Source organism: Paraburkholderia rhizosphaerae (genome assembly GCF_004366595.1).
Classification (GTDB): Bacteria; Pseudomonadota; Gammaproteobacteria; order Burkholderiales; family Burkholderiaceae; genus Paraburkholderia; species Paraburkholderia rhizosphaerae.
Genome location: NZ_SORE01000025.1, coordinates 1 through 56369, shown reverse-complemented (window position 1 = coordinate 56369; position 56369 = coordinate 1). Strand labels below are relative to the sequence as shown.

The 56369-nt window shown below is 63.7% G+C and carries 54 protein-coding genes, 1 tRNA gene and 1 riboswitch (1 of these 56 running past the window's edge); of the genes, 28 read left to right on the top strand and 27 right to left on the bottom strand.

Features of this window, described 5'->3' with window-relative positions; all coding sequences use genetic code 11:
- The 6 genes from BX592_RS26670 to BX592_RS26645 form a co-directional block, all read right to left on the bottom strand.
- Positions 1-772: the start of a patatin-like phospholipase family protein gene (locus BX592_RS26670; RefSeq protein WP_166676476.1), read on the bottom strand. 830 nt of this gene lie to the left of the window's left edge; 772 of the gene's 1602 nt are visible here — the first part of the coding sequence; its start codon is at positions 770-772; the stop codon falls past the left edge of the window.
- 413 nt (positions 773-1185) lie between these two features.
- On the bottom strand, positions 1186-2286 hold the full coding sequence (locus BX592_RS26665) for an ABC transporter ATP-binding protein (protein WP_134196280.1): 1101 nt from the start codon (positions 2284-2286) through the stop codon (positions 1186-1188).
- Positions 2283-3332, bottom strand: a complete 1050-nt coding sequence (locus BX592_RS26660) for a carbohydrate ABC transporter permease (RefSeq protein ID WP_134196279.1) — start codon at positions 3330-3332, stop codon at positions 2283-2285. Before BX592_RS26660 ends, BX592_RS26665 begins: the two co-directional genes overlap by 4 nt.
- Entirely contained in the window at positions 3329-4498 is a 1170-nt protein-coding gene (locus tag BX592_RS26655; protein ID WP_134196278.1) for a carbohydrate ABC transporter permease, read from the bottom strand. Before BX592_RS26655 ends, BX592_RS26660 begins: the two co-directional genes overlap by 4 nt.
- A 50-nt stretch (positions 4499-4548) precedes the next feature.
- Positions 4549-6054 (bottom strand): extracellular solute-binding protein, encoded by a 1506-nt coding sequence (locus tag BX592_RS26650; protein WP_134196277.1) that lies wholly within the window; start codon positions 6052-6054, stop codon positions 4549-4551.
- 177 nt (positions 6055-6231) lie between these two features.
- The gene (locus tag BX592_RS26645) at positions 6232-6957 is read right to left on the bottom strand and encodes a GntR family transcriptional regulator (protein WP_243849742.1); all 726 of its coding nucleotides are present in this window, start codon (positions 6955-6957) and stop codon (positions 6232-6234) included.
- Between the two features lie 161 nt (positions 6958-7118).
- Between BX592_RS26645 and BX592_RS26640 the strand changes: the two genes are divergently transcribed.
- Complete coding sequence (locus tag BX592_RS26640; RefSeq protein ID WP_134196276.1) at positions 7119-8417, top strand: L-fuconate dehydratase; 1299 nt, start codon at positions 7119-7121, stop codon at positions 8415-8417.
- A 174-nt stretch (positions 8418-8591) separates the two neighbouring features.
- Positions 8592-9245 carry a LysE family translocator gene (locus tag BX592_RS26635; protein ID WP_134196275.1) on the top strand — a complete coding sequence of 218 codons (654 nt, stop codon included), beginning with the start codon at positions 8592-8594 and terminating at the stop codon, positions 9243-9245.
- Between the two features lie 66 nt (positions 9246-9311).
- Here the strand turns inward: BX592_RS26635 and rarD are convergent, their stop codons facing one another.
- Positions 9312-10187, bottom strand: a complete 876-nt coding sequence (gene rarD / locus BX592_RS26630) for an EamA family transporter RarD (RefSeq protein ID WP_134196274.1) — start codon at positions 10185-10187, stop codon at positions 9312-9314.
- A gap of 288 nt (positions 10188-10475) precedes the next feature.
- Here rarD and BX592_RS26625 point away from each other — a divergent pair, with 288 nt between their 5' ends.
- Positions 10476-11264, top strand: a complete 789-nt coding sequence (locus tag BX592_RS26625) for a sulfite exporter TauE/SafE family protein (protein ID WP_134196273.1) — start codon at positions 10476-10478, stop codon at positions 11262-11264.
- Positions 11265-11408: 144 nt separating this feature from the next.
- On the opposite strand, the gene BX592_RS26620 is transcribed toward BX592_RS26625, so the two are convergent.
- The 3 genes from BX592_RS26620 to BX592_RS26610 all read right to left on the bottom strand — a co-directional run bounded on the left by BX592_RS26620 (position 11409) and on the right by BX592_RS26610 (position 14496).
- Positions 11409-11663: a hypothetical protein gene (locus BX592_RS26620; RefSeq protein ID WP_134196321.1), complete on the bottom strand. Its 255-nt coding sequence runs from the start codon at positions 11661-11663 to the stop codon at positions 11409-11411.
- Between the two features lie 146 nt (positions 11664-11809).
- A complete protein-coding gene (locus BX592_RS26615) occupies positions 11810-13906 on the bottom strand; it encodes a D-(-)-3-hydroxybutyrate oligomer hydrolase (RefSeq protein WP_134196272.1) in 2097 nt (698 codons plus the stop codon).
- A gap of 245 nt (positions 13907-14151) precedes the next feature.
- Positions 14152-14496 (bottom strand): BON domain-containing protein, encoded by a 345-nt coding sequence (locus BX592_RS26610; RefSeq protein WP_134196271.1) that lies wholly within the window; start codon positions 14494-14496, stop codon positions 14152-14154.
- A gap of 685 nt (positions 14497-15181) precedes the next feature.
- On the opposite strand from BX592_RS26610, the gene BX592_RS26605 reads away from it, so the two are divergent.
- The 3 genes from BX592_RS26605 (at position 15182) to BX592_RS26595 (ending at position 18876) form a co-directional block, all read left to right on the top strand.
- On the top strand, positions 15182-16780 hold the full coding sequence (locus tag BX592_RS26605) for a TAXI family TRAP transporter solute-binding subunit (protein ID WP_134196270.1): 1599 nt from the start codon (positions 15182-15184) through the stop codon (positions 16778-16780).
- A 269-nt stretch (positions 16781-17049) separates the two neighbouring features.
- Complete coding sequence (locus tag BX592_RS26600) at positions 17050-17694, top strand: 2-hydroxychromene-2-carboxylate isomerase (protein ID WP_134196269.1); 645 nt, start codon at positions 17050-17052, stop codon at positions 17692-17694.
- 162 nt (positions 17695-17856) lie between these two features.
- Positions 17857-18876, top strand: a complete 1020-nt coding sequence (locus tag BX592_RS26595; protein ID WP_134196268.1) for a LysR substrate-binding domain-containing protein — start codon at positions 17857-17859, stop codon at positions 18874-18876.
- A 25-nt stretch (positions 18877-18901) separates the two neighbouring features.
- Here the strand turns inward: BX592_RS26595 and xdhC are convergent, their stop codons facing one another.
- The 3 genes from xdhC to xdhA form a co-directional block, all read right to left on the bottom strand.
- Entirely contained in the window at positions 18902-19501 is a 600-nt protein-coding gene (xdhC, locus tag BX592_RS26590; protein ID WP_134196267.1) for a xanthine dehydrogenase accessory protein XdhC, read from the bottom strand.
- An 11-nt stretch (positions 19502-19512) separates the two neighbouring features.
- Positions 19513-21903 (bottom strand): xanthine dehydrogenase molybdopterin binding subunit, encoded by a 2391-nt coding sequence (gene xdhB / locus BX592_RS26585; protein ID WP_134196266.1) that lies wholly within the window; start codon positions 21901-21903, stop codon positions 19513-19515.
- Between the two features lie 155 nt (positions 21904-22058).
- Positions 22059-23591 carry a xanthine dehydrogenase small subunit gene (gene xdhA, locus BX592_RS26580; protein WP_134196265.1) on the bottom strand — a complete coding sequence of 511 codons (1533 nt, stop codon included), beginning with the start codon at positions 23589-23591 and terminating at the stop codon, positions 22059-22061.
- 413 nt (positions 23592-24004) lie between these two features.
- Here xdhA and BX592_RS26575 point away from each other — a divergent pair, with 413 nt between their 5' ends.
- Positions 24005-25225, top strand: a complete 1221-nt coding sequence (locus BX592_RS26575; protein ID WP_134196263.1) for an MFS transporter — start codon at positions 24005-24007, stop codon at positions 25223-25225.
- A gap of 66 nt (positions 25226-25291) precedes the next feature.
- Here BX592_RS26575 and BX592_RS26570 read toward each other — a convergent pair whose 3' ends face one another.
- On the bottom strand, positions 25292-26533 hold the full coding sequence (locus BX592_RS26570) for a pyridoxal-phosphate-dependent aminotransferase family protein (protein ID WP_134196261.1): 1242 nt from the start codon (positions 26531-26533) through the stop codon (positions 25292-25294).
- A 406-nt stretch (positions 26534-26939) separates the two neighbouring features.
- On the opposite strand from BX592_RS26570, the gene BX592_RS26565 reads away from it, so the two are divergent.
- Complete coding sequence (locus BX592_RS26565) at positions 26940-27947, top strand: 2-hydroxyacid dehydrogenase (protein WP_134196259.1); 1008 nt, start codon at positions 26940-26942, stop codon at positions 27945-27947.
- A gap of 7 nt (positions 27948-27954) precedes the next feature.
- Here the strand turns inward: BX592_RS26565 and BX592_RS26560 are convergent, their stop codons facing one another.
- Positions 27955-28563, bottom strand: coding sequence for a plasmid fertility inhibition factor family protein (locus BX592_RS26560; protein WP_243849741.1), 609 nt, complete (start codon positions 28561-28563; stop codon positions 27955-27957).
- A gap of 225 nt (positions 28564-28788) precedes the next feature.
- Here BX592_RS26560 and BX592_RS26555 point away from each other — a divergent pair, with 225 nt between their 5' ends.
- The 3 genes from BX592_RS26555 (at position 28789) to BX592_RS26545 (ending at position 32110) form a co-directional block, all read left to right on the top strand.
- Positions 28789-29598 carry a crotonase/enoyl-CoA hydratase family protein gene (locus BX592_RS26555; RefSeq protein WP_377681487.1) on the top strand — a complete coding sequence of 270 codons (810 nt, stop codon included), beginning with the start codon at positions 28789-28791 and terminating at the stop codon, positions 29596-29598.
- Positions 29599-29750: 152 nt separating this feature from the next.
- Entirely contained in the window at positions 29751-30917 is a 1167-nt protein-coding gene (locus tag BX592_RS26550; RefSeq protein ID WP_134196256.1) for an MFS transporter, read from the top strand.
- A 35-nt stretch (positions 30918-30952) separates the two neighbouring features.
- Positions 30953-32110, top strand: coding sequence for an MFS transporter (locus BX592_RS26545; RefSeq protein WP_134196254.1), 1158 nt, complete (start codon positions 30953-30955; stop codon positions 32108-32110).
- 47 nt (positions 32111-32157) lie between these two features.
- Here BX592_RS26545 and fahA read toward each other — a convergent pair whose 3' ends face one another.
- Together fahA and hmgA are read right to left on the bottom strand one after the other, a co-directional pair.
- A complete protein-coding gene (gene fahA / locus BX592_RS26540) occupies positions 32158-33480 on the bottom strand; it encodes a fumarylacetoacetase (protein ID WP_166676475.1) in 1323 nt (440 codons plus the stop codon).
- A complete protein-coding gene (gene hmgA / locus BX592_RS26535) occupies positions 33477-34796 on the bottom strand; it encodes a homogentisate 1,2-dioxygenase (RefSeq protein ID WP_134196250.1) in 1320 nt (439 codons plus the stop codon). The genes fahA and hmgA overlap by 4 nt, the downstream gene beginning before the upstream one ends.
- A 219-nt stretch (positions 34797-35015) precedes the next feature.
- On the opposite strand from hmgA, the gene BX592_RS26530 reads away from it, so the two are divergent.
- Positions 35016-35846, top strand: coding sequence for an EAL domain-containing protein (locus BX592_RS26530; RefSeq protein WP_134196248.1), 831 nt, complete (start codon positions 35016-35018; stop codon positions 35844-35846).
- A 39-nt stretch (positions 35847-35885) separates the two neighbouring features.
- On the opposite strand, the gene BX592_RS26525 is transcribed toward BX592_RS26530, so the two are convergent.
- The gene (locus BX592_RS26525) at positions 35886-36677 is read right to left on the bottom strand and encodes an IclR family transcriptional regulator (protein WP_243849740.1); all 792 of its coding nucleotides are present in this window, start codon (positions 36675-36677) and stop codon (positions 35886-35888) included.
- A gap of 262 nt (positions 36678-36939) precedes the next feature.
- On the opposite strand from BX592_RS26525, the gene BX592_RS26520 reads away from it, so the two are divergent.
- Positions 36940-38130: an acyl-CoA dehydrogenase gene (locus BX592_RS26520; RefSeq protein WP_134196244.1), complete on the top strand. Its 1191-nt coding sequence runs from the start codon at positions 36940-36942 to the stop codon at positions 38128-38130.
- A gap of 161 nt (positions 38131-38291) precedes the next feature.
- Positions 38292-39521 carry an autotransporter strand-loop-strand O-heptosyltransferase gene (locus tag BX592_RS26515; protein ID WP_134196242.1) on the top strand — a complete coding sequence of 410 codons (1230 nt, stop codon included), beginning with the start codon at positions 38292-38294 and terminating at the stop codon, positions 39519-39521.
- A gap of 123 nt (positions 39522-39644) precedes the next feature.
- On the opposite strand, the gene BX592_RS26510 is transcribed toward BX592_RS26515, so the two are convergent.
- Positions 39645-40286 (bottom strand): peroxiredoxin, encoded by a 642-nt coding sequence (locus tag BX592_RS26510; protein WP_134196320.1) that lies wholly within the window; start codon positions 40284-40286, stop codon positions 39645-39647.
- A 419-nt stretch (positions 40287-40705) separates the two neighbouring features.
- Here BX592_RS26510 and BX592_RS26505 point away from each other — a divergent pair, with 419 nt between their 5' ends.
- The 3 genes from BX592_RS26505 (at position 40706) to BX592_RS26490 (ending at position 42315) form a co-directional block, all read left to right on the top strand.
- Complete coding sequence (locus BX592_RS26505) at positions 40706-41008, top strand: ElaB/YgaM/YqjD family protein (RefSeq protein WP_134196240.1); 303 nt, start codon at positions 40706-40708, stop codon at positions 41006-41008.
- Positions 41009-41291: 283 nt separating this feature from the next.
- Positions 41292-41684: a phage holin family protein gene (locus BX592_RS26500; RefSeq protein WP_134196238.1), complete on the top strand. Its 393-nt coding sequence runs from the start codon at positions 41292-41294 to the stop codon at positions 41682-41684.
- A 121-nt stretch (positions 41685-41805) separates the two neighbouring features.
- Positions 41806-42315 (top strand): DUF3318 domain-containing protein, encoded by a 510-nt coding sequence (locus tag BX592_RS26490; protein WP_134196236.1) that lies wholly within the window; start codon positions 41806-41808, stop codon positions 42313-42315.
- An 80-nt stretch (positions 42316-42395) separates the two neighbouring features.
- Here BX592_RS26490 and BX592_RS26485 read toward each other — a convergent pair whose 3' ends face one another.
- From BX592_RS26485 to glyA, 7 genes are all read right to left on the bottom strand, one after another.
- Positions 42396-42872, bottom strand: a complete 477-nt coding sequence (locus BX592_RS26485; protein WP_134196234.1) for a type IV pilin protein — start codon at positions 42870-42872, stop codon at positions 42396-42398.
- A 48-nt stretch (positions 42873-42920) separates the two neighbouring features.
- Positions 42921-43478: a pilus assembly PilX family protein gene (locus BX592_RS26480; protein WP_243849739.1), complete on the bottom strand. Its 558-nt coding sequence runs from the start codon at positions 43476-43478 to the stop codon at positions 42921-42923.
- 29 nt (positions 43479-43507) lie between these two features.
- Positions 43508-44320, bottom strand: a complete 813-nt coding sequence (locus tag BX592_RS26475) for a PilW family protein (protein ID WP_134196232.1) — start codon at positions 44318-44320, stop codon at positions 43508-43510.
- Positions 44320-44754 (bottom strand): type IV pilus modification PilV family protein, encoded by a 435-nt coding sequence (locus tag BX592_RS26470; RefSeq protein WP_134196231.1) that lies wholly within the window; start codon positions 44752-44754, stop codon positions 44320-44322. Before BX592_RS26470 ends, BX592_RS26475 begins: the two co-directional genes overlap by 1 nt.
- On the bottom strand, positions 44751-45311 hold the full coding sequence (locus tag BX592_RS26465; RefSeq protein WP_134196229.1) for a GspH/FimT family pseudopilin: 561 nt from the start codon (positions 45309-45311) through the stop codon (positions 44751-44753). Before BX592_RS26465 ends, BX592_RS26470 begins: the two co-directional genes overlap by 4 nt.
- Before the next feature lie 230 nt (positions 45312-45541).
- Positions 45542-46033 carry a transcriptional regulator NrdR gene (nrdR, locus tag BX592_RS26460; protein WP_134196227.1) on the bottom strand — a complete coding sequence of 164 codons (492 nt, stop codon included), beginning with the start codon at positions 46031-46033 and terminating at the stop codon, positions 45542-45544.
- 6 nt (positions 46034-46039) lie between these two features.
- On the bottom strand, positions 46040-47287 hold the full coding sequence (glyA, locus tag BX592_RS26455) for a serine hydroxymethyltransferase (protein WP_134196225.1): 1248 nt from the start codon (positions 47285-47287) through the stop codon (positions 46040-46042).
- Between the two features lie 211 nt (positions 47288-47498).
- Positions 47499-47598, bottom strand: a riboswitch (ZMP/ZTP riboswitch).
- Positions 47599-48078: 480 nt separating this feature from the next.
- On the opposite strand from glyA, the gene ydfG reads away from it, so the two are divergent.
- From ydfG to BX592_RS26410, 9 genes are all read left to right on the top strand, one after another.
- Positions 48079-48825, top strand: coding sequence for a bifunctional NADP-dependent 3-hydroxy acid dehydrogenase/3-hydroxypropionate dehydrogenase YdfG (gene ydfG, locus BX592_RS26450; RefSeq protein ID WP_134196223.1), 747 nt, complete (start codon positions 48079-48081; stop codon positions 48823-48825).
- 51 nt (positions 48826-48876) lie between these two features.
- Positions 48877-49383 (top strand): tol-pal system-associated acyl-CoA thioesterase, encoded by a 507-nt coding sequence (gene ybgC / locus BX592_RS26445; RefSeq protein ID WP_134196221.1) that lies wholly within the window; start codon positions 48877-48879, stop codon positions 49381-49383.
- 156 nt (positions 49384-49539) lie between these two features.
- Entirely contained in the window at positions 49540-50217 is a 678-nt protein-coding gene (tolQ, locus tag BX592_RS26440; RefSeq protein WP_134196219.1) for a protein TolQ, read from the top strand.
- A 10-nt stretch (positions 50218-50227) separates the two neighbouring features.
- Positions 50228-50677 (top strand): protein TolR, encoded by a 450-nt coding sequence (gene tolR / locus BX592_RS26435; protein ID WP_134196217.1) that lies wholly within the window; start codon positions 50228-50230, stop codon positions 50675-50677.
- On the top strand, positions 50674-51678 hold the full coding sequence (gene tolA, locus BX592_RS26430; protein ID WP_134196215.1) for a cell envelope integrity protein TolA: 1005 nt from the start codon (positions 50674-50676) through the stop codon (positions 51676-51678). Before tolR ends, tolA begins: the two co-directional genes overlap by 4 nt.
- A gap of 181 nt (positions 51679-51859) precedes the next feature.
- On the top strand, positions 51860-53152 hold the full coding sequence (gene tolB, locus BX592_RS26425; protein WP_134196213.1) for a Tol-Pal system beta propeller repeat protein TolB: 1293 nt from the start codon (positions 51860-51862) through the stop codon (positions 53150-53152).
- A gap of 20 nt (positions 53153-53172) precedes the next feature.
- Entirely contained in the window at positions 53173-53679 is a 507-nt protein-coding gene (pal, locus tag BX592_RS26420) for a peptidoglycan-associated lipoprotein Pal (protein WP_134196211.1), read from the top strand.
- A 15-nt stretch (positions 53680-53694) separates the two neighbouring features.
- Entirely contained in the window at positions 53695-54444 is a 750-nt protein-coding gene (gene ybgF / locus BX592_RS26415; protein WP_134196209.1) for a tol-pal system protein YbgF, read from the top strand.
- Between the two features lie 147 nt (positions 54445-54591).
- Positions 54592-54667: transfer RNA gene (locus BX592_RS26410), tRNA-Lys, on the top strand.
- Between the two features lie 259 nt (positions 54668-54926).
- Here the strand turns inward: BX592_RS26410 and BX592_RS26405 are convergent.
- Positions 54927-55214: a hypothetical protein gene (locus BX592_RS26405; protein WP_134196207.1), complete on the bottom strand. Its 288-nt coding sequence runs from the start codon at positions 55212-55214 to the stop codon at positions 54927-54929.
- Between BX592_RS26405 and BX592_RS26400 the strand changes: the two genes are divergently transcribed.
- On the top strand, positions 55213-55791 hold the full coding sequence (locus BX592_RS26400; RefSeq protein WP_134196205.1) for an NUDIX hydrolase: 579 nt from the start codon (positions 55213-55215) through the stop codon (positions 55789-55791). The two genes, BX592_RS26405 and BX592_RS26400, sit on opposite strands and share 2 nt — an antisense overlap.
- A gap of 22 nt (positions 55792-55813) precedes the next feature.
- Positions 55814-56369, top strand: a 556-nt coding sequence (gene idi, locus BX592_RS26395) for an isopentenyl-diphosphate Delta-isomerase (RefSeq protein WP_134196203.1), incomplete at its 3' end; no start/stop codon positions are given.

Sequence of the window (56369 nt, the reverse complement as noted above, 5' to 3'; positions counted from 1 at the left end):
TGTCGAAGCCTTCAGGCGTCAGCGCATCGCTGCGATCGCACTTGCTCAATTGCGCCTCGTGCATGTCGTCGACGTGCTCTGTTTGCCCGGTCGGTGCGTAGACGACATCAAGCAGGAATTTCTCGGTATTCAGGCAGAATGCGGCGCTCGGGATCGTCGTCATCACGAAACGGCGGCCGGTATCGTAGTGCGTCGCGTTCAGAATCAGATACGGACTCGCGCCCGACGCCTCGCGTTTGTCGAGATCGGCGAAAGTCGCGCCGTGCAGATACTGTGTGTCGATTGCCCTCGCGAGGCCGTCCGCGTTCGAACCTAACATGACGATCTTGAAACCGAACAGCGCCGCTTCCCAATTGAAGTTCATCTGTTGATGAAAATCGTCGAAAAACTGTGCATAGGGCGTTGGGATCGTACTGCCGGTGAGCATCTCGCTGTAGTGGCCGATGCCCTTCATGCTGAAGTACGACGCGGCAAAACTGCCGCCGGACACGCTCGAAATATGATCGACGGTATCGAGGAAGCTGATCGGCTGCCCTGCCGAATCGGTGCCCGCCGGTGCGGCGACAGGCAGACTGCCTAGCAGCTCGAGCACATACGACGCAAATAGCGCGGACCGGTTGCCGCCGCCGGAAATCGCGACGCCGACCAGCGGCCGCGATGCAGGCGCGTCGGCTACCGCGGTGTTGCTGAGATACGTGCTTGGCGCGCCGGGCGTGAACTCATAGCCGCTGCACGCAGTCAGCATCGCTGCAACGGCGATGGCGAACAGCACGCCAGCGCCGCGCCGCGCGCGTGTAAGCAAACAGCGTCGCAGGTTGGGTATCCGTGCGCGAAGCGTGTGGTAGACGATTGTGTGTGCCGTGTGTGCCGATGGCCGCTCTGCCATTTTCGTGTCCTGTTATGCCAAGCAAAAAGCGCCATGTAGACATAACGTCGACACGCGGCGCGACTCGCCTGTCACAACACGCGGGCACAAGGTGTTATTCCTTCGCGGAAACTCGCACACGGTTGGGCCGCGTCGAACCCGACTCGATGGTTAAGCGGGAAATGGACAGCGCATTCGGCTCGATGCGAACCGACGCTTCATGGGCCGAAGCGCCGCGTCGTGTCATGCAGCGCTGCGGGTCCGCAAAACGTGCCGCGCCGCATCAGCGGCGGGCATGAACGAACCTCGAAAGAGCCGCTTCACGCGCGGCCGATACGCGCGCCCGACTCCCGATCGAACAGATACACGCGCTCGGCGTTCAGCTTCAGGCCGACTTCCGCACCGATCTCACCGGCGAACATGTTCGATACTTTCACGACCACCGGTTGCTCGCCGATATTCAGCGTAACGAGCGAGTGATCGCCAATCAGTTCGACCGAATATATCCGCCCGCGGCCGACGCCGTCTCCGGCCGCGACCAGCGAACATTCTTCGGGCCGTACGCCTAACGTTGCCGCGCCGTTATATCTGACGCCGGTGGCAAACGTGATCCCTTCGGCATCGAAGCGGCCATCGGCGAGCGTGCCGCGCAGAAAATTCATCGGCGGCGAGCCGATAAAGCCGGCAACGAACAGGTTAGCCGGCTCCGAGTAGATCCGTGCAGGCGTATCGAGCTGCTGCAACACACCTTTATCGATCAGCGCGACACGATGCGCGAGCGTCATCGCTTCGATCTGATCATGCGTGACGTAGATGGTCGTGATGTCGAGTTCGTGCTGCATATGCTTCAACTCGGCGCGCATATGGCCGCGCAGCTTCGCATCGAGGTTCGACAGCGGCTCGTCCATCAGGAACGCAGCGGGACGCCGCACGATCGCGCGCGCGAGTGCAACCCGCTGCCGCTGGCCGCCGGACAGCTGACGCGGATAGCGTTCGAGCATCGGTTCCAGATGCACGCTGGCGGCAACGTCGCGCACCGCCGCTTCGATCTGCGCTTTCGGATGCTTGCGCACGATCAGCGGGTACGCGATGTTTTCGAACACCGTCTTGTGCGGATACAGCGCGTACGACTGGAACACCATCGCCACGTCTCGATCGCGCGGCAGTTGCTGCGTGACGTCGCGCTCGCCGACATGCACGGTGCCTTCGGTCGCCGACTCGAGCCCGGCAACGATGCGCAGTGCCGTAGTCTTGCCGCAGCCCGATTCGCCGAGCAGCACCAGAAACTCGCCGGCGCGTACATCGAGCGACAGGTCATGCAGCACGCGCGTTTCGCCGAAATCCTTGCTGACGTTGCGCAGCGACACGCTCTTCGAATGTTGCCGCGCGGGCGTGGGTAGGTCGTTGATCCTGTCGTTCATCCTTTCACGGCTCCCACAAGAATGCCCTTCACGATAAAGCGCTGCAACGTCAGCGTAAGCACCATCACCGGTGCGATCATGATCAGGATCAGCACCGACATGTTCCACCACTGCGGTCCACGCGTTGCGTTCTGCGCGGCAACCAGCAGCGGCAGCGTCTGTGCGTTGGCGGTTGTCAGAAAGAGCGCGAACAGGTATTCGTTCCACGCGAGAATCAGCACCAGCAGACCGGTCGCGACGAGCCCTGGCGCCACCAGCGGAAACACGATGCCGAACAGAATCGAAAAGCGCGTCGCGCCGTCGATCTGCGCGCTCTCCTCGATTTCCTTCGGCACACCGGTGAAAAAGTCGTACATCAGCCACACGACGATCGGCACATTCGACGTCGCGTAGGTGATGATCAACGCGAGATGCGTATCGAGCAGGCCGACCGTCTTGAACGTCAGATAGATCGGAATAACGGTGACAACCGGCGGCAGAATGCGCTGCGAGACCATCCAGAACAGAATGTCGTCGTTGTTCATGTGCCGTCGCGCGCGGCGCATCACCGGCCTGAGCAGCAAGAAGAACAACGCGATGGCCACCGCCACGGCGATCCGCAGGTCGACACCGCCCCATGCGACCGCGGCGCTCAGCACCGCAAGCAGCAGCACGCCGATACCGATCGCCGCGAGCGGTGGCCGGTACTCGATCCGCGCAAGCGCATACGCGGCCATCGAACCCAGAAATACCGCGGCCGCCGTGCTGCAGATCGCGACGATCAGCGAGTTCAGATACGGGCGAAACGTGTCGGGGCCGAGGTCGACGAAAATGTAATGCCACGCGTCGAGGCTCGGTTTGAAATCGACGAACGGCAAATACACCGGGCCATTCGACACGTCGATCGGCAGCTTGAACGACGTGATCGCCATCCAGTACAGCGGGAACAGCACGACGAGCGACCATAGCCCGAGCAGCGCGTACGCGATCGCTCTCGTGCCGGGTGGGATTGCGTCGAGACGTGCCGGCACGAACAGACGCTTGAATCCGGTGGTTTTCGACGTCATGTCCGCTGCCCTCTCGCACGCCTCACGACCAGTTGAAAGAACGACACGCAGGCGATCGTCGATACGAAGAACAGCATGTATGCGACCGCCGACGCGCCGCCGAGATTCAGCGTGCGCCATTCGATAAACGCGTGCAGCGTCATCGATTCGGTCGCGATGCCGGGGCCGCCGTTGGTCAGCACGTTCGGCAAGTCGACGATCTTGAACGCTTCGATCAGGCGGATCAGCACCGCACTCGCGGCGACCGGCGCAATCGACGGCCAGACGACGTCGCGGAAGATTCTCCAGCTCGACGCACCATCGAGCTGCGCGGCTTCGATCTGATCGCGCGACGTGCCTTCGAGCGCCGCGAGCAGCACAAGGAACATGAACGGCACCCACTGCCAGGTGTCGCCGATTACCACCACTGCGCGGGCGAGCCATGGGTCCGCGGCCCACGCGATCTGTCCGAGGCCGATCAGCGACCAGAACGGCGCGAGCGGGCCGACCGAGGTGTCGGCCATCATCCGGAACATGTATGCAATGCCGACTGGCGTCACCATCAGCGGCAGGAAAAACAGGATGCGAAAAAATCGATTGCCTTTGAGCGGTAACGTGCATAGCATCGCGAGGCCGAGGCCGATCGAGAACTGCAACGCGACGCCGAGCACCACATAAAACAGCGTGACCGTCAGCGTGCCGGGCTGGCCGCTGGAACCGATCGTGACGGCCGCGAGCCAGATCACCGTCAATAACGCCGCTGCGGCGATCAGGCGGCCGAGGACGCCGATCACCGAGCGGCGCGCACTCATCAGATAGCGCACCAGCCACCAGCCGATCAGCAACACCGTCAGCGCGATTACCGTGAGGCTGATGACGCCCACCGGATGAAACACGCCAACAAAGTGAAACTGATGCGTGCCGACGAAAAGGCGCTTGTAGTTCAGCAATCCGATGAATTTCAATCCATAGCCGCCCTCGCCTAGCTCAAACCGTGTCAACGACAGATACGCGGATGCGACCAGCGGAAAAACCGAGAACGCGAGAATAAGCAGCACAGTCGGCAGCACGAACACATAGCGAGCCTGACGATCGAGCCAGTTCGTCGCGAACGAGCGGCGCGAGCCGCGCGTCGCGACGAGGGCTTCGGAAGCGTCTGACGAGGACGCGTGTTGTGATGATTGCATCGCGTTGACCTTGGCGTCTGTGCGTATCTTCAACGGTCGATTAACGCGCGTTACGGCTTGTACCCGATCGACGCGCGGTACGCGGCAAGCTGGTTGTCCTTGCCGACGTCATCGGTGATTTCATCCCAGCCCTGCTCGATGGTCTTCATCGTTGCGTCCGCATCGAGTTCGCCGGCGAGGAAGCGCGACACCGCGGTGTCGAGCACGACCTGCTGATAGCGCTGATTCTGCGGAATCCGCAAATCGATGATCATGTTCGGGCTTTGCAGGCTCGACTTGATCGCACCGAGATACGACGCGGAGAGCGCATCGCTCATGCCGGACTTTTTCCAGATCGACATATCGCTGAACTGCGACTGGCGATACGGGTTGAAGCCGGTACGGCCGATCGTCACGTCGACATTCGATTGCGCGGGCTGGCTCATATACGACAGGAACGCGTATGCGGCGTCCTTCACCTTCGGTTTCGCCTTCGCGCTGATGCCGCCGGACCAGCCACCGAACGCAGCGAACGGCGCATGATTCACGCCGTCGATTGCGTAAGGGCAGATCGCCTTGTCGCACGCGACGAGCTTGCCGGTATCACGATTCAACACCTTTTTCGAACCGGGCAGAATCACCGCGCCGGTCGTATCGGCAACCTTCGACTGTTTCGGATCGACCGCAAGCGGTCCGATATCGCCCCAGTCGAGCGTCAGCGCGCAATGCCCGGAGATAAACGCGCTGCGCGTATCGCCGACATCGAGGTTGATCTCGTTCGGCGGTCCGTACTGGGTGGTTTCCTTATAGACGTCGAGCGCCGCCTTGAAGCCGTCGTTGTTGATCAACGGCTTGAAGTTGCGCGGATCGAAGAACGCGCCCTGCGCCGTGCCCTTCGACTGGATGTAGCCGCCGGCGATCGATGTGATCGCCCAGTAGGCCTGGGCATTGCGCTTCTTCGAAATGCACGAGCCGGCGACCGGCTTGCCGTCGCCGCCGAACACTTTGCCGTTCGCTGCCTTCGCGATGTCGAGATAGTCGTCCCACGTTTTCGGCGGTTGTTTGCCGAGCTGTTTCAGGATATCCGTGCGGTAGTAGACCATCTGGAAGTCGCCGTCGAGCGCGATCAGATAGGTCTTGCCCGCATAGCGTTGCGAGAAATCGCGGAAAAACGGCATCACATCGTCTTCCTTTAGCGCCTTGTCTTGCGCAACGCGCGAGCTCAGGTCTTCGAGGAAGCCGCCCTTCGTGTAGTCGGGCATCCACTGCGGCGCGAACACCGCCGCATCGACCGAGTTCGTGCCCGACGCCCAGTCGGTCAATAGCTTCTGATACAGGTCCGAAAACGGCACCGTCAGGATGTTGATCTTCGCACCGGTCAGCTTTTCGAACTCCGGTGCGCGCCGTTGCAGCGGTTCGGCGATTTGCGGGCCGACGAACGTCATGATGTTCACCGTCACGCCGTGAAAATCTTCCGCGTGCGCGCATGTGCTTGCGATGCCGCCCGTGATGCCGAAAGTGATCCCGCACGCGGCCACGAACGCAGCGGCCGCGCTCAAGCGTTTTACGAGCTTCATTTTGTCTCCTTCGTTCCGGTTGACTGCGTCGAGTTCAACGTCCGGTGACCTGATCCAACAACGGCTGCAACATCGTGTGGCGCTGATTGAAGTTCGGCGGCGCGCCTGTTGTTCGGTTTGTTATTCCCCTTGTTATTCCCCTTGTTATTCCGCCTGCTATTCCGCTTGTCGTGCGGCTTATTCCTCGACCAGATCGGGCCGCTCGGCGGCGAAGCGCCGCAATTCGGCGACGACCTGATCCAGATGACCGTGCATCGCGCGCGCCGCCGCTTCGATATCGCGGCCGCGAATCGCGTCATAAATGCGTTGGTGTTCGTCGAGCGTACGCGTCAGGCGCTCGGGCGTTGCGATCAGCTGCCGCGCGCGATCGAGTGCGCTGCGCGACACCGTGACAATCTCCTTCACGCGCGGCAGCGCGATTTCGTCGAGCATGATCTCGTGGAACGCCAGATCGAGCCGATGAAATGTATGACGTTGTGCGGCGCCCACCGCTTCGCGCTGTTTTTCCAGGTTCTGTGCAAGTGCATCGAGTGTCGCGGCACGGCACGCGAGCGCGACACTGCGCACGGTTTCCACTTCGAGTGCACTGCGAATAAACAGATGCTGACGAATATCGTGAATCACGACCGGCCGCACGCGCGTGCCGCGCTGCGGCAGTACTTCGACGAGGCCCGCGGCCGCGAGCTTCGTAAGCGCCGCGGAAACGGGAAAGCGCGACACGCCCATGCGCTCGCAAATTGCCTGTTTGTCGAGCATCGCACCGGGCTCGAACGCGAGCGTGACAATCGCGTCGCGCAGCGCCTGTTCGACCGCGCCGGTCAGATTGCCGCGTTCGCCGCCTTGCAGTTTGTGCAGCGCGAGATAGGGGTCGCCCTGATCCGCCGCTTCGTTAGAAGAACTCACGGTGCGCTTGATTTGCGACTAACATGTTAGCATGCTAGGAGGCGAAACTAGCGGTGTCAACGAGCGCTTTCCCAGGCAAATCCGCCCAGGTTTTATCCACGCAAACCCGGCTTGCCCACGCGTGTGCTTCGCGTCCGTCACTTCACGAGGGAGGGTTTCTGATGACCACAATCACCGGCCTCACCGTGCGGGACATTCGCTTTCCGACATCGCGTTCGCTCGACGGCTCGGACGCGATGAATGCGGCGCCGGACTATTCCGCCACTTACGTCGTACTCGAAACCGACGCGCCGAAGTCGCTCGCCGGCCACGGCCTCACCTTCACGATCGGACGTGGCAATGAAATTTGCGTGAGCGCCGTCCATGCGTTGTCGCGACTCGTGGTCGGCCGCCGCCTCGAAGATATTGCCGCCGATATGGGCGGTTTCTGGCGTGCGATCACATCGGATAGCCAACTGCGCTGGATCGGGCCAGACAAAGGCGCGATTCATCTGGCCACCGCCGCGGTGGTCAATGCGGTCTGGGACCTTTGGGCAAAGGCCGAAGGCAAGCCGGTGTGGAAACTGCTGGTCGATATGAGCCCCGAGGCGCTCGTCGGTTGCCTCGACTTCCGCTACGTGACCGATGCGCTGACGCCACATGAAGCGCTGGCGATACTGCGCCGCCACGCGGCGACCAAAGCCGATCGCGAAGCGGAAATGCTCGCGCACGGCTACCCCGCGTACACGACCTCCGCCGGCTGGCTCGGCTACGACGACGACAAGATCCGGCGCCTCGCGCGCGAAGGGGTGAAGCAAGGCTGGACGCACTTCAAGCAGAAGGTCGGCGGCAACCTCGAAGAAGACGTGCGCCGCGCGCGCATCCTGCGAGAAGAGATCGGCGTCGAGCGCAAGTTGATGATGGACGCGAACCAGGTGTGGGAGGTCGACGAGGCGATTGCGAACATGCGCCAGCTCGCGGAGTTCGACCCGTGGTGGATCGAGGAGCCGACCAGCCCTGACGACGTGCTCGGTCACGCCGCGATCCGCCGTCGGCTCGGCACGATCGGCGTCGCTACCGGCGAGCACTGCCAGAACCGCGTGATGTTCAAGCAGCTGCTGCAGGCGCAGGCAATCGACTTCTGCCAGATCGACAGTTGCCGGCTGGGCGGCCTCAACGAAGTGCTAGTCGTGCTGCTGATGGCTGCGAAGTTCGGCGTGCCGGTCTGTCCGCACGCGGGCGGTGTCGGGCTTTGCGAATACGTGCAGCACATCTCGCTGTTCGACTACATCTGCGTATCCGCGTCGCTTGAAAATCGCGTGCTCGAGTATGTCGACCACCTGCATCAGCACTTCGTCGACCCGGTCATGATTCGCAACGGCCGGTATATGCCGCCGCAAAGGGCCGGGTACAGCATCGAAATGTTGCCGGCATCGCTGGACGAATTTCATTTCCCGAGCGGAAAAGCGTGGAGATCGTAACGCGGGCGGGTTCGGCCGACGCATGTTGCCGCGCGCCGGTCGCGCCGCGAGTGTATTCCCGCGTTGCCGGTTAGCCGTGGCGCCGCTATGCTCTTGCGTTTTGCTTACACAGGTCAGCGGACGCGATCGCGCACAGCGGCGCGTTCGCGGACGTGACCGATATCAGGAGTTTCCGTGTTCAACGTAGGCCTTTTTCTCACCGCAGCCGGCGTGGGCCTTGCGGTTGCCGCGCCGATCGGTCCGATGGGCATGCTGTGTATCCGCCGCACGCTCGCCGGCGGTCCGCGCGCGGGGCTCGCGATCGGTCTGGGCATTGCCAGCGGCGACGCGGCGTACGGCCTGGTCGCCGCGTTGGGTCTTGTCAGCGTGTCGCAGTTCATGCTCGCGTACGACAAACCGCTGCATATCGCCGCCGGCGTATTTCTGCTTTGGCTCGGCCTGCGCACGATTCTGCAGAAAACGCCTGATGACAATGGTGCTCACGCGGGCGACGCGAACGGCAACGGCAAACTCGCCGCGCTCGGCCGCTCGGGTGCCATGCGCTCATTCGGCGGCGCGTTGCTGTTAACGCTGACCAACCCGCAAACCGTGATCATGTTCGCCGCGTTGTTTACGACGCTTGCACCACGCGGCGCGTTCGCATCGGACGTCGCGTTCACGACCGTGCTCGGCGTGTTCTTCGGTTCGATCGCATGGTGGTGTTGTCTTGTCACCGTCGTGTCGCTCGCGCGTCATGCGATCGGCAGACGACTGCGCATGATCATCGACCGCGTGGCGGGCCTCGCGCTCGCGGTATTCGGTGTCAACGAGATTCGCCGCGCGCTGTAAGCGCGCGGCGACGCACGACGCCCCGCCGGTGTGGGCGGAGCCCAGGGACTCAGCCCCCGCCGTCCATCATTGCCGCACGAGCCGCAGGCGCGCCAAGCCTTCGAGCGAGTACACGGCCAGTGCGAGCCAGATCGCGCCATAGCCGATCAGTTGCGCGCCGCCGAACGGCTCCCGGTAGATCAACACGCCGATCAGCAACTGCAACGACGGCGTCACATACTGCAAAAGCCCGAGCATCGACAGCGGAATACGCCGTGCGCCCGCAGCGAATAGCAGCAGCGGCACCGCGGTGATCGGCCCGGCCAGCGCGAGCAGCACCTTCACGCCGGCGGGCGCCGCACCAAAGCCGCTGTCGCCATGCAGTGACAGCGCCGCCAGATACAGCAGCGCCACCGGCAGCAGGAGAATGGTCTCGAGCGTAAGCCCTTCGAGTGCGCCGAGCTTCGCAGTCTTGCGCAACAGCCCGTAGCCGCCGAAGGTCAGCGCGAGGCCGATGCTGATCCATGGCGGCCGGCCGTTTTGCCACGTGAGCCACAGCACGCCGGCTGACGCAATCGCAACGGCGAACCACTGCACGGGCCGCAGTCGCTCGCCAAGAAAACCGAGGCCGAACAGCACGCTGATTAGCGGCGTGACGAAGTAACCGAGGCTTGCTTCGACGATATGCCCCGCGTTGACCGCCCAGATATAGATTCCCCAGTTCGCCGACAACAGCGCCGCGCTTGCCGCGAAGCGTGCGAGCAGGCGCCGGTCGCGCATCACCGGCGCCAGCCAGCGCCACTGCAGCCGTACGGTCAGCACGATAAACAGGAACAGCATCGACCAGACCATCCGGTGCGCGAGAATCTCGAGCGACGAGATCTGATGCAGTGATTTGAAGTAAACGGGAAAGAGCCCCCAGATCGTGAAGGCAAGAAATGCGTAGGCGACGCCGTAGTTCATTGTGATAAGCGGGACGGAAAACGGGGGGTAGCCGCACAACCTCACGCACAGTCTCACAGAGGCGGCCGTGGGCTATGGTAAGCGACCGACAAGAGGCGGCGAAAGGTATTGTAAGCTTCGAGTCACACAATCCAGAACGCAACGCGGCGGGTTTTGCGACAATACGGGTCTTTCGGCGCACCTGCTTATCCATTTCCACAAGGAAATCGCCGATCCCGTGCAATCGGCCAATCTTAAGTACGCTTCGCCGTCCTGAGCCCGGCCAACACCCGCTGCCATTTTCCCCTGATGTCTTTCCCGCATATTGAACCGCTGTACTCCGTCTCCGGCCTTTTCGTCGGCTTTCTGGTCGGGCTGACCGGCGTCGGCGGCGGCTCGCTGATGACGCCGATTCTCGTGCTGTTGTTCGGCATTCACCCGGCCACCGCGGTCGGCACCGACCTGCTGTATGCATCGGTGACCAAAGCGACCGGCACGCTCGTGCACGGCATGAAGGGTTCGGTGGACTGGCTGGTCACGCTGCGTCTCGCGGCCGGCAGCGTACCGGCTGCGACGCTCACGCTGATCCTGCTGCATCGCTATGGAATGGATTCGCCGCGCGGCAGCTATCTGATTCAGATCGTGCTCGGCGCGGCGCTGCTGATCACCGCGATTGCGCTGATATTCCGGCCACAGCTCGCGGCCTTTGCGTCGCGTCACCGTCCCGCGCCCGCGCACGGCAACACGCTCGCGCTGACGATGCTGACCGGCGCCGTGCTCGGCGCGCTCGTGACGTTGACCTCGGTCGGCGCGGGCGCAATCGGTGTGACGGTGCTGCTGCTGTTATACCCGGCGCTGCCCGTTTCACGCATCGTCGGGTCCGACATTGCGCACGCGGTGCCACTGACGCTGCTCGCGGGCGCGGGTCACTGGCTGCTCGGGTCGATCGACTGGTCGCTGCTCGTGTCGCTGCTGGTCGGGTCGTTGCCAGGCATCGTCGCCGGCAGCCTGCTTTCGGCGAAGGCACCGGAGAAACTGCTGCGGCATGTGCTTGCCGCAACGCTGACCGTCGTCGGCATCAAGCTGGTGCTGGTTTGAGCCTTGAAGGTGTGCGCGCATCGCCTGCATGCGATGCGCGTCTGAATGCGAACGTTGCGATCTCAACGTTACAACACGCGTTGCTGGAGCGGTGCAACGTGCATCGCACCGCGCGGTGAAACGGATGAACGGTTGAACCGGCGCCTACTTGAAGAACCGGCAGTTCAGATCCGTTTCAAACTCGCGCACCCAATGCCCGCCGCTGTCCTCGCGATACGACTGCGCCCAGCCGCCGCGTCGCACGGTGACGAGCCGCTGGCTCTGCGCGGGGTCGTGCGCATCGATCGTTGCGCTCACATCGAAATGCGCGGGCGCGAAACCATGCCGTGCGCAAACCAGTTCGAAAGCCGCTCGTTCGCCGATCGGCAAGTCGGTGTACCGCAGAAGTGTCGTGTCCATCATGCTCGACTCCGATTCCGATATCTCAGAGTACGACATCACGTGGGTAATTTGTGTGTCATGGCGCACGAGCGGACCGTCAATACGAAGCGTATTCGCGTCAAAAGTGCGCATCGGCGCGCCATCGATGCAGCGTGAATAGACCTCTAACGCGGCACGGCGACCGTACCCGCCGCCGCTCTGATCGCGTTCGAGCCGGGGCTTTGCGCAATCGGCGGCAAGTTCGAAACGGACAGCGCGGGCGCGGCGCCGGGCGTGCCGCCGCGCGGTGTGGTGCGAACCACCTGCGACGGCGGCAACGCGGCGCCACTCTTCAGATGGCCCCACATCAGGTTCAGCGCCTGCAGATTGTAGTAATGCAGCGGCACAAAGCGCGTATCGAAGCCCGGCGTGCCGAGAAACGCATCGAAATGCTGCGCGTTCGTCACTTCGTAAAAAGACAACTGGCTCCTCGACCCTTCAGCGAGCGTGTTCATCGCCAGATACGCACGCGACGCATGATTGACCGGCACCAGCGCATCGCTGCGGCCCTGCACGATGATCGCCGGTTTGCCGCGCAGATTGGCGTTGACGCGAATCGCATTGACGCTCGTCTGCATGGTGGAAAAGATATTGGTCCACAATCCGCGCAGACAGAACGCGCCGGTAAAACTCGCGTCGGCGGTCGCAAGACGATGGTCGACGCCGCTTGGCGAAATGTTGAACACGAGATTGATACCGCTGGTCGGCGGCACGCCATTGCCGAGGCCGAACAGGCTCGGCATCGGCGCAATGACCGGCGCAACGCCCGCGTTGCCTTGCGCATCGGTGGTGCCGAAACTGAAACCGCACAGGTTATCGGTAACGCTCGACAGCATGTACGCATTTGCGTACGTGACCGCCACCGCCGGCACCGCCTGCGAATCCCACATCGGCGCGTGCAGCAGGTCGGAGTCCGTTTCGTAACCGGCCGCGTGCAGCCGGTTCAACGCATCCGCCGACTGCGCGGCGACGTTGACGCCCGCGACAAGCCCGTTGCCGGCCAGCGACGCGCAGCGCGCGGCGCGAATCGCCTGGGTGGTCGCCAGCGGCAGCGTCGACAGGTACGGCGCGGCCGCCACCGACGGCGCCGCCGCCGCGCACGGCTGAAGCAGGTTCGCGAACGTGATGTAGTCGGCCAGTGGCGCGCCGGCGGACGTGATGCGCACGCCACCTTCGATGACCTGCGCATTCGGCGACATATTCAGGTTGATCTGCGGCTCGCCGACCACCACCGCCGTGATCAAGCCCTGCGTATCCTGCTCCGCGGCCGCGAGCGACGCACCGCCGCCATTGCTGACCGACGCGGCAATCGTCGTGATGCTGCCCGGTTGATACCGCACTGCGTGGCGCGTGCTGTCCACAAGCGGCGCGAACTGCTGGTTGAGCGCCCAGTACGCGAACTGGATCGCTTCGAGCGTGTCCTTGCCCCAGTCCTGTTCCGGGTTCTGCTGCGAATGCGCGTGTTTGAACGCGTAGCGGTTCGGGAAGCTCCGATTGAAGCTTGCGAGCGCCGTCGATGGCACGTTTGCGGTGAAAAGACTTCTCGTGCCAACGAGATTCGCGACGCCAAGCCGGCCGTCGATCAGCGTGACGATATTGGTCGATAGTTCATGCGCGCCATTGCCGGTGCCTTTGTCCGTGTACGCAACCGCGCAGCCGCGCTTCAAAGCCCATTCGCCCGCCGCCGAAATCGCGCCGTAGACACCGCGCGAACCCGACGACGTCGCCGTCACGATGCAAGGATTCGCCGGATCGAAACTCGCGGGCACTTGCACGAGCAGCGTCACGTTCTGACGGCCGCTGCCGTTGTCCGCATACGCGACGTACTCAATGCCGGCGATCTTCCCTTCGCCTAGCGTGTCGTTGCCGTTCAGGTCGATATTCGGCCCCCAGAATCGGCCGTAACCGCCATTCGCGGTGATATCGACCAGCGCGCGGTAGTTCGACCAGATCGCAAGGCGCCGCAGTTCGGCGGAGGTCGGCGCAGCCGGGTTCGCGAAACCCGGCGCATTGGCGGCAAGACCTGTCTTGCCGAGACCGGCGGTTAGCAGGTCGTCGCTATTGCCGTCGTACGTCGTGGTGGTCACGCTGCCCGGTACGACGAACACCGGCATCGCGTTGATCGACTGGCCGTTGTTGCCGTCACTGCCGCTGCCGCAGCCGGAGACGAGCACCGTAGCGCACGCGAGCACCGCAAAACGCAAGGACTGGATTGCCGGCATGGTTGCCTCCCCCTTCGCGCGGTCTTGCTTCGACCGCCGACGTTTGGCACCGCGCATCATCCAAAGTGCCATGCACGACGCACCACCGCACACATTAAGCGCCACGCATCAAGCAGAACGGGCTTCAGGTGACGCACCTGAAGCCCGTTCATCATATCGGCCTGATCAGACCTTGCGTGGCCTTGCCGCGGTCCACACACGGTCCTGTGCAACCCGCGAAGCGCGCGTTGCACGCCGCGCAACGCTTACTGCTGTTGCACGTTCAGCTTGTTCGACACCGACGACACGCCGGCCACGCCCTTCGCCGTATCGCCGGCGAGGTCGATCTGGCCCTGGTCGGGCACCGTGCCGGACAGCGTCACCGCGCCGCTCTTCGCGCGCACGTTGATGCTCGACACGTCGAGGCCCTTCGCCTTCGCGAGCGCCGCGCGCACCTTGTGACCCAGCTGGCGGTTCGCCTTCTTCTCGGCCTTCGCGCCGGCCGCTGCCGTCTGGCCGCCTGCAGCGGCGTCGCTTGCTTGCGCGTACACGTTGCACGCGATCATCACTGCAACCACACCACCCAACGCTTTCAAAACTGCCGATTTCATGTTTTCTCCTTTTTCACTTCGGTTTAGACCCGGTCGGGCCAGACCGCATTGCGGCTTCGTTACGACATCGTTCAAGCCAGCCGACGCGTGCGCGCGACGCGCGCAAGCGCTCGCGGACCATGCACGAGCAACGCGCGAGCAGGCGCGCCCGCGCGGCGTCGGCCGATTGACGGGTTGACGCGGCAGGCGAGAGACGAGAGGCGGGAAACGGAGCGCCCGCAATTTATCGGGTTATTGCCTGACGCGTGACATGAGCGACGGCGGCGGACAGCTCCGGTGCCACGCGGCGGCACACGACGTCCGATTCTTGTGACCGGATCGCGCGCGCCGGCAATGATGCGCGGCAGCGCCGCCAATTTAATCTAGCGCGACAAAAATCGCAAAGCTTTTAACGCCGGACGCGCGGAACGTCCGCACAAATGTTGTGTCGACGACAAAAATCTGCCTGTGTGCCGTGCACTTCGCACTCACGAATTGTTACGGGTTTGTGCGCCGCACACGCGCTTTCGTGCGCCGTTGTGAGGGCAATCTCATGTACCATCGGCGCGAGCATCGCTGCACGGGGTTGCCTCCGCAACCTCGTCGGCGTCACCCTGGCGGCATCAGCATGCACCGCGCAGCGTGCATGCCGCCACCGTACGCAGACCGCATCCGACAGTATGCGACCCAGCCGCCACGACATCGAATGACAGATCCCAACGGCCCGCTTAACGGCAAAACTAGCGGCAAAACGAGCGACACCACCAGCGAAACGACCGCGGCGGGCAGCGAAGCCAGGCGCCCTCACCTCGTCGCGCGCTTCGTCGCGATCTCGTGGCGTGACCTGGCGGTCACATTCGGCCCGATCCTGCTGATCAGCGCGATTGCGATCTGGGCCGCGGTGCGTCTGATCCAGCCCGCCCCGCCCAACACGCTGATCATCAGCGCCGGCCCGCGCGGCAGTACGTTCTGGAATGCGGCGCAGCGCTATAAGGAAATCCTCGCGCGCAACCGCGTGACGGTGGACGTGCTCGAGTCGGAAGGCTCGGCCGACAACTTCCGCCGCTTGCAGAATCCGAAATTCGATGTCGATGTCGCGTTCGTGCAGGACGGCATCGCGCAAGGCAACACCGAAGGCCTGATGTCGCTGGGCAGCGTCGCGTATGTGCCGGTCGCGATTTTCTATCACGGCGATACGGTCCAATGGCTGTCGCAATTCAAGGGACAGCGCATGGCGATCGGCGCCGAAGGCAGCGGCACGCGCGAACTCGCGCTGCAACTGCTCGCGGCCAACGGCATCACGCCCGGCGGCCCGACCAAACTGCTGCCGTTATCCGGCGACGACGCGGCGAAAGCGCTGGTCGACGGCAAGATCGACGCAGCGTTCCTGACCGGCGATTCCGCGCAGCCGCCGGTGATGGTGAGGCTGTTCCGCACGCCGAATATCCAGTTCTACGATTTCACGCAAGCCCATGCGTATGAAGGCCGCTTCCCGTTCCTGACGCGCATCGAACTGCCGATGGGCGCGCTCGATCTCGGCAAGAACATCCCGTCGCAGACCTTGCAAATGGTCGCGCCGACCGCGGAACTGGTTGCGCGCACGTCGTTGCATCCGGCGCTGTCCGATCTGCTGATCGAAGCCGCGCGCGAAGTGCATGGCAGAGCGAACATCCTGCAGCGCGCCGGCGACTTCCCATCGCCGCTCGCGCATGATTTTCCGATCAGCGCGGACGCGGCGCGGTACTACAAGTCGGGCAAGAGCTTCCTGTACCGCACGCTGCCGTTCTGGATCGCGAGCCTCGCGGACCGGCTGCTGGTCGTGCTGGTGCCGATTATCGTCGTGCTGATTCCGGGCTTGCGGATCGTGCCGTCGTTGTACGCGTGGCGGGTCCGCTCGCGCATCTACCGCTGGTACGGCGCGCTGATCTCGATCGAGCGCGGCGCGCTGTCCGAAACGTCGCAGGCCGAACGGGACGCGCTCGTCGAGCGGCTCGACGCGATCGAGGAAGCGGTCAACGGGCTCAAGATGCCACTCGCGTACGCGGACCAGTTTTATGTGCTGCGCGAGCACATCGGCTTCGTGCGCGAGCGGCTGATGCATCCACGCGACACGCATGCGGACGGGCTGCGCGCGGCGCCGCCGTCCGGTGACGGTGGGCCGGCGCCGTCGCCGGCCGGGTCGTCAGAGGCTGCCGGATCCGCGGGTGCCGCCGGCGCCACGCATCCGGCAGCCGACGCCGCGCGCAGCCCGGCGCACAGCGACGCGCCGGCCGCCGGACAGAGTGGCCCGACGCATACCGTCTGACGCATAGTCGCGCGGCAAGCCGGGCGCGACAGGCACGCGCCCAGCGCTCGCGCGCACGACGCAAAACCCGCGCGTTGATTCGCCCCGCGCCTCCGCGCACAGTTGCCCGCATTACCCGCATTTGCCCGCTTTTGGTCGTTCCCACCCCGATGGTGCTGCGGACCGGTCCGGCTTTGCGTAAGATCGAGGGCAATCCGGCACGGTGCCCCACCACGCGTCAGCAACGTCAGCAACGGCGCCGTGCCACATTGAAAATCCCGGGAGACATCATGACCGATGGCATCGACGCCACGCAGCCTCTGTGGTTTTACGACTTTGTCTCGCCGTTTTCGTACCTGCTGCTCGAGCAGCACGACAAATGGCCGGGCATGCCGTTCGTGATGACGCCCGTCACGCTGAACGAGCTGTACGGTCATTGGCGCCAGCGCCTTGCGTACGACGTTCCGGCCAAGCGCGTCTTTATGTATCGCTACGCGCTTTTTCGCGCGGAACAACTCGGCATTCCGTTCAGGATGCCGCCGGTCCATCCGTTCGATTCGACCCGGCCGATGCGCCTTGCAGCAGCCATTCGCGCGGACGTGAACACGGTGCGGGAAATCTTCCGCTTTATCTGGCGCGAGGGCCGCGATCCGTCGACGCCCGACGGCTTCACGCTGCTGTGCGAGCGGCTTGGCGTCGCGGACGGGCTCGAACTGGTCGAACGCGAAGAGGCAAAAGCGCAATTGCAGCGCAATACCACCGACGCGATCGCGCTGGGCGTATTCGGCGTACCGACGTTCTGGCTGAACAAACAGCTGTTCTGGGGCGAAGACGCGCTGCCGATGGCGCTCTATTGCGCACGCACGCCAAACTGGCTCGAATCGAAAGAAGTGAAGCGGATCTCGTCGCTGCCGTCGGCATTCCCGACCCTCTGACGGCCGGCGGCGCGTAATGCCCGCCATCCCGCGCGCGCTATGCCGCACGCGCGCGGGATGGCCTAAGGTTATGCAAGCGGACCATGCGGCGGCACGCCGCGCTGCCGGGCGCGACGCCGCCCGGTTTCGACCGCCGCACCGAACCTGACCGACGACACCATCGTGGACGACAACGCCGCTACCCTCGATATCTGGCTCGTGCGCGTGCTGCGCACGCTGCTTGTCGAGCGTAGCGTCACGCAGACCGCGCTGCGCCTGAACCAGACGCAGCCGGCAATCAGCACCGCGCTTCGCAAGCTGCGCGAAACGCTGAACGACCCGATCCTCGTGCGCGGCAAATCGGGCATGGTGCCGACCGAATACGGCGAGTCGCTGCTTGCGGCCGCGCAGCAGGTGTTGCGCGACGTCGATTTCGTCGCTACGCCGCACGGCGATTTCGATCCCGAACGCTCGCGCCGCACATTTCGTATCGCGGCGCCCGACTATCTGAACGACTTCTTCATGCCGACCGTGATCGCGCAGTTTCGCGATGCGGCACCGCACGCGCGGCTCGAGATCGAATCGCTAGGCCCGCAGCTCGACCACGCGGCCGCACTCGACAGCGGCGAGCTGGATCTCGTGATCGGCAACTGGCCGAAGCCGGACGAACGTTTCGAACGCAGCGACCTGTTCTCCGACACCGTCGTCTGCATGATGCGCGCGGACCATCCGCTCGCGCGGGCACCGCTTGCGCGCGACGCGTATCTGGCGGCGCCGCATCTTGCGCCGACACCGTACAGCGGCGGCCGCGGCGGCGCGATCGACGCGGGCTTTGCGCGCGCGAACGCGCAGCGCCGGGTGGTGGCCACGCTGCCGTATTTCGGGCTCGTGCCACAGGTGCTGCTGCAGTCGGATCTGATCTTCACGACGACCCGCCGCTTCGCAATGCACTATGCGAGCCTGCTGCCGCTCGCGGTCGTCGACGCGCCGATTCCATTTCCGCGAATCCGCTGCTATCAGATGTGGCATCCGCAGGTCGACCGGCCAAGCGATATCGGCTGGTTGCGCGGGTTGATGGCGCAGGTATCGGCGGATCTGATCGCGCACAAGGCGCGACCTGCGCGCAAGGACAGCGGCGCCGAATGCACAGCGGCATCGAGCGCGGGTTTGAAAGCGGGCTTGGATACGCCGCTGCCGCGCTGACGCGGCGGCGCGAACTTAAGCGCAACTACGCCGTGAACCGCTCGACGCACTGCGATTCACTCTGCACCGGATGCTGCGCGACGCACGGCGCACACCGCATTTGCAGCAGTTCCGCGCACACCGCCAGCGCGATCGCATGTGGCGCCTTGTCGGCGATACCGTCCACGCCGATCGGACAGGTCATCTCCGGCATCCGCGCGGGATCGACGCCGCGCTCGATCAGCCGGCGCTCGAACTTCACCCGCTTCGTTTTCGAGCCGATCATCCCGAAGTATTTGAAGTCGCGCCGCCGCATGATGCGGGCCGCCAGCGCGAAGTCGAGCGCGTGGTTGTGCGTCATCACGAGAAAGCACGCGCCGGGTGGCGCGCAATCGACAATCGCATCGGGCGTGTCGGTCGCTTCGACCTGCACATTCGCCGGCACGTCGTCCGGAAACAGCTCGTCGCGCTCGTCGACCCATTGCACGACGCAGGGCAGCCGGCCAAGCAGCGTCACCAGCGCGCGGCCGACATGGCCCGCGCCGAACAGCACGATAGGCAGCGGCGGCGGCAGGCTCTCGCGATAGCCACTGCGCCGGCCAATCTGCAGCGGCGGCACCTGGTTCAGCAGCGGATAGTTCGTCATCGCCGGACTCCTTACGCGACGTAAGCGCAAGCACTGCGCATCGCGCGCACCGCACCCACCGCGTTGAGGATCGCTTCGCCAGTCGCCGGTGCGTTCAGCGGCGGATTCACATGGTAGTCCGCGACGCTCGCCACCGCGTCGCGAATCGCGAAGAACACCGAAAACGGCAGTAGCAGCGGCGGCTCGCCGACCGCCTTCGAGCGGTGAATGCTGTCCTCCGCATTGCGGTTCTTAAACAGATTCACGCGGAAATCCGGTGGCATGTCGTTGACAGTCGGGATCTTGTAGGTGGACGGCGCATGCGTCATCAGCCTGCCGCCGTCGTTCCACCACAGCTCTTCGGTCGTGAGCCACCCCATCCCCTGGATAAAGCCGCCTTCGACCTGGCCGATATCGAGCGCCGGATTCAGCGATGCGCCGACGTCATGCAGCGCATCCGCGCGCAACACGCGCATCTCGCCGGTCAGCGTGTCGATCACGACTTCGGAGACGGCCGCGCCGTACGAGTAGTAAAAGAACGGCCGGCCTTGCAGTTTCGCCTGATCCCAATAGAGTTTCGGCGTCGCGTAGAAGCCGTCGGACCACAATTGCACGCGCGCGACATACGCGTTCGCGATCACTTCGTCGAATGGCACCACCGCATCGCCAACCACGACGCGATCGTTCGCGAAGCGCACCGCGGCAGCACTCACCTGGCCAGCGCCATAACGCTCGGCCGCGAACGCGGCGAGCCGCTCACGCAACTGGCGCGCGGCGTCCTGCGCCGCCTTGCCGTTCAGATCCGAGCCGGTCGACGCGGCGGTCGCCGACGTGTTAGCGACCTTGCTCGTATCGGTCGCCGTCACGCGCACGCGGCCAAAGCGGATGCCGAGCTCATGCGCGACCACCTGCGCAACCTTCGTGTTCAGGCCTTGGCCCATTTCCGTGCCGCCGTGATTCACGAGTACCGAGCCGTCCGTGTAGATATGCACGAGCGCGCCCGCCTGATTGAAGTGCGTGACGTTGAACGCGATGCCGAACTTCACCGGGGTCAACGCGATGCCCTTTTTCAGCACGTCATTGCGCGCGTTGAATTCGCGCACCGCGGCGCGGCGCGCACGGTACTGGCTCGTCGCTTCGAGCTCGCCGATCAGTTCATCCAGCACGTTGTCTTCGACGACCTGACCGTACGGCGTCTGGTTGCGCTCCGTCTTGCCGTACAGATTGCGGCGCCGTACATCGAGCGGATCGAGCCCGAGCGAACGCGCGACATTGTCGATGATGTACTCGATCGCAAACGCGCCCTGCGGTCCGCCAAAGCCACGAAACGCGGTGTTCGACTGCGTGTTCGTCTTGCCGCAGAAGCCCGCGATCGATACGTGCGGCAGCCAGTACGCGTTGTCGAAATGGCACACCGCGCGCGTCATCACCGGGCCCGACAGATCCGCCGAAAAACCGCAGCGCGACGTCATATCGACCGATACGCCTTCGATCACCCCGTCGTCGTCGTAGCCAACTTCGTACGCGTAATGAAAATCGTGGCGCTTGCCGGTAATCATCATGTCGTCGTCGCGGTCCGGGCGCAGTTTGACCGGGCATAGCAGCTTCCATGCGGCCAGCGCCGCACAGCATGCGAACAGGCCCGACTGCGATTCCTTGCCGCCGAAGCCGCCGCCCATCCGCCGGCATTCGACCAGCACGTTATGCGACGCGACATTCAGCAGATGCGCGACCAGATGCTGCATTTCAGTCGGATGCTGCGTCGAGCACCAGACGTGCATGCCGTCGTCGTCCTTCGGCACCGCGTACGCGATTTGCCCTTCAAGATAGAACTGCTCCTGGCCGCCGAGCAGCATCTCGCCGCTTTCGCGATGCGCGGCACGCGTGATCTTCGTGCCGGCGTCGCCGCGCGCGAGTTTCATCGGCGGTATCACGCTCTGGTTTGCGGCGCGCGCCTGCTGCGCGGTCAGCACCGCGGGCAGTTCCTCGTACACGATGTCAGCGCGTCGCGCCGCGCGCCGCGCAATGTCGTGCGACGTTGCAACGACGATAAACACCGGCTGGCCGACGTACTGCACGACGCCGTCGGCCAGCACCGGATCGTCGCCTTTGACGATCGGCGCGCAGTCGTTGTGACCGGGAATGTCGTCGGCGGTGAACACCGCGACGACGCCCGGCGTCGCGCGCACCTTGTCGAACGAGATCGATACGATCTTCGCGTGGGCCTTTTGCGACAGGCCGAGCGCCGCGTGCAGCGTGCCGGCGACCAGCGGGATGTCGTCGGTATAGGTTGCACGGCCCGCCACGTGCAGATGCGCGGATTCGTGCGGACGCGACACATGCACCTGCTTGAAGTCGATGAGGTCGTCGAGTTCGGCAAGTTCCTGTGCGTCATTCAGGAACGGTTCGGCTTGCTGGTTCATGCGGGACGGTCTCCGTATCTGCGTATCTGAACGAGGGCGCGTCAGGCGCGCGTGATCGGTCGTCGGCGTTCGTGCGTGTTGCATGCGTGAAGCGGTTCTGCGATGTGATGCGATGGGTTGCGATGCGATGGGTTGCGATGCGCTGCACGGCCGCGCTATGCGGCAGCCGCGGCGGCTTGCGCACACGCAGCTTCGACCGCACGCACGTCGAGCGCCTGCTTCGGCAGCGGGTCGTGCGACCGCGTTTCAAGCCAGAAGCGGTACAGCGTGTTCTTCGCAGCCTCAAGCCGGTATGCATCGGTTGCGCGCATATCGGAGAGCGGCGCGTAGTCTTTCGCAAGCGCGAGCATCGCCGCCCGCACGGTCGCTTCGTGCCAGTCAGCGTCCTGCAACACGCTTTCCGCGTGGGCCGCGCGCTTTGGAGTCGCGGCCATCCCGCCGAACGCAATGCGCGGCTCGCGGATCGCGTCGCCGTCCGCGATAAACGAGAACGCGGCGCAGACCGCGGAGATATCGGAATCGAAGCGCTTCGAAATCTTGTACGTGCGAAACCGCAGGTTTGCGCGCGTGCCGGTGCGCGTCGGCACCTTCACCGCGACGACGAACTCGTGCTCCGCCATATCCTTCTTTTGATACGCGACGTACAGGTCTTCGAGCGGCAGTTCGCGCTCGAGCTCGCCGCCGCGCAGCACGACGCGAGCGCCCAGCGCGATCAGCCCCGGCATCGAATCGCCGATCGGCGAGCCGTTCGCGACATTGCCGCCGAGCGTGCCTGCATTGCGGATCGGCAGCGATGCGAAGCGCAGCCACATTTCAGTCAGTTCCGGGTAGTGCTTCGCGAGTTCCGCGTACGCGGCTTCGACGCTCACGCCCGCGCCGATGCACAGCCATTCGTCGATTGCTTCGATAGTCTGCAGGTCGGCGACCTGGCCGATATAGACGAGGTCGCCGAGTTCGCGCATCTGCCTGGTGACCCACAAGCCGACGTCGGTACTGCCGGCGAGGATGCGCGTCGCCGGTTGTTGCTGCTTGATCTGCGCGAGCGCATCGACGGTGCGCGGCGCGGCAAAGCGCTGGCCCGAGTGTTCGTACTGGAACGTCGCGTCGCGTTCGAGCGACAGCAGCGTGCGCGACAGCGCCGCGGTATCGACCGGCGCGGCGGGTGCGGGCAACTGGAACATCCGCAGCGCCGCATCGACAATCGGCCGGTAGCCGGTGCAACGGCACAGATTGCCGGTCAATGCATTGCTGAGCTCTTCGCGCGTCGGCACCGTGCGATTCGCGCCGTGGTATTCGTGGCCGTGCTTCTTGTACAGCGCCCACATCGACATCACAAAGCCTGGCGTACAGAACCCGCACTGCGAGCCGTGGCATTCGACCAGCGCCTGCTGCACCGGATGCAGCGCGCCATCCGGCTGGCGCAGGTCCTCGACGGTGAAAAGCGCGCGACCATCGAGCGTCGGCAGAAACTGGATGCACGCGTTGACCGCCTTGAAGCGCACGCCGCCGAGTTCGTCGCGCTCGCCGACCACCACCGTGCACGCACCGCAATCGCCTTCCGCGCAGCCTTCCTTGGTGCCGGTGCAACGCGCATCCTCGCGCAGGTATTGCAGGACGGTGCGCGTGACCGGCGCGTCGCTGATTTCGCGGATTGCGTTGCGGTGATAGAAACGGATCGGCTGGGTCATGGGTTGTACCTCTGCGGTTGTACCTCTGGAATCGTGCTCGAGTTTTGTGTCTCTGGCGGTTGTTCTCGCCCCGCGCGAGCAGCGCGGTTAAATCCGGCGGGGGATGGTTCGAAAGCTATCACCGCCAGTCCCGGCAACCCATAGCGCGATTTACATGCAGCTCATATCGCCGGAACGATATTGAGATAGCGAAACATGGGTGCGCGCCTATGTCGTGACGTCTGTTTTGGTCCGTTTGCGCTGAAAGTATGCCTTTTGTGTCATTCACGCCGGATGATGCCAACCCCGCATGCGTCCGCGGGACGCGATCCGGCACTCGTTTTTGTCCCCGGTATTTTTAAGCAGCCGCTGCAAGCGGACCCCGTTCATGGGAGAATCACGCACTTCTGCCGTTTTCAAGTCTCGTTTTCCCCATGTCCGCCGACTCCGCGTCACCAGGCTCACCGCGAAATGAATTTGCGACCACGGTGCGAATCATCCCGGTCGTCTTTTTCACGTTCGTTTGTTATCTGAATATCGGTATTCCGCTCGCCGTGCTGCCGGGCTACGTGCACGGCGACCTCGGCTTCAGCGCGGTGGTCGCCGGTCTTGCGATTAGCGTGCAGTACCTCGCGACGCTGGCTTCGCGCGCGCTCGCCGGCCGCTCGGCCGATACGCTCGGGCCCAGGAAAACCGTGTCGAACGGATTGATTGCATCAGGCATAAGCGGCGTCGGGCTGTTGCTCGCCGCGTTGACCGGGCACTGGCCCGCGTTGAGTCTCACGTTGCTGGTGGCGAGCCGCCTCGTGCTCGGCGTCGGCGAAAGCCTGTGCGGCACCGGTGCGATCCTGTGGGGCATCGGCCGGGTCGGCACCACCAACAATGCGCGCGTCATTTCATGGAACGGCATCGCCACCTACGGCGCGCTCGCGATCGGCGCCCCGCTCGGCGTCGTGATCGCGCGCCACATCGGTTTCGCCGCGCTCGGCGTCGCGGTGATCGTGCTCGCCGCGGGCGGCTATGCGCTCGCGCGACTCGTCGCCGCGGTACCGCTGGTGCATGGTGAACGGATGTCGTATCGCAGCGTGTTCGCGCGCGTGCTGCCGCACGGTCTCGGGCTTGCGCTCGGCTCGGTGGGCTTCGGCTCGATCGCCACCTTTATCACGCTGTTCTATGCGGCGCGGCACTGGCCGAACGCGGCGCTGTCGCTGACGCTGTTCGGCACGATGTTTATCGGCGCGCGACTGCTGTTCGCGAACACGATCGCGACGTACGGCGGATTTCGCGTGGCGATCGTGTCGTTTTCGCTCGAATGTGCCGGCCTGCTGATGCTGTGGCTCGCGCCGGTGCCGCATGTCGCGCTGGCCGGCGCCGCGCTGACCGGCTTCGGTTTCGCGCTGGTGTTTCCGGCGCTCGGCGTCGAGGCCGTCGGGCTCGTGCCGCCGGCAAGTCGCGGCGCGGCATTGTCCGCGTACTCGGTGTTCCTCGATTTGTCGCTTGGCGTGACCGGGCCGCTCGCAGGGTATATCGCCGGTCAGTTTGGCTATGGGTCGGTGTATCTGTTCGCGGCCGTCGCGGCCGCCGCGGCGATTGCGCTTACAACCGTTCTTTACCAGCGCCACGCGCGTGTGACAGGGCCTTCGGCGGCGGTTTGATCCGGCAGTCGGGCGGCGCGCACCGCCGCCCTGTTCCGCTAAGGTAGCGCGCTCGCAAGACGCAAATCAATTCACGCGCGCATCGGCCTTCGAGCCGTTCGACAGCGATTTTTCCAGCGCGGCGACACCCGCCGGCAAATCGACGGCCACGCCGAGGTCGACCATCGTCCGGCCAAACGCATGCACGGTGCGGAACAGGTTATGTGCGCGGCACTGCTCGCCCATCTGTCCGATCCGAACGATCGGCAAGCCGAACGAGCCGGAGATCTCGACCTGATGATGGCGCGAGATGTGTCCACAAATATCGCCGGGGCTTAACGACTCCGGTACCTCGATACCGATCACCGAGTTGAGCCGGCATTCCTGAGGCGCATAGAGTTGCAGGCCCATCGCGGTAATGGACTCCTGCAGCGCATGCGAGCATTTCAGATGCCGTGCGAAACGCTTCTCGAGCGTCTCCGCGCATACGAGCCGCAGCGCCTCGTGCAAGGCGAGCACGCCCGACACCGGCGCGGTGTAGTGATAGCCGGCGTTGTGCCAGAAGTTCTCGGCCAGCGACGCATCGAGGCACCAATGCGCATTCGCATGCTGGCGCGACTTCACGCGCTCCCACGCAGCATCGGAGAATGCGATCAGCGACACGCCCGGAATGGACGACAAGCCTTTCTGCCCGCCGGTGATCACCGCATCGATGCCCCACGCATCCATATCGAGCGGCATCGTGCTCAGCGTGCAAACCGCATCGACGATCACCAGCGCGCCAGCCGCTTTCGCGAGCGCGGCAATCTGCTGCAGATGGTGATTCCACACCGTGTTCGACGTCTCGCCCTGCACGATCGTGACGACTTCGGGACGCTCGCGGCGGATCGCCTCGGCGACTTCTTCGAGGCTCGCGACGGTGCGGTCCGGCACTTCGAGCAGCGACACTTGCGCGCCGATGCGGCGGCCCATCTCGGCCATCCGCTCGCTAAAGAAACCGTTCTTGATGCTGAGCATCCGCGTGCCGGGCCACGCGAGGTTCGAAATTGCCATCTCCATCGCGGCGGAGCCCGGACCCGCGACGCCGAGCACCCACTTCGAGTTGGTCTGGAACACGTAGCGCGCCATCGTCTTCACCTGCCCGACCACCTTCGCCATCGTGCCGCCGAGGTGATTGATCACGATCGCATTCGCCTTTGCAACCGCCGCGGGAATCGGCACGGGGCCGGCGCCCATCATCAGCAGCGGTTCTTCGGGAAGGATCGCGTCAAGCGATTCGACTTCGGGACACGGGACAGTGGACGGGGCGGTAGACGTGGCAGTTGGCATGATCGATTAACAGAACAGAAGACTGAGGAGCAACAAGAACGGGGACAACGATCGGCGTGCGAAACGACAAAGGACCGGGAACAACGGACCGCGGACACCGGACCGCGAACTGTCAGATCGGCAGTAACGCAAAGACAGTCGGCGGCGGCGAACCAGCGGCGGTAAAAACAAACCCGCCGGCGTGCTGCCGGCGGGCCGCTATTGCCCGCTTTTACCGCATCGGTCCGATCATTCTCCGATCCGCCCGAATGTGCAAGTTTTTTGACAGTGCAGCCAAGGTACATGCGTCGCGCGATGGCGGCGCATGGTGCGATACTGGCTGACCTGCACGTCGTTGCGCATGCGTGATGATTCGCCAGTAAAGGCCCACCGCGCGGAACGGCGCGCGTTCTTTGGGGGAGCCGAGATGCGCATGATCCTGTTCAGCAGCCGCCAATACGACCGCGATACGTTTACCGAAGCCAACGCGTCGTTTCATTACGAACTGCACTTCCAGGAGTCCTACCTCGACAGCGAGACCGCGATTCTTGCGCACGGCTATGAGATCGTCTGTCCATTCGTCAACGACACTGTCGACGCGGCCGTGCTCGAACAACTGCACGCCGGCGGCACACAACTGATCGCGCTGCGTTCGGCGGGCTTCAATCATGTCGATCTCGCGGCCGCCGCGCGCGTCGGGCTACCGGTGCTGCATGTCCCGGCGTACTCGCCGTATGCGGTCGCCGAGCACGCGGTCGGCCTGATCCTCGCGCTGAACCGCCGTCTGCCGCGCGCGGTCGCACGCACGCGCGAGGGCGACTTTTCGCTGACCGGTCTGCTCGGTTTCGATCTGCATGGCAAGACCGTCGGCGTGATCGGCACCGGCGTGATCGGCCGCACGTTCGGCCGCATCATGGCGGGCTTCGGAATGCAGGTGGTCGCGTTCGATCCGGGCCCGCCGGCCGCCGATCTACTCGCGATCGGTGCCCAATACCTGCCGCTCGATACGCTGCTCGCAAGCGCGGACATCGTGAGCCTGCATTGCCCGCTGCTGCCGTCCACCTACCATATGATCGATGCGGTGGCGCTCGCGAAGATGAAGCGTGGCGCGATGCTGATCAACACCGGACGCGGCGGCCTGGTCGAAAGCAATGCGCTGGTCGGCGCGCTAAAGAGCGGGCAACTCGGTCACCTCGGGCTCGACGTGTATGAAGAGGAAGGCGGTCTCTTTTTCGAAGACCACTCCGATACGCCGCTACAGGACGATGTGCTCGCGCGGCTCCTGATGTTTCCGAATGTGATCGTGACCGCGCACCAGGCGTTCTTTACGCGTGAGGCAATGAACGAGATCGCGCAGACGACGCTCGGCAATGTGAAAGCGTGGAGTGACGGCGTGCCGCGCAACGTGATCGAGCATCGGCCGGCGCGCGGCTGATGCCCGCTTACAAGCCGCTGCGCGCGTCGTCGTGACACGCGCGCACGGGGTTGCGTCCGGGCGGCGTGTCATCGTCTGCGTGCTCGTCGTCGTCCGCATGATCGGCGCCTGGCGGGACCGTCCTGCTCGGACGCAGCGCGGTGCGTGCGTCATCGGGCGCACCGCAATATTGCCGCAGCAGCGCGGCCTCGCGTTCATGCACTTCGACTGGAAACCATCGCGCGCCCGCCGACGCGAGATAACGCGCGCGATGCTGGCCATTGCGAAACGCGACCACACCTTCATGCTCGAGACGAAGCCAGCCGATCAGGCCGGGCGCGCGGCGCGACGACACCGTGACATACGGCATTTCCGGAATACGCGTGTTGTCAGGATCGAGAAACTCGCGAATGCCGCGCATCTTGCCCGGATGCCATTCGTGCACCGGACGCAACACGTAGTCGGTATCGTCGCGGTCCGCGCACAACAGCAGCTTGCGCGCATCGACGAGCACGACTTCATGACGGGTACCGTCGCAGGAGAAAATCCGCTTCAGGCGAACATGGTCGTACGATTCGTGATCGTTCAGTTGAACGACCCAGACAGATTCACATGCGGGCAGTGCTGAGTTCGACATCGACGGCTTCAGATGAAAACAGACGGCGGGGAACGCGCCAGATTTTGGGTCGCTTCAACATGCTGGCAAACGCTTGAACAGCGCCTAAAACCGGCTCGTAAAGCAGGTTACGCTACGAGTCGATTGTGAAAACCGCGTGTCAGCAACGCAAGCGGTTCAGTATGCATCTGTGGTTTTTCGAGCACAGTCGCACACGCTATGCGTGTCATGTGCCAGGAGACGATGATGACGATCGAAACATTCGGCGAGCATGTTCGGATCGAAGCGATCGATGCAGTCGCAACGATTATTCTCGATCGTCCCGAGCGCCGCAATGCCGTCGACCGGCCGACTGCGCATGCATTGTCCGAAGCGTTCGCGCATGTCGAAAGCAACGCCGCGTGGCGCGCGGCGGTACTGTTTGGTGCGGGCGGAACGTTCTGCGCGGGCGCGGACCTCACTGCGATCAACGACGACGCTCGTCGCAACGAACTGCATCCGGACGGCAGCGGACCCGGCCCGATGGGCCCGACGCGTACGCCGTTCGCAAAGCCGGTCATCGCGGCGATAGCCGGTTACGCGGTCGCGGGCGGACTCGAGCTCGCGGCGCTGTGCGACCTGCGAATCGTCGAACGCTCGGCGGTGCTCGGCGTGTTTTGCCGGCGCGTCGGTATTCCGCTGATCGACGGCGGCACGATCCGTCTGCCTCGGTTGATCGGCTTGTCGCGCGCCCTCGATCTGATTCTGACCGGGCGCGCGGTCAGCGCCGAAGAAGCACTGGCGTTTGGGCTCGCGAACCGCGTGGTCGATGACGGCGCCGCGCGCGCCGCGGCTGAGCGGCTCGCCGCGGAACTGGCCGCGCTGCCGCAGGCCGCGCTGCTCGCCGATCGTCGATCGGCGTACGAAAACAGCATGCTCGACGACCTCTCCGAAGCGTTACGCCGCGAAGGCGCCGGCGGCTACCCGGCAGTATTCGGCGAAGGCGCCGCGCTCGCCGCGCGTTTTGCCGGCGGCGCCGGGCGGCATGGTCGCGCGATGGATGCATCGGACGATTGACGTCTCGGTACGCTCAACAAAAAACAACACTCGTGGCATTACCTGACGCGCGGATTTCGGCTTAGGTACAATCCCTTACTGATTTTCCCTGCCTGCGCCGACCCGCTTCGTCCCGAATGCGCGCGAGCGCGGCGCCTGCCGGTTTTCCCATCATGCCCTTGCCCCTGCTTGCTCTCGCCGTTGCCGCGTTCGGTATCGGCACGACCGAATTTGTCATCATGGGGCTGTTGCCCGACGTCGCACGCGATCTCGCGGTGTCGATTCCGGCGGCCGGCATGCTGGTCTCCGCGTACGCGCTAGGTGTCACGATCGGCGCGCCGATCGTCGCGATCGCGGTGGCGAACATGCCGCGCAAAAAGGCGCTGATGAGTCTGATCGGCGTGTTTATCGTCGGTAACCTGCTGTGCGCGGTTGCGCCGAACTATGCGGTGCTGATGATCGCGCGCATCGTCACCGCGTTCTGCCACGGCGCATTTTTCGGCATCGGCTCGGTGGTCGCGGCGGGGCTGGTTGCGCCGAACCGCCGTGCGCAGGCGATCGCGCTGATGTTCACCGGCCTCACACTGGCCAATGTGCTCGGCGTGCCGCTCGGCACCGCGCTCGGCCAGGCGGTCGGCTGGCGCGCGACGTTCTGGGCGGTGACGGGCATCGGCGTGCTCGCCGCGCTCGCGCTCGCGGCCTGCCTGCCCTCGCGCATCGACATGCAGAAGGCGAGCCTGCTGCACGAATTCAAGGTGATGAAAAATCCGCAGGTGCTGATGGTGCTCGGCACCAGCGTGCTCGCATCGGCCAGTCTGTTCTCGACGTTCACCTACATCACGCCGATTCTCGAAGACGTGACCGGCTTCACGCCGCACGCGGTCACCTTCGTGCTGTTGCTGTTCGGCCTCGGGCTGACGGTCGGTAGCACGCTCGGCGGCAAGCTCGCGGACTGGCGGCCGGTGCAATCGCTGCTCGGGTTCCTGCTCGCGATCGTCGCAATCCTGATCGTGTTCGCCGCGGCGATGCATGCCGAGATTCCGGCGCTGGTCACGGTCTTCGTATGGGGTGTGCTTGCATTTGCGATCGTGCCGCCGCTGCAAATGTTGATTGTCGACCGTGCAAGCCACGCGCCGAATCTCGCATCGACGCTGAACCAGGGGGCATTCAATCTCGGCAATGCGACCGGTGCGTGGCTCGGCGGAATGGCGATCGGTGCGGGCGCACCGCTGACCTCGCTGCCGTGGGTCGGCGTCGCGACCGCCGCCGGCGCGGTCGCGATCACGCTGTGGTCGGTGTCGCTCGAACGGCGTGCGCAGCGGGTGGCGATGCCGGGGTGATGCCTTTACTTGATGCCGTAGTAGCATCTCGCCCGATGAAAGTGATCTTCTCCCGCGACTTTGTCGCGCTCATCCTGAGCGTCGCCGTAGTCGGACTGGGCACCGGCGCGACGCTTCCGCTCACCGCGCTCGCGCTCACCGATGCCGGCTACGGCACCGACGTCGTCGGCCTGCTGACGGCCGCACAGGCGGGCGGCGGCCTGATCGTCGTGCCGCTGGCGAGCCGCATCGCCGCTCGCTTCAGCGGCCGTCAGGTGATCGTCAGCGCGGTGCTCGCGGTCGCGCTCGCAACCGCGCTGATGCAATTTACCGTCAACCTGTGGGTGTGGGGCGTATTGCGCATCATATGCGGCGTCGCGCTGATGCTGCTGTTCACGGTCGGTGAAGCATGGGTGAACCAGCTTGCCGACGATGCGTCGCGCGGCCGGGTAATCGCCATCTACGCGACCAATTTCACGCTTTTCCAGATGGCCGGTCCGGTGCTCGTGAGCCGCATCGCGCCGTTCGCCGGCTGGCGCTTTATCGCGTGCGGCGCGATTTTTCTGCTCGCGCTGCCAATGCTCGCGGCGATCCGCACGACATCGCGCATCTCAGGGGATCATGAATCGCATGCGAACTGGCGGCAGGTGCTGCCGCGTATGCCGGCACTGGTGCTTGGCACCGGCTTCTTCGCGCTGTTCGATACGCTCGCGCTGTCGCTGATTCCGCTCTTTGGCATTGCGCATGGTTTCACTCCGGGCGTCGCCGTGCTGTTCGCATCGGCGATTCTGCTTGGCGATACGACGCTGCAATTTCCGATCGGCTGGCTCGCGGACCATCTCGGCCGCGAACGCGTGCATATCGGCGCGGCGCTGGTCGTCGTGCTGCTGCTCGCGCTGCTGCCATGGGCGGTCGCCAACCCGTGGCTGTGCTGGCCGCTGCTATATGTTCTGGGCGCGGCGGCCGGTGCGGTCTATACGCTGTCGCTCGTCGCGTGCGGCGAGCGCTTTCGCGGCGCCGCGCTGGTATCCGCAAGCTCGATCGTGGGTGCGTCGTGGAGCGTGGCGAGCTTCGCCGGCCCGCTCGTCGCCGGCGCGCTGATGAAACGCGTCGGCAACGACGCGCTGATCGGCGTGCTGCTGGCGAGCGCGCTTTCGTTTCTCGGCGGTGCCTGGTGGGAAAAGCGGCGCGCCACGGTAGGCGCGTTGCAATAAGTCATCGCAACACGACACTGCGCACGCGCGCCCATCGGCAGGTCGCTTCACTCGCGTGCCGGCAACACCTCGCCGACGCACGTGCCGAACCCCACACGATAACCATCGCCCTGACACCAGCCCGCTAGCGTCAGCTCGTCGCCATCTTCGATAAACGTGCGGGTGCCGCCTTCATCGAGTTCGAGCGGATTCTTCCCATTCCACGTCAGTTCGAGCAGGCTGCCGAACGCATCTCCAGCAGCGCCGCTGATCGTTCCCGAGCCCATCAGATCGCCGACCCGCGTATTGCAGCCCGACACCGTGTGATGCGCGAGCTGCTGCGCCATTGTCCAGTACATATGGCGAAAGTTCGTGCGGGCGATCGTCGTCGTGCGGCGCGCGCGTTGCGGCCGCAAGCGGACTTCGAGCTCGATATCGAAGGCGTGCTTGCCATCGTGGCGCAGATAGTCGAGCGGCACCGGCTGCTGGACCGGCTGCGCGACGCGAAACGGCTCGAGCGCATCGAGCGTGACGATCCATGGCGAGATCGTCGTCGCGAAGGTCTTCGAGTTGAACGGGCCGAGGGGCACGTATTCCCATTGCTGGATATCGCGCGCACTCCAGTCGTTGAGCAGCACCATGCCGAAGATGTGCGTTTCCGCGTGCGCGCACGCGATCGGCTCACCCAGCGCATTGCCGCGTCCGACGATAAAACCCGTCTCCAGCTCGATATCGAGCTTGCGGCATGCGCCAAATACCGGCCGCGGCGCATCCGGCAGCTTGATCTGGCCATTGGGCCGCCGCACCGGCGTGCCGCTCACGACCACCGACGACGCACGTCCGTTGTAGCCGATCGGCATCTCCAGCCAGTTCGGCAGCAGCGCCTTTTCCGGGTCGCGAAACATCGAGCCGACGTTGGTCGCGTGTTCCTTCGACGAGTAGAAATCGGTGTAGCCGGGAATGTCCACGGGCAGATGCAGCGTCGCGTCGGCCAGGCGCGCGAGCGCTCGCGCGTTGAGTGCCGCGTCGTCGCGCAAGCGCGGGTTATCGCGCGCAAGCAGCGCGCTCAATTGCACGCGCACGCTGCGCCACGCATCGCGGCCGAGTGCGATAAATGCGTTCAGCGAATCGCGCGCGAACACACTGCGACGGTCGTTTGTCGCGTTGGGCTGCGCCGGCAACGCGAGGAGCCCCGCCTGTTCAAGCACGGCGAGGTCGACGATCCGATCGCCGATCGCGACGCCCGCGCGCGGCGAACGATCGCGCGTATCGCTGAAGATGCCGAACGGCAGATTCTGGATCGGGAAATCGCAGGCCGGGTCGTCTGCCGTGTCGACCCAGCTTTTGCGCGATGCATCGAGTGTCGACTGAAGCGCGCTATCGATGCTCATCGTTGCTCCGGATTGAAATGTTTTTGCAGGCCTTGCCAGCATTCCGCGTAATTCGCCTGTAGCTGCGCGCTCTCGAGTGCGAAGCGCGTCGGCCGGATCAGCGTGCGGCATTCGAACATGAAGGCCATCGTGTCGGCCACTTTATGGGGCTTCGACGTATCGCTGTGCGACGCCCTCTCGAACGTTTCGGCGTCCGGGCCGTGCCCCGACATGCAGTTATGCAGGCTCGCGCCGCCCGGCACGAAACCCTCCGCCTTCGCGTCGTACACGCCATGCACCAGTCCCATAAACTCGCTCGCGACATTGCGGTGGAACCACGGCGGACGGAACGTCTCCTCGGCCGCGAGCCAGCGCGGCGGGAAGATCACGAAGTCGAGCGTGTCGACGCCCGGCGTATCGCTTGGCGCGTGCAGCACCAGGAAGATCGACGGATCCGGATGGTCATAGCTGATCGAGCCGATCGTGTTGAAGTGCCGCAAGTCGTACTTGTACGGCGCGTAGTTGCCATGCCACGCGACGACGTCGAGCGGTGAGTGACCGATGTCCGCGCGCCACAGCTGGCCGTTCAGTTTCGCGACCAGTTCGAATGCACCTTCGCGGTCTTCATACGCGGCATGCGGCGTCAGGAAATCGCGCGGGTTCGCGAGTCCGTTCGAGCCGATCGGCCCGAGGTCCGGCAGCCTCAACAGCGTGCCGAAGTTCTCACAGATATAGCCGCGCGCGTCGCCATCCGGCAGCGCGACCGTGAAGCGCACGCCGCGCGGAATCACCGCGATCTCGTACGGCGCCACGTCCAGCTGGCCAAACTCGGTCGCAATCGCGAGACGCCCCTGCTGCGGCACGATCAGCAACTCACCGTCGGCGCTGTAGAAGTAGCGGTCCTGCATCGACCGGTTCGCGGCGTACAGATGAATCGCGCAGCCGTTCATCGCATCCGCGGCGCCGTTGCCCGCGAACGTCACCCAACCGTCGATAAAGTCCGTCGGCGTGGACGGCATCGGTAGCGGGTCCCAGCGCAGCTGGTTCGGCGGAGTCGGCGGCACGCCGGCGAAGTTCGCGACCAGATGCCCGGACGGCAATGGCGTGAACGGCCGGTGCATTGCGGCCGGGCGGATTCGATATAGCCACGAACGCCGGTTGTGGCCGCGCGGCGCGGTGAACGCGGTGCCCGACAACTGCTCCGTGTAAAGCCCATAAGGCGCGCGCTGCGGCGAATTGCGGCCGTGCGGTAGGGCGCCGGGCAGCGCTTGCGTGGCGAATTCGTTCGCGAAGCCGGACTGGTACGCGTCGCTCGCGAGGCGCGTCGATGTGTTCATTCGGAGTTCTCCATTGACCAACCAGTTTGACCAACCGGTAGTTCCGAATAGTAAAACCAATTACGATTAGTGAAATCAACGTAAACCCTGGTGTGTATGTGGCCGCGTGAATCGATATCAGCATTTGGTTGGTCGCGATTTCGCGCCCGCTGCTACCATCGAAGAATGCGGTGCATGCCGCACCATTCGAGCGCGCCCGATCGCCCCCCCTACGCCACAATGATCCCGTTGAACATTCCCCAACTCGTTGACCGCGCATCGACGCATCCCTTCCTTCGTGAGCATTTGCGTATGGGCAGCGGCATGCATCGTGACAGCGCGGTCGCGCATTACGCGAAGCTGGAGATCGGCAGTTGCTATGAACCGATCTTCGATATCAGCGTGCATGCGCTCGCGCAGTCGCTGTCATCGGCGCCGCAAAGCGCGGACCGTTTCGGCGACGAACTCGGCTTCCAGGCGGTCACGCAGCTGCTGGACGGCGCGCAAGTCGATACCTTCGATCCGTTCGAGCATGTCACCGACGATCAGGAACTGGTCGCGCTCGACCGCATGTCACGCGGGATGCATGCAATCAATTTCTTCGGCGCGCAGCGACATGGGTTGCTGTTTCTGCGTGTGCATGAACGGCTGTTGAAGAGCGTGCGCTATGACCATGGACGGCACTTTTCAACCGTACTGATCTCGTTCGGGCTGAATCCGTCGCGCATCGTGATCGAGTTGCCGCCGGCTGCCGTCGCGCATCGCACGTTTCTCGGTTACCTGACGAAGAGCTACCAGCATTACGGCTTCAAGGTCGCGGGCAATCTGCCGAATGCCGGGCAGATTTTGTCGGTGTCCGATATGGCGCGTCTCGACTTCATCAAGATGGACGCGGGCGCGGCGCTGCGCGATTCGATGGTGAAACCGCTGGTCGGTTATGCGAATCGCCTTCGCATTCCGTTGATCTTTGACCGCGTCGCGACCGAAGCGCAGTTCGATCTGTTGCAGCAGTACGACGTGCGGTTCGTGCAGGGGCCGCTTTTTGTGCGCAATGAGAATAGCGCGGCTTGATCCGTAGCTTGATGGAGCGGCTTGATCAAGCGCGCGTCGTCACCGTGCACGCGTCTGCTCATCGCGCTGCGCCGGGTCGCCAACGCGTTGCGCCAGCGCTTTCAGCCGCGGCGCCACGCGCTCGCGAAACACCTCCTCCCCCATCGACGACGCCGGCCCACTGCAACTGAGCACTAGCCACCGGCCATCGCGCGGATCACGGAACGGCACTGCGACCGCGTTCACGTCGTCGTGCCATGCGCGAAACGAATAACAGCAGCCCGCGTGCGCGAACGCGTCGATTTCGACACGCGCTTGCCGGACCTGTGCTGCGCCCACATCGCCCGCCGCTTGCGCGAGTTCGGCGAGTAGCGCGTCGCGCGCATCGACCGGCTGCACCGCCAGATACGCACGGCCCATCGAACTTGTCAGCATCGACAGCTTCGAGCCGGACGCGAGCCCTAGCGTCAACGCGGTTTCGCTGCGAATGGTTTCCAGATAGATCATGTCGAGACCGTCGCGGCACCCAAGCGACACCGCCGCGCCGACCTCCCGTGCAAACGCGCGCAAGTGCGGCCGCGCCAGTTCGAGTGTGTCGATGCCTGAGAGCAGCGCAAAACCGAGCGACAGCACGCCCGCATCGAGCGCATATTTGCCGGGCGCTTCGTCAAACCGCAGGTAACCGAGCACCGTCAGCGTATACGCGAGGCGATTGACCGTCGCTTTCGGCAAGCCGGTCCGTTCGACGAAATCGCGATTGCCAAGCAGCGTGTCGCCTGGCTTGAACGCCCGCAGCAGATCGAGCCCGCGTGCGAGCGCGACAACGAACTTGCGCTCATCGATGGGCGGCACAGACTGCAATGAATCACGGGAAGCGCGCGACTGCGTTGCGTCGGCTGGCTGGGCGGAAGCAGGTGCGGGACGTGGCATCGGATGGTACACTCAACTGTCATTTGCAAAACATTGTTTCGCAGAGCGGAACTCGCGTCAAGTCATTCAGTCAAGTCATATTCCGTCACGATCGAAGGCCCGATCCGTCACCTGTGTCCGAGCCCCCGGACACGACGCCCGGGTAGTCGACCGATCGGGCAATCGAGTATTCAGGAGAGAGATCATGGCCGCGCATGCGCAATTTCACTGGGACGACCCGCTGCTTTTCAACCAGCAGCTCAGCGACGAAGAACGCATGGTGCGCGATGCAGCCGCGGCCTACGCTCAGGACAAGCTCGCACCGCGCGTGCTCGAAGCGTTTCGCCACGAGAAGACCGACGTCGCGATCTTTCGCGAGATGGGCGAGCTCGGCCTGCTCGGCCCGACCATCCCCGAGCAGTACGGCGGCCCGGGCCTGAACTACGTCAGCTACGGGCTGATCGCGCGCGAAGTCGAGCGGGTCGATTCAGGCTACCGGTCGATGATGTCCGTGCAGTCGTCGCTTGTGATGGTGCCGATCTATGAATTCGGCTCCGACGCGCAGAAGGACAAATACCTTCCGAAGCTCGCGAGTGGCGAGTGGATCGGCTGCTTTGGCCTGACTGAACCGAATCACGGCTCGGACCCGGCGAGCATGGTCACGCGCGCGAAGCGAGTCGATGGCGGCTATTCGCTGTCCGGCTCGAAGATGTGGATCACCAACTCACCGATCGCCGACGTGTTCCTTGTTTGGGCGCAGCTCGAAGAGAACGGCAAGGATGAGATTCGCGGATTCATTCTCGAGAAGGGCTGGAAGGGACTGAGCGCGCCGGCCATTCACGGCAAGATCGGCTTGCGCGCGTCGATTACCGGCGAGATCGTGCTCGACGAAGTGTTCGTTCCCGAAGAGAACCGGCTGCCGGATGTGAAGGGTTTGCGCGGGCCATTCACCTGCCTGAACTCCGCGCGTTACGGCATCGCGTGGGGCGCGCTCGGCGCCGCCGAATCGTGCTGGCACACCGCACGCCAGTATGTGCTCGATCGCAAGCAATTCGGCCGGCCGCTTGCCGCGAATCAGCTGATCCAGAAGAAGCTCGCCGATATGCAGACCGAAATCACGCTCGGCCTGCAAGGCGTGCTGCGCCTGGGCCGCATGAAGGACGAAGGCACCGCGGCGGTCGAGATTACGTCGATCATGAAGCGCAATTCGTGCGGCAAATCGCTCGACATCGCCCGCACCGCGCGCGACATGCTCGGCGGCAACGGCATTTCAGATGAGTTCGGCGTCGCGCGGCATCTGGTCAATCTCGAAGTGGTCAATACGTACGAGGGCACGCACGATATCCACGCGCTGATTCTCGGACGCGCTCAAACCGGGATCCAGGCTTTCTTCTGACAGAGTCAGCAACTCAGGCTGGTACGGACGCGATTTAAGACTTGTCCAATTCGGATGGGCAAATGGCCCGCTTAAGGTGTCGGCTGCATTTTTTTTGATGCGCCGATTCCGATCTCCGACGCGGGGTCGACAGACAGGGTCGGCGCCGCCTCGGAGAAAGCATGAGCGAAACCGTCGCCCGCACCGGCACCCAGCACGGCCTGACCGAATCGACCTTCGCGCGGCCCGGCACGCCGGTGTTCAATGGGCCTGAAGGCGTGCGCTTCGATTTCAACTACGGCTGCCGGGTACAGGTCCCGGTCGACGGCTGGCGCGTGCGGATGATCGACATCGACACGCACAACGTCGTGTTCGATGAAGCGGTCGAAGCGGGTGCGACCGTGGCGAGCCGGCGCAAGTATTTTGTGCGTACACGACTGCAGGTGTTCGACGGTGCGCGTCTCGTATTCGAGCATGCGTTCGATGCGGCCGGACAGCCGGTTCTTGTGCGTCTGGCGTCGCCCGCGCTCGGCGACTCGCTCGCATGGATGCCGGTGATCGACGCGTTTCGCGAGCAGCATCGATGCGAATTGCGTGTCGCATTGCCGGTCGCACTGCACCCGCTGTTTCGCGCCGGCTACCCGGAGCTGGAGCTCGTCTCCGATTGCGACACCGACGCGATCGGCGCATCAGGCGCGCCGTACTACGCGACCTATCACGTCGGCCTCTTTTCCCCCTACGACGAACGCGATCATCAGCCGACCGACCCGCGCGTGAGCAGCATGCAGGACGCGGTCGCCTACATGCTCGGCGTACCGCCCGGAGAAAGGCGGCCGCGGATGATCGTCGCGGACACCCTGCGACGCATCGCGCAACCGTACGTGTGCATCGCGACGCAGGCGACGGCCCAATGCAAATACTGGAACAACCCGCGCGGCTGGCCGACGCTGATCGCGCATCTGAAGCAACGCGGGTTTCGCGTGCTGTGCATCGATCGCGATCGCGAATACGGGCTGCCCGGCGCACTGAACCGGATGCCGGCAGATGCCGAAGACTTCACCGGCGAGCGGCCGCTGCAAGAGCGCGCGAGCCTGCTAGCGCACGCCGCGTTCTTTGTCGGGCTGGGCAGCGGGCTATCGTGGCTCGCGTGGGCGGTCGGCACGCCGGTCGTGATGATCAGCGGCTTTTCGCATCCGAAGACTGAGTTCCACACGCCGTGGCGCGTGATCAACTTTCACCCTTGCAATAGCTGCTTTAACGATACCGCGCACCAGTTCGATCCCGACGATTTCAACTGGTGCCCGCGCCGCGCGGGGAACGGCATGCAGCGGTTCCAGTGCACGACGGCGATCGGTCCGGAGTTCGTGATCGAAACGGTGGACCGGCTGATCGACGCGCACGGCTTTGCGTGATTGTCGAATGGGTTTCGCCAAAATAAAAAGCCGGGCTGCGGGTTTCTGATCACCCGTGGCCCGGCTTTGCGTTGCCTTTGCGTTGGCCTGTGCCTTTGCCTTCGCGTTGGCTATGCCAGCGGCTTACTTCAGGTTCGGTTGCGGCGTCATCCGCAGATACGGACGCAGCGCCTTGTAGCCCTTCGGGAATTTCTGCTTGATCACTTCTTCGTCCTTCAGCGACGGCACGATCACCACGTCGTCGCCGTGCTTCCAGTTGCCCGGCGTCGCGACCTGATAGTTGTCGGTCAGCTGCAGCGAGTCGATCACGCGCAGCACCTCGTCGAAATTGCGGCCGGTGCTCGCCGGATACGTGATGATCAGCCGCACCTTCTTCTTCGGATCGATGATGAACAGCGACCGCACCGTCAGCGTTTCGTTCGCGTTCGGGTGAATCATGTCGTACAGTTGCGACACCTTGCGGTCGCCGTCGGCGAGAATCGGAAAGCCGACGCTCGCGGCCTGCGTTTCGTTGATGTCCTTGATCCACTCCTGGTGCGACTTCGCGTTATCCACCGACAGCGCGATCGTCTTCACATTGCGCTTGTCGAATTCGCCCGCTAGCTTCGCCGTCAGGCCCAGTTCCGTCGTGCATACCGGCGTGAAGTCAGCCGGGTGCGAAAACAGCACGCCCCAGCTGTCGCCCAGCCACTCGTGGAACCGGATCGGGCCGATGCTCGAATCCTGTTCGAAATCAGGTGCGGTGTCGCCAAGACGTAGACTCATCATGCAGCTCCTTTAATGCTCGAATGGTCCGCCTGGCACGGGCCGGCGGTGCGTAGAAAAATTAGAGCATACCGGACGCACCCCTGTCCGGCTAACGAACGGAGCGTCATACACATATGAGTTTTTTGTAATTTTGGTCACGATGAGTGAAACTTAGCGGGTCAGATCCAGTTGCCCGTGCTATTAATGTGGGAGCATCGTACGAGCGTGACGCCTGGCGCCGGAGCCGTCCCGATCCATCGCCGCGCGCTTTTCATCGGTTTTATCGCTTGTCGGTCGTTTGTTGCGCAACTGGTGAGCCGGGAACGGTTTCTGCGGTGTCGCGATGACCCCGATCCGCCCGTTTCCCGAGCCGTACTCGCCAGCGGCGATTTCTTTGGATACGATTCCACGCGTAGCGTGCATGAAGGGAGCAATCAATGTCGGAAGTCAACAAGGAGAGATTGATGTCGGATATCAAAACAGTCCTCGCAGACGCTGAAGATCTGCTGAAGCAGGCCGCGAGCGCAACCGGCGAACGCGCTTCCGAACTCCGCGAAACCGCACTGTCGCGGCTCAAACAGGCCAAGGAAAAAGCGGCGGATGTGCAAGTGGTGGTGGTCGAGAAAGGCAAAAAGGCGGCACGCGCGACCGACGACTACGTGCACGAGCATCCGTGGACGTCGATCGGCATTGCGGTGGGTGCGGGTGTGCTGGTGGGCCTGCTGATCAATCGGAAGTAATGCGGGAAGCACCGCGGGAAGTACCGCACGAAGTATCGCTGGAAGCATCGCGGCAGGTCATGTCGAGAACATGGGCCGCGAGCTCGGGCTGCAACTCAGGCTGCAACTCAGGCTGCAAACAGGGCGGCCGGCTCGGCGGGACGTTTTCTGACGTTGAGCCGGACACGTTTTCAGACACGGCCTGGCCGGCGCATACGAGCGCCGGCCGGTCGATTCCAGTGCGCTGCCGGTGCGGCTTCCGGTGAATTTCCGGTGCACTTTCACGGGGTAACGCGCTCACGCCATGACCACCGATACCCAATCGCAGCGCGCCGAACACAGCCCGCTGCGTCGCATTTTCAGTTCCGTCTTTTCGATCCTGCAGACCCGGCTCGAACTGATCGGTATCGAGCTCGCAGAAGAAAAAGACCGCCTGCTTGCCGTGCTTTTTCTCGGACTCGCGTCAATGATGCTCGCGATGATGGCGCTGATTGCGCTGACCGCGCTGATTGCGATCGCGTTCTGGGACACCTACCGCTGGCAGGCGCTCGCGGGCATCACGATTGTCTATGCGCTCGCCGCGCTGGCGTGCGGTTTGCGTGCGCGCGGCAATCTGCGTAATGCGCCGGCTGTATTCGAAGCGACGCTCACCGAGTTCGAGAAAGACCGCGAGATTTTCCGTAAGCATTCAAGCTGACGCGTTGCGCTTGCGCTTCGCGTCGACGCGAGGATTGGCCGGCGAGCTTACCGCTTGCATTGCTCGCATCGGCCGTCCACCGCGACTTCTTCTACTACCTCAGACGCTGCACTGACACTTCATGAGCCCGGTCCATTCAGATGCCGCATTCCGCCGTCAGCACACTGCGGCGAAAAACCTGAGCACGCCGCAGATGCGCGCGCTGCGCAAGGAACTGCTGATCGTGCGTGCGGACGTCGAACGCATGGAGCTCGCGCAGTCGACCATCGAGTTGCGCCAGGCGGTGATTCGTTTCAGCTGGCTCAAATTCGTGCTGCCGGGCTTCGCCAGCATGCGTTGGGGCGTGCGCAGCGCGACCAGCAAAGGCATCGGCGGTCTGCTGAAGCAGTACCCGCTGCTGAGCTCGATCGTGTCGCTGCTGCTCGCAAAGCCGCTGCGCACCAGCGTGACGGCGACAGCAAAGCCGGTGCTGAAGTGGGGCAGCGTCGTGCTGGCCGGCTGGGAAGCTTACCGGATCTGGCAGCAAATCCGGCGCGAAACGGGCGGACGCGCTGGCAAAGGCGCGGGCAAGGACATTCGCAACGGCGCGGGCGCTGATTCGTCGGAGCAGGCAGCGGACGCGGGCGGTTGATCATGTAGACGTGGGTACGGGTGCGGGTGCGGGCGCTTTGCGCGCGCATACGCGAACCGGCATACAAACCCGTGCACGCTTCACCGCGCGCTCCAGCATTGCACGGAATCGACGCTCAGCGTGTTGCCCGATGACGCACCGGACCCCAGATCGACCGGCGCACCAGACGTCGCGCTCGCGCGATTCGAACGCAGCCCCGTCGCGTCGAGCGCGAAGATGCCGCAACGGTCGTCATGCATCGGGCCCGCTTCCGTGGGTCTTGCTTCCAGCGTATAACCGCCGTTTGCATCATCGGCGGGCAGCATCTGCAACCGGTAGACGGCAGCGCCGGATTGCGGCACCTGATCGAATCCGGATGGCAACATAATCGTGCCGCCGCCGCGCGGCGCCGATTCAACGAATTGCGCCGCGCGATAGAGCGCCGCCGCGGCATCCATTCTGTGTCCACGTGAGATTTGCGCACGGTACGACGGCACCGCGAAAGCAGCCAGCACAGCGATGATTGCAAGTGCGATCACCAGTTCCAGCAATGTAAATGCGTTGATCGGAAGCTTCATTCGGTCGATCCGGATAGGTGATTGAATAGCCGTTGCGCAGCGCGCTCGTTAGAACGGCCGCGCGGCAATACGCCGCCAATGACGCTCGACGCCGCCGTTGTCGACAACCAGCTGAAGCTGCAGCCATGCCTGCGCGTCCTGCGTGCTGCCATACCCGCGCGACGTGATGAGCCATGCGTGTGCGGACGGACGCGTCGAAAGACGCCACGCTTCGATTACGCATTGCGGCGGCTCGAACGAACCTTGCCATTTCGCGACGGGAGCAAACGCCGTCGCGCCAAAGGTAGCGGGCGATTTCCACGCGACCGGCTCACCGTCCCCGAAAGGCTCAGCCGATGACACGTCGCCCGCGAGCACGCGTTGCGAGCACAGCGTCAATGCTGAATCCGCCGCATGAAACGCGACCAGCTGGTCATACAGGTTCGCCGCACCGCGTGCGGCCGCCACCGACGTTTCAAACCACGCAGCGGACGTGGCCAGCATCATCGACGACAGCATCAGCACGACCGGCAATGCCGCGCCCCGGTTGCGCGTGCGACGCGGCGCGCGCGGCGCGCTATTGCGTCGCGGATCGCGTCCGCCGCGACGCACCGTATGACGCTTCATTGCGCGCGTCGGTTTCGGTCCGCAACGCATCATGTTTCACCTCCACTGTTGTTGCGGATCGCGATACGCCGCCAGAATGCGTCGCGAGCCCGCTTGTCGGTACCGACCGCCGGCACGCCGTCGCAATCGACATAGCGGCTTGGCGCGGTATCGCGCGCACCGCGTACGAGCACACAGACGTCGACCGCGACGACACTGTTCCATTGGTCCGGCGTCAGTGCGGATGCATCGAGCGCGGCCGGCGCGGCGGCTGGCCAGTAGCGCAGCCGCAGCCGCTCGACGCCCTCCACTAGCGGTTGCGATGAACCGGCCTTGCCACTGCCCTCGCAATACAGCTCCGGCTCTCCGGTGGAGCCGCTGGCTTTCGCGTAGAAGCGGTTGACGACCGGTACGCCCTGCGCATCTGCCGGCAGCGTGCGCACGAGTCCCTGGCCAAGGCAATCGGTTGGCTGCGCGGCGGCCGATGGCCAGGTCGAAACGTTATCGGCGACGTAGCGAATCGCAATGCCGTCCGAATGACCCGCGAGCGCTTCGCATGTGAGGCGATCGTCGGTTCCGACCGGACGCGCGGCCGAACAACCGAACAGCGCGCTAACCGAGGCCGATGCGCCCGCCGGCGCGGCATCCGCCGGTGTGAAGCCGGCCATCTGCAATTGCAGTGCGATCAGCGTAAGCGCCGTCATTCCGGCGTCGTGCATCTGCGCAGCGTCGGTAGCCCGCGTGAGCGCGAGCCGCTGCGACCGATACAGCGACACCGCACCCGCCGTCACGATGAGACCGAGCGCAACCGCAATCATCACCTCGAGCAGCGTGTGACCGTTCGAACGAAGCACGCGCCGCATCACCGGGCAAATGCGAGCACGACACAGCCGGTACCGGCGGGCACCGCGATGTCCCCGCACGGCGGCGGCATATCGATCACTTCGCCGGAGCGTGGCGAATTGGCAGTGGAGTGCCACGTCACGCGCACGACTGACGTGCTGTCGCCGGCGCCGTTCACCGACGTGTCGCCTTGCGGCAGCATCGAGGCCGCTCGCGCACGCCATTGCGACAGCGCCGCGTTGCTCTGCGGCGCGCGTTGCATCGCCTCGACGAGCGCATCGGCGATTAGCGCGGCATGCTCGCGCGTTGCTGTCGCGCGCGCATCGCGGATCATCCACATTTGCGCGGCAATCAGTCCGAGTGCGGTAATCGCAGTCAGCACGACCGCCAGCATCACTTCAATCAGCGATTCGCCACGCTGAACGCATGAATAACGTATCGGTGAAGTATTCATGCGGCGGCTCCACAAGCGCCTTCGGCGATACGTGCGCGTCCACCCGCAGCAATGCGGATGCAGCGATGCCACGGGTTACCTTGCGTTACCTTCGACGGGTTGCGCGGCGCGAGATCGAAGCTGCGGAAGCTGCCGATTGCCTGGCCTGCAGGCGGTGTAAAGGTGAGATTCGTCAATGCGCCGGCGATGCTGACTGCCGCAAGTTCCGGCTGCATGCGCAGTGCGAGCAGCGCGCCTGCCCGCTCGACCATGACGGCCCAACCGCATGACCAGTCCGCGGCGCCCGACCGGCACGCCTGTCCCGTGGAGAGACAGTGCCGTGCCGCATCGATACGACAGACGATGACGCGCACGCCGCGCCGGATGGCTTCACTGCGCGCGTACTCGAGCGTCGATAACAACGCGTACGCACGCGCATTGACCAGATCGCGGGTCTGCCACGCGACAAACGACGGCGTCGCCATCGCTGCGAGCAGCACCAGCAGCGCGACCACCACCAGCGTTTCGATCAGCGTGAAGCCGTTTTGCGCACCCATTGTCCAGCCATCGTTTCTCATCGTCAGCCTCCCTTTTCAGCAACGACGGCGACGACTGTACCGTTGCTTCAAGGTGCTAACAATCTGCCGAATGGCCAGGTAGCGCGCAAATGCAATCGCACGCAATATCGAACGCGTGTCGATCGCATCACGGCGACGGAACGTTGCAGAACCGGGTCAGTTGAAAGGGGGAAAAGATGCTGCAGAACGAAGCAACAACCGAAGCGATTGCCGAATGGCTCAGCGCTCAATCAGCGCTTGCGCCGGGGCTTCGGTGCGTCGGATGGCGACGGCAGCCGGCGGAACTCCTCGATCACGTCCTCGAACTCGGACACGTCTTCGAAGCGCCGGTAGACGGACGCGAACCGCACGTAGGCGATCGTGTCGAGCGCGCGCAACTCGTTCATCACGAGTTCTCCCAGGCGCTCGCTTTGCACTTCACGCTCGCCACTGCCGAGCAGCTGGTACTCGATGCGAGCGACTGCGGCGTCGATCGCATCGGCTGCGACCGACCGCTTGCGCAATGCGAGCTTCATGCTGGCGACAATCTTGCGCCGGTCGAATTCAACGCGGCTGCCGTCCTTCTTCACGACCGACGGCAGCGAGAGTTCGACGCGCTCATAGGTGGTGAAGCGCTTGTCGCAAGCCGGACAACGACGACGGCGCCGGATCGCGGCGCCGTCTTCGGATACGCGCGAATCGACCACCTGCGTATCGTCGTGCCGGCAGAACGGGCAGCGCATGATCGGTTAGCGATAGACCGGGAAACGCCTGGTCAGCTCGGCAACCTGCGCGCGCACGCGTTCGATGGTGGCGCCGTCCTCCGGATTGTCGAGCACGTCGGCAATCAGGTTACCCACCTGCTCCGCTTCCTTCACGCCGAAGCCGCGCGTGGTCATCGCGGGCGAACCGAGACGGATGCCGCTCGTGACGAACGGCTTTTCCGGATCGTTCGGAATCGCATTCTTGTTGACTGTGATGTGCGCCGCGCCGAGCGCCGCTTCCGCCGCCTTGCCGGTGATGTGCTTCGCGCGCAGATCGACCAGCATCACATGGCTCTCGGTGCGGCCCGACACGATGCGCAGACCGCGCTTCACCAGGGTTTCGGCGAGCACCCGAGCGTTTTCGATCACGTGCTGCTGATACTCCTTGAACTCCGGCGACAGCGCTTCCTTGAACGCGACGGCCTTCGCGGCGATCACGTGCATCAGCGGTCCGCCCTGGATGCCCGGGAAAATGGCCGAATTGATCTGCTTCTCAAACTCGGCCTTCATCAGGATCACGCCGCCGCGCGGACCGCGCAGACTCTTATGCGTGGTGGTAGTGACGAAATCCGCATGCGGCACGGGGTTCGGATACACGCCGGCGGCAATCAGGCCCGCGTAGTGCGCCATATCGACCATCAGATACGCACCGACCGACTTCGCGATTTTCGCAAGCCGTTCGAAGTCGATGCGCAGCGCGAACGCGGATGCGCCGGCGACGATCATCTTCGGCTTGTGTTCGTGGGCGAGCTTTTCGGCTGCTTCATAGTCGATGTCTTCGGCTGTATCGAGCCCGTAGCTGACAACATTGAACCACTTGCCCGACATATTGACTGGCGAGCCGTGCGTCAAATGGCCGCCATGCGCGAGGCTCATGCCCATGATCGTGTCGCCCGGCTTGAGCATCGCGAAGAAGACGCCTTGATTCGCCTGCGAGCCCGAGTTCGGCTGCACGTTCGCGGCTTCGGCGCCGAACAGCTGCTTGACCCGGTCGATCGCAAGCTGCTCGACGATATCGACGTACTCGCAGCCGCCGTAGTAACGCTTGCCCGGGTAGCCTTCCGCGTACTTGTTGGTGAGCTGCGAGCCTTGCGCGGCCATCACGGCCGGGCTCGTATAGTTCTCCGACGCGATCAGCTCGATATGTTCTTCCTGGCGGTGGTTTTCCTGCTCGATCGCCTGCCAGATTTCCGGGTCGACGTTCGCAATGGTGCTTTGGGCTTTATCAAACATGTGCGTTCCGTTGAGAATGTTCGGTTGACTGTGAGTCCACACGCAGTTCCGCGCCCGATCTTGCGCGTAACAGCACGCACAACGCGTGCGCAAGGCGCGCAAGCTGGTGCGCGGCGCGGCCGGAAACTGGAAACCTGGATATGCGGACTACAGGGACACCGCACACGCGAGGCAAGCCAGCGACCGGCAGCACAAACGATGGCGCGCGGATCACAGCTGCCCAGGCGAACGGCAAAACGGAGCCCCGCGCTTCACGGTGGGTTGCTCCACCTTGAACCCGAAGGGTTCTATCGCCAGTCACGCAGGGGTGAGCGCGTTAGTTTATTGGAAGCGCATCGAATAGGCAACCGGCGTTGCGGCGCCCACGCGAAGGCAAAAAACCCTGACAAATTCACTACTTGGACGCATTGGACCGAGGCGCGCCGGGCGGCGTCGGCAGCCGGCCGCGTGTCGGAACCGATGACTGCGCGCGAGAGCGGATATGGATATGTGTCGCCGCCGCGGTTTGCCCACTCATCTGCCGCGCCTTCCGCGGGTGCGCCAGTTCATCGCTCCCCCCGATGGCCGCCCACTCTGCCGTCAAAATGGCCACCCGATCCGCCACCACAACTTCCGCCGGCTGGGCCGCCGGACCGGGAACCCGGGCGCCCCACGAGGCCCCGGCTTCCTCCGCTGTTCCGGCCGCTCAAGCGGCAAGTGCGCCGCGCACCAGAACTGGCCGTCGCGGCCGGTTGCTCGGGCGCGACAATGGAAGTAGGCTTGTCGCCTTTCTCAACTAACCGGGATTTGCAATGATCGTCTTCGTCACCGGGGCGTCGGCCGGATTCGGCACCGCCATCGCTCGCGCCTTCGTGAAAGGCGGACACCGCGTGGTCGCCACCGCGCGCCGTAAAGATCGTCTCGACGCGCTCGCCCGCGAACTCGGCGAAAACCTGCTGCCGCTCGAACTCGACGTGCGCGACCGCGAAGCCGTCGCCGCGCTGCCCGCCGCATTGCCGGCGGGCTTCGCCGAGGTCGATGTGCTTGTCAACAACGCGGGTCTCGCTCTCGGCCTCGAGCCGGCCCAGAAGGCCAACCTCGACGACTGGGAAACGATGATCGACACGAACTGCAAGGGACTTGTGCAGATGACGCGTGCGCTATTGCCAGGCATGGTCGAGCGCAATCGCGGCCACGTGGTCAATCTCGGCTCGGTCGCGAGCAATTGGCCCTACGCCGGCGGCAACGTGTACGGCGCGACCAAGGCCTTCGTCGCGCAATTCAGCCTGAACCTGCGCGCGGACCTCGCCGGCACGGCCGTACGCGTCACCGATATTCAACCCGGTTTGTGCGGCGGCACCGAGTTTTCGAACGTGCGCTTTCATGGCGACGATGCGAAAGCCGCAAACGTCTACAAGGACGTGCAGCCGCTCACCGCGGAAGACATCGCCGAGTCGATCTACTGGGTCGCAACGCGCCCCGCGCATGTGAACATCAATTCGATCGAACTGATGCCTGTTGCGCAGTCGTTCGCCGGCCTGTCGATCCATCGCGGCTGACCAGACGAGCGATGTGCCGAAAAAACGGGCAGTTCGCCGGGTTCCGGTAAAATGCGCGACATGAAAACGCCTAGCAGTCAGCCCGGCGCCGAAATCGGCTTTACGTGGCCGATTCGCGTGTACTACGAAGATACCGACGCCGCTGGCATCGTGTTCTACGCGAACTACCTGAAGTTTTTCGAACGCGCGCGCACCGAATGGCTGCGCGCTTGCGGAATCGAACAAGGTAGGCTTGTACGCGAAACCGGCACGCTCTTCATCATTAGCAGCACCGCGCTCGACTATCGCGCGCCCGCGCGTCTGGACGACCAGCTGACGATCGTCAGCCGGATCGAAAAGCTCGGCCGCGCAACGGTCGATTTCGCGCAGGAAGCGTGGCGCGACGGCACGCTGCTCGTGACCGGCACGATTCGCGTCGGCTGCGTGAATGCCGCCACGCTGCGGCCCATCGCGATCGCGCCGGCCGTGACCGCCGCGTTACGGCGCGGTCCGTCAGATTGCGGCCCGAGCAACGACTCAGGCAACACGGGTACAGACATGTCAACGGCTGACGCGTGAGCACCGTTGATACCTGGCCAGTGAACTCGTAACGGTCAGAACAAGACCAAGCATGGTTCGGCGAAAGGATTCCCCGAAGCTTCCGGTTCCCTCACCAAACGCTTCGATCCGCCTTGCAGCCGGACGCCCCTTTGCGGGACGTTACAGCGAACCTCTATGAACACTACACAAGATCTGTCGATCGTTTCCCTCGTTCTCAATGCGAGCCTGCTGGCGCAGGCAGTGATGGCGCTACTGTTGCTGCTATCGCTCATGTCCTGGACTTTCATCTTCCGCAAATGGTTTGCGATTCGCCGCGCACGCGGGCAAACCGAACGCTTCGAACGCGATTTCTGGTCGGGTGGCGACCTGCAGGCGCTGTATCAGAGCGCCGCGAACAACCGTCACCGGATCGGCGCGCTCGAGCGCATTTTCGAATCCGGCATGCGCGAGTTTCTGAAAGGCAAGGAGAAGCGCCTGAACGATCCGGGCGCGATTCTCGACGGCGCGCGCCGCGCGATGCGCGCGGCATTCCAGCGTGAAATGGACGTGCTCGAAGCGAACCTCGCGTTTCTCGCGTCGGTCGGCTCGGTGAGCCCTTACATCGGCCTGTTCGGCACGGTGTGGGGGATCATGAACGCGTTTCGCGGCCTCGCGAACGTACAGCAGGCGACCCTCGCGAATGTCGCGCCGGGCATCGCCGAAGCGTTGACCGCGACCGCGATCGGCCTGTTCGCGGCGATTCCTGCAGTGGTCGCGTACAACCGCTACGCTCACGATATCGACCGCCTCGCGATCCGCTTCGAGACCTTCATCGAAGAATTCTCGAACATCCTGCAGCGCCAGGCGCATTAAGGAGTCCACGATGGCCGGTTCCTCCCTTCGTTCCAGCATGCGCGGCGGCCGCTCGCGCCGCGCGATGTCCGACATCAACGTCGTGCCGTACATCGACGTGATGCTCGTGCTGCTCGTGATTTTCATGGTGACGGCGCCGCTCGTCGCACCGTCCATCGTCAATCTGCCGACGGTCGGCGGCGCAAGCCCGCAGCAGCAAACGCCGCCGGTCGTCGTCAACATCCGCCCGGACGGCAACTTGAGCGTGCGTTACAAGGACGACGCGGGCGCGACGCAGCAGGAAACCATGACGCGGGCGGACCTGAACAGCTTCGTCACCGACCGTGAGCAATCGCATCCCGACCAGCCGGTCGTGATCGCCGCCGACAAGACCGTGAAGTACGAAGTGGTGATGAACGTGATGTCCGATTTGAAGGCGCGTGGCGTCAAGCGCGTTGGATTGCTCGTCAAACCGCAATGATTCGCCAGAAATCCGCCTATCCGTTACAGCCGCCGCGCGAACGCGGCACGCTGCGCGCGTTCGCGCTCGCGGCATTGATGCATGTGTTGCTGGGATTTTTTCTGTATCACGGCATCCAATGGCAAAACAGCACGCCCGCAGGCGCGGAAGCCGAGCTGTGGACCGCGGTGCCCGACCTGTCGACGCCCCGCGCCCCGCCGCCGCCGGTGCCGGTCGCACCGGCGCCGCCCGTGCCCGATGAGCAGGCGGACATCGCGCTGCAGGAAAAGAAGCGCAAGCAGGAAGAAGCCGCGCGCGCCGCGCAACTGGCCGAGCAGCAGCGGCAACAACAGTTGCAGGCACAACAGGAAGCGGAAGCGAAGCGCCAGCAGCAACTCGCCGAGCAGCAGGCCGAGATGGCCGCGGCGCTGAAAAAGCAGCAGCTACAACAGCAACAGTTGCAGGCGCAAAAACTCAAGCAGCAACAACTGGCCGAGCAGCAAAAGCAGGATCAGTTGAAGAAGCAACAGGAACAGCAGAAGGAACAGCAGCAGGCACAGGCCGACGCGCAGAAAAAGGCGGAAGCCGACAAGGCCGCGAAGGCGAAAGCCGCGGCGCAGGCCGAAGCCGCGAAGAAGCTCGACCAGGAACGCCGCCAGCGGCTCGCGGCGCTGCAGGGGCTGGCCGGCGGCGAAAGTTCGAGCGGCAACGGCCTTGCGAAGAGCGGCACCGGCAGCGGCGCGGGCGGCACCGCGACATCGGCCGGCTACGCGGAGAAGGTGCAGCGGCGCGTGCGGCCGAACATCGTGTGGGCGGGTGACACGCAAGGGCTTGAAACCGTGGTTTCGGTGCGCTGCGCGCCGACCGGCACGTTGCTGTCGGCTACCATCACGCGCGGCAGCGGCAATTCGCAATGGGACGACGCTGCATTGCGCGCAGTTCAGCGTTCGGATCCGATGCCGCAAGACACAAATGGCAAGACACCGGCCAGCTTTACCATTACGCTGCGTCCGGCGGGTTGAGCAACGGTGAGCAATGCATGAACGAAGGTTGGCAAGGCGCGGCTTACCAGGCCAGCCTTAAGGCATGCTGAAAGCTGCGGGGCACGCCCGGCAAGGTCGCCCCGCAGTCGGGAACGATTTCTGCATGCTTGTGTCTGTTTGCAGTTATGAAGGTTTTTGTACTATGGGGAATCGATAAAGCATGAGTTTGATGACGAAGCTAGGCCTGCGAACACTGGTGGCGTCTTGCATGATTGCAGCAGGCGGCGCCGCACACGCACAGCTGAACGTCCTCGTGACGGGCGTCGGCTCCACACAGTTTCCGATCGCAACAGCGAATTTTGCGAACGAAGCGACTTCCCCGCAGCAGATCAGCACGATCGTACGCCAGGATCTGCAACGCAGCGGCAAGTTCACCAACGTCGACGCGGGTTCCACGCCGATCTCCGAGAACGATACAGTCGACCTCGGCAGCTGGAAGGCCAAGGGCGCTGACGCGTTCGTCGCCGGCAGCGTGACGAAGCGCCCGGACGGCCAGTATGAGGTGCGCTTCAAGCTGTACGACACCGTCAAGCAGGAAAACCTCGGCGGCCTCGTGCTCGTAAGCCCGGAAAGCGGTCTGCGGATGAGCGCGCACAAGGTTGCCGACTACATCTATGCAAAGCTGATGGGCACGCGCGGCGTGTTTGCCACACGCCTGTCGTATGTGATCAAGGTGGGTAACCGCTACCAGCTGCAGATTTCCGATTCCGACGGTCAGGACGCGCATATCGCATTGTCGAGCCCCGAGCCGATCATCTCGCCGGCATGGTCGCCGGACGGCACGAAGGTCGCATACGTGTCGTTCGAGAAGAAGAAGCCGATCGTCTATATCCACGATCTGCCGACCGGCCGCCGTGTCATCGTGTCCGACCAGAAGGGAAATAACAGTGCGCCGGCGTGGTCGCCGGACGGCCGCACGCTGGCGGTAGCCCTGTCGCGCACCGGCAACACGCAGATCTTCGCGGTCAACGCGGACGGCACCGGCCTGCGGCGCCTCACGCAAGGCAGCTCGATCGACACCGAACCGGATTTCTCGCCGGACGGCCAGTCCATCTATTTCACGAGCGACCGCGGCGGTCAGCCGCAAATCTATAAAATGCCGGCCACGGGCGAAAGCGCGGGCGCTGCGCAGCGCGTAACGTTCACCGGCAGCTACAACACGAGCCCCCGCATCAGCCCGGACGGCAAGCAACTGGCGTATATTTCGCGCACCGGCGGCGGTTTCAAGCTGTACATCCAGGATCTGCAGTCGGGTGTCGCAACGGCGCTCACCGACACGACACATGACGAATCGCCGAGCTTCGCGGCGAATGGTCAGTACATCCTTTACGCCACTCAGGTGAACGGCCGTGGCGTGTTGGCCGCAGTATCGACCGACGGTCGGACGCGGCAGGTCCTATCCGTTCAGGGTGGCAGCGTACGCGAGCCGTCCTGGGGCCCGTTTATGCAATAACCACACAAGGAGAGTAAAGCATGAAGTCAAAACTGCGTGTTACTTTGGCCGCGCTGGCGGTCGTCGGTGTCCTCGCTGCGTGCAAGTCGACGCCGCCGGCCCCCACCACCACGACGGGCAACGTCGGTTCGCAGCCGAACCCGAATGCGGTCGCGCCGGTCACGGTCGATGAGCTCAATAATCCGAACAGCCCGCTCGCGAAGCGCAGCGTCTACTTCGATTTCGACAGCTACTCGGTGAAGGACGAGTACCAGCCGCTGCTGCAGCAACACGCGCAGTACCTGAAGTCGCATCCGCAGCGTCACGTGCTGATCCAGGGCAACACCGACGAGCGCGGCACGAGCGAGTACAACCTGGCGCTCGGCCAGAAGCGTGCGGAAGCGGTGCGCCGTGCGATGTCGCTGATGGGCGTGCCCGATTCACAAATGGAAGCCGTGAGCCTGGGCAAGGAAAAGCCGCTCGCGACCGGTCATGACGAAGCTTCGTGGGCGCAAAACCGCCGCGCCGACCTCGTCTACCAACAGTAACGGGTAACGCGCCGAATGACACTCCGTTTCTCCCGGCTGCGGCTTGCCGCAGCAGCATGCGCAGCGGGTGCGGCCTTCGCCGCCGTGCCGGCGCATGCCGGCCTGTTCGACGACGACCAGGCCCGCCAGGCGATTCTCGACCTGCGCACGAAAACCGACAGCCTGACGAACCAGCTGTCGGCTGCGCAACGCACGATCCTCGATCAGTCGAACCGTCTCGACCAGCTAAACCAGCAGGTCGCGACGCTGCGCGGACAGAACGAGGATCTGACGAACCAGTTGTCGATCTTGCAGAAGCAGCAGAAGGACTACTACACCGACCTCGACGGCCGGCTGAAGAAGTTCGAGCCGCAGCAGCAGACGGTCGATGGCGTGCAGGGCGAAGTGCAGCCGGGTGAGACGGACGCGTTCAACGCGGCTTCGCAGCAGTTTCGCAACGGCGACTTCAAAGGCGCCGCTGCATCGTTTCGCAGCTTCATCTCGAAGTTTCCGCAAAGCCCGTATCAGCCGACCGCGCAGTATTGGCTCGGCAATGCGCTGTACGCAATGCGCGACTACAAAGGGTCGACCGCGGTATGGCAAGGCGTGGTGAAGAACTACCCGCAGCATCCGCGTGCGCCTGAAGCGCTGCTCGCCATCGCGAACAACCAGCTCGAACAGGGGCAGAAGGCCGCCGCAAAAAAGACGCTCGAACAGATCGTCGCGCAGTATGGTGGCTCCGATGTCGCGCAATCTGCGCAAAGCAAGCTTTCGCAGATCAAGTAACCTGCGTGACTTGAGCCGCCGCCGCGCTGAGCGGTGGCGGTTCTGGCAATGGCTAGCGCTTGTTCGCCCTGCGCGGTGGCGTGAATTTTGCCGCGTGCCGGGTTGACACTGCCATAGGGTCATCGCTATAATTTCGCTTCTCTTTTGGGGTCGTTAGCTCAGCTGGTAGAGCAGCGGACTTTTAATCCGTTGGTCACAGGTTCGAATCCCGTACGGCCTACCAAAGAATTCAAGGGCTTAGCTTACGCTAAGCCCTTTTTCTTTTTTGCTCCGATAATTCCGTGCTCCGCAAAACTTGCGCGGACGCCTTCTCATACATTCGCGTCATCGACGATTCCACTCAATTCACCGCACCATCTGGATTGAACTGGATAGTAAATAAGCACGGTACCGGACGATAATATTCAGTTCCCGCAGATCCATAACATTTCGTCAGTTAGCCACGCTTGCAAGTTCCGTTTCGCTCTCATTTGCGGTGCGATTCATTGTTTGCGATTACCCTTCCCGACATTCGAACCGGATTTCGACGGCAGAAACGCAGCAAAAAGGATCAGCGGACAACAGGTTTCTAATCCTGCAGTTTGAACCACAGTCTCCGCACAGCTAAACGTTACTAATCCAACGCCTAACCCGCCCCATTCCATAAATCTGCGCTCATAAACCGCCGCCAGGTTTATTCGATACTTGCGTCGTATTCCTCCGCCAGTATTTTCTATAATTTTTCCAACCACCCTGATTATCTTTATCCAGGCATAGGGAAAAATCCCCATGAATGCCTGCACCTTTATGACGCGTGTCGATTGGGAATACGTGCTGCACGAACGCGACATGGTCGTTCGCAAGGACTGGTTCCGGAATGCCGATGGAACGTCGCGCAATAGCGCGTGCGTACTCGAATATCCGGATTGGGTCAGTGCATTTGCGCTTACGCGTACAGGCAAAGCGATCTTCGTGCGCCAGTTCCGGAACGGCGTGCATGAGCAGGCACTCGAGATTCCGGGTGGCTGGATCGACGCCGGCGACGCCAGCACCGAAGCGGCCATTCGCCGCGAACTGCTTGAGGAAACCGGTCATGTGTTCGATGAACTGGTACCGCTCGTTAGCGTGTCGCCCAATCCTGCGACGCACTCGAACAGGCTGCACTGTTTCCTCGCAATGGGCGGGGTGTTGGCGGCTCCCCTGCAACCGGACGCTGACGAGCAGATCGAGCTCGAGCTGCTGCCGTTGAGCGCCGTGAAAAGCCTGCTTTCGTCCGGAATGCTGCTCGACAACGGACACCTCACCTGCGTCTTTTACGCGATGATGCGACTCGGGTTGCTGGACTGGACGAGATCACCGAACGCGTAGCGCCGCTCAGCGGAGCGAATTCATGACCGACATCCACGTCATTCTGGTCGACGAACATGATCGCGAGATCGGTACGATGGAGAAACTTGCAGCCCATCAGCAGGGCCGGTTGCATCGAGCCGTGTCGGTCTACGTGTTCAATTCACGCGACGAGTTGCTACTGCAGCGACGTGCGCCCAGCAAATATCATTGCGCACGCTTGTGGGCCAATACCTGTTGCGGCCACCCTTTGCCGGGGGAGGGGACGATGGGTGCGGCGCGGCGCCGGCTTCGCGAAGAAATGGGCCTGACCTGCGAGCTAAACGCGATGTTCGAGTTCAGCTACCGCGCGGTATTGCCTGGAGGACTCATAGAACATGAGTATGGCCACGTCTACTTCGGGCGTTCCGATGCGACACCAGCGCCGGCTCCCGACGAAGCCGACGCGTACATGTATCGTTCGCTCGACGATATCCGGCGTCGCTTCGCGAACGCTCCGGAATCGAACCTGTCCGCATTTTTGTGGGTGAGGCGGTTAAAGGAATCGTTAGCCGCGCGCCTGCGTGAATCGATCGCCAAACAGAATAGCAAACTGATTC

Bases quoted from the DNA above. Each gene is read 5' to 3' on its own strand.
- BX592_RS26665 (WP_134196280.1), bottom strand. From the start codon at position 2,286: ATGAACGACAGGATCAACGACCTACCCACGCCCGCGCGGCAACATTCG.
- BX592_RS26660 (WP_134196279.1), bottom strand. From the start codon at position 3,332: ATGACGTCGAAAACCACCGGATTCAAGCGTCTGTTCGTGCCGGCACGT.
- BX592_RS26655 (WP_134196278.1), bottom strand. From the start codon at position 4,498: ATGCAATCATCACAACACGCGTCCTCGTCAGACGCTTCCGAAGCCCTC.
- BX592_RS26650 (WP_134196277.1), bottom strand. From the start codon at position 6,054: ATGAAGCTCGTAAAACGCTTGAGCGCGGCCGCTGCGTTCGTGGCCGCG.
- BX592_RS26640 (WP_134196276.1), top strand. From the start codon at position 7,119: ATGACCACAATCACCGGCCTCACCGTGCGGGACATTCGCTTTCCGACA.
- rarD (WP_134196274.1), bottom strand. From the start codon at position 10,187: ATGAACTACGGCGTCGCCTACGCATTTCTTGCCTTCACGATCTGGGGG.
- BX592_RS26625 (WP_134196273.1), top strand. From the start codon at position 10,476: ATGTCTTTCCCGCATATTGAACCGCTGTACTCCGTCTCCGGCCTTTTC.
- BX592_RS26620 (WP_134196321.1), bottom strand. From the start codon at position 11,663: ATGGACACGACACTTCTGCGGTACACCGACTTGCCGATCGGCGAACGA.
- BX592_RS26615 (WP_134196272.1), bottom strand. From the start codon at position 13,906: ATGCCGGCAATCCAGTCCTTGCGTTTTGCGGTGCTCGCGTGCGCTACG.
- BX592_RS26610 (WP_134196271.1), bottom strand. From the start codon at position 14,496: ATGAAATCGGCAGTTTTGAAAGCGTTGGGTGGTGTGGTTGCAGTGATG.
- BX592_RS26605 (WP_134196270.1), top strand. From the start codon at position 15,182: ATGACAGATCCCAACGGCCCGCTTAACGGCAAAACTAGCGGCAAAACG.
- BX592_RS26600 (WP_134196269.1), top strand. From the start codon at position 17,050: ATGACCGATGGCATCGACGCCACGCAGCCTCTGTGGTTTTACGACTTT.
- xdhC (WP_134196267.1), bottom strand. From the start codon at position 19,501: ATGACGAACTATCCGCTGCTGAACCAGGTGCCGCCGCTGCAGATTGGC.
- xdhB (WP_134196266.1), bottom strand. From the start codon at position 21,903: ATGAACCAGCAAGCCGAACCGTTCCTGAATGACGCACAGGAACTTGCC.
- xdhA (WP_134196265.1), bottom strand. From the start codon at position 23,591: ATGACCCAGCCGATCCGTTTCTATCACCGCAACGCAATCCGCGAAATC.
- BX592_RS26575 (WP_134196263.1), top strand. From the start codon at position 24,005: ATGTCCGCCGACTCCGCGTCACCAGGCTCACCGCGAAATGAATTTGCG.
- BX592_RS26570 (WP_134196261.1), bottom strand. From the start codon at position 26,533: ATGCCAACTGCCACGTCTACCGCCCCGTCCACTGTCCCGTGTCCCGAA.
- BX592_RS26565 (WP_134196259.1), top strand. From the start codon at position 26,940: ATGCGCATGATCCTGTTCAGCAGCCGCCAATACGACCGCGATACGTTT.
- BX592_RS26560 (WP_243849741.1), bottom strand. From the start codon at position 28,563: ATGTCGAACTCAGCACTGCCCGCATGTGAATCTGTCTGGGTCGTTCAA.
- BX592_RS26555 (WP_377681487.1), top strand. From the start codon at position 28,789: ATGACGATCGAAACATTCGGCGAGCATGTTCGGATCGAAGCGATCGAT.
- BX592_RS26550 (WP_134196256.1), top strand. From the start codon at position 29,751: ATGCCCTTGCCCCTGCTTGCTCTCGCCGTTGCCGCGTTCGGTATCGGC.
- BX592_RS26545 (WP_134196254.1), top strand. From the start codon at position 30,953: ATGAAAGTGATCTTCTCCCGCGACTTTGTCGCGCTCATCCTGAGCGTC.
- fahA (WP_166676475.1), bottom strand. From the start codon at position 33,480: ATGAGCATCGATAGCGCGCTTCAGTCGACACTCGATGCATCGCGCAAA.
- hmgA (WP_134196250.1), bottom strand. From the start codon at position 34,796: ATGAACACATCGACGCGCCTCGCGAGCGACGCGTACCAGTCCGGCTTC.
- BX592_RS26530 (WP_134196248.1), top strand. From the start codon at position 35,016: ATGATCCCGTTGAACATTCCCCAACTCGTTGACCGCGCATCGACGCAT.
- BX592_RS26520 (WP_134196244.1), top strand. From the start codon at position 36,940: ATGGCCGCGCATGCGCAATTTCACTGGGACGACCCGCTGCTTTTCAAC.
- BX592_RS26515 (WP_134196242.1), top strand. From the start codon at position 38,292: ATGAGCGAAACCGTCGCCCGCACCGGCACCCAGCACGGCCTGACCGAA.
- BX592_RS26510 (WP_134196320.1), bottom strand. From the start codon at position 40,286: ATGAGTCTACGTCTTGGCGACACCGCACCTGATTTCGAACAGGATTCG.
- BX592_RS26505 (WP_134196240.1), top strand. From the start codon at position 40,706: ATGTCGGAAGTCAACAAGGAGAGATTGATGTCGGATATCAAAACAGTC.
- BX592_RS26500 (WP_134196238.1), top strand. From the start codon at position 41,292: ATGACCACCGATACCCAATCGCAGCGCGCCGAACACAGCCCGCTGCGT.
- BX592_RS26490 (WP_134196236.1), top strand. From the start codon at position 41,806: ATGAGCCCGGTCCATTCAGATGCCGCATTCCGCCGTCAGCACACTGCG.
- BX592_RS26485 (WP_134196234.1), bottom strand. From the start codon at position 42,872: ATGAAGCTTCCGATCAACGCATTTACATTGCTGGAACTGGTGATCGCA.
- BX592_RS26480 (WP_243849739.1), bottom strand. From the start codon at position 43,478: ATGAAGCGTCATACGGTGCGTCGCGGCGGACGCGATCCGCGACGCAAT.
- BX592_RS26475 (WP_134196232.1), bottom strand. From the start codon at position 44,320: ATGCGGCGCGTGCTTCGTTCGAACGGTCACACGCTGCTCGAGGTGATG.
- BX592_RS26470 (WP_134196231.1), bottom strand. From the start codon at position 44,754: ATGAATACTTCACCGATACGTTATTCATGCGTTCAGCGTGGCGAATCG.
- BX592_RS26465 (WP_134196229.1), bottom strand. From the start codon at position 45,311: ATGAGAAACGATGGCTGGACAATGGGTGCGCAAAACGGCTTCACGCTG.
- nrdR (WP_134196227.1), bottom strand. From the start codon at position 46,033: ATGCGCTGCCCGTTCTGCCGGCACGACGATACGCAGGTGGTCGATTCG.
- glyA (WP_134196225.1), bottom strand. From the start codon at position 47,287: ATGTTTGATAAAGCCCAAAGCACCATTGCGAACGTCGACCCGGAAATC.
- ydfG (WP_134196223.1), top strand. From the start codon at position 48,079: ATGATCGTCTTCGTCACCGGGGCGTCGGCCGGATTCGGCACCGCCATC.
- ybgC (WP_134196221.1), top strand. From the start codon at position 48,877: ATGCGCGACATGAAAACGCCTAGCAGTCAGCCCGGCGCCGAAATCGGC.
- tolQ (WP_134196219.1), top strand. From the start codon at position 49,540: ATGAACACTACACAAGATCTGTCGATCGTTTCCCTCGTTCTCAATGCG.
- tolR (WP_134196217.1), top strand. From the start codon at position 50,228: ATGGCCGGTTCCTCCCTTCGTTCCAGCATGCGCGGCGGCCGCTCGCGC.
- tolA (WP_134196215.1), top strand. From the start codon at position 50,674: ATGATTCGCCAGAAATCCGCCTATCCGTTACAGCCGCCGCGCGAACGC.
- tolB (WP_134196213.1), top strand. From the start codon at position 51,860: ATGAGTTTGATGACGAAGCTAGGCCTGCGAACACTGGTGGCGTCTTGC.
- pal (WP_134196211.1), top strand. From the start codon at position 53,173: ATGAAGTCAAAACTGCGTGTTACTTTGGCCGCGCTGGCGGTCGTCGGT.
- ybgF (WP_134196209.1), top strand. From the start codon at position 53,695: ATGACACTCCGTTTCTCCCGGCTGCGGCTTGCCGCAGCAGCATGCGCA.
- BX592_RS26400 (WP_134196205.1), top strand. From the start codon at position 55,213: ATGAATGCCTGCACCTTTATGACGCGTGTCGATTGGGAATACGTGCTG.
- BX592_RS26405 (WP_134196207.1), bottom strand. From the start codon at position 55,214: ATGGGGATTTTTCCCTATGCCTGGATAAAGATAATCAGGGTGGTTGGA.